The 54163-nt window shown below is 64.3% G+C and carries 62 protein-coding genes and 1 pseudogene (2 of these 63 cut by a window edge); 33 read left to right on the top strand and 30 right to left on the bottom strand.

Features of this window, described 5'->3' with window-relative positions; genetic code table 11:
* From RFM52_RS21990 to RFM52_RS21965, 6 genes are all read left to right on the top strand, one after another.
* A protein-coding gene (locus RFM52_RS21990; RefSeq protein ID WP_320296861.1) for an SRPBCC family protein crosses the window boundary here: on the top strand, nt 1-206 show its 3' portion. The gene continues 199 nt to the left of window position 1, outside the view; 206 of the gene's 405 nt are visible here — the last part of the coding sequence; the start codon falls outside the window, past its left edge; it ends in the stop codon at nt 204-206.
* A 78-nt stretch (nt 207-284) separates the two neighbouring features.
* The gene (locus RFM52_RS21985) at nt 285-677 is read left to right on the top strand and encodes a VOC family protein (protein ID WP_320296862.1); all 393 of its coding nucleotides are present in this window, start codon (nt 285-287) and stop codon (nt 675-677) included.
* Between the two features lie 37 nt (nt 678-714).
* Nucleotides 715-948 carry a hypothetical protein gene (locus RFM52_RS21980; protein WP_320296863.1) on the top strand — a complete coding sequence of 78 codons (234 nt, stop codon included), beginning with the start codon at nt 715-717 and terminating at the stop codon, nt 946-948.
* Nucleotides 948-1391 carry a DUF1801 domain-containing protein gene (locus RFM52_RS21975; RefSeq protein ID WP_320296864.1) on the top strand — a complete coding sequence of 148 codons (444 nt, stop codon included), beginning with the start codon at nt 948-950 and terminating at the stop codon, nt 1389-1391. Before RFM52_RS21980 ends, RFM52_RS21975 begins: the two co-directional genes overlap by 1 nt.
* A gap of 79 nt (nt 1392-1470) precedes the next feature.
* Nucleotides 1471-1869 carry a DUF1801 domain-containing protein gene (locus RFM52_RS21970; protein WP_320296865.1) on the top strand — a complete coding sequence of 133 codons (399 nt, stop codon included), beginning with the start codon at nt 1471-1473 and terminating at the stop codon, nt 1867-1869.
* Nucleotides 1870-2169: 300 nt separating this feature from the next.
* On the top strand, nt 2170-4647 hold the full coding sequence (locus RFM52_RS21965) for an EAL domain-containing protein (RefSeq protein WP_320296866.1): 2478 nt from the start codon (nt 2170-2172) through the stop codon (nt 4645-4647).
* A 99-nt stretch (nt 4648-4746) separates the two neighbouring features.
* Here RFM52_RS21965 and RFM52_RS21960 read toward each other — a convergent pair whose 3' ends face one another.
* Nucleotides 4747-5307, bottom strand: coding sequence for a GNAT family N-acetyltransferase (locus RFM52_RS21960; protein ID WP_320296867.1), 561 nt, complete (start codon nt 5305-5307; stop codon nt 4747-4749).
* Between the two features lie 304 nt (nt 5308-5611).
* On the opposite strand from RFM52_RS21960, the gene RFM52_RS21955 reads away from it, so the two are divergent.
* Entirely contained in the window at nt 5612-6067 is a 456-nt protein-coding gene (locus tag RFM52_RS21955) for a DUF2214 family protein (protein ID WP_320296868.1), read from the top strand.
* Between the two features lie 238 nt (nt 6068-6305).
* On the opposite strand, the gene nth is transcribed toward RFM52_RS21955, so the two are convergent.
* The gene (nth, locus tag RFM52_RS21950; RefSeq protein WP_320296869.1) at nt 6306-7112 is read right to left on the bottom strand and encodes an endonuclease III; all 807 of its coding nucleotides are present in this window, start codon (nt 7110-7112) and stop codon (nt 6306-6308) included.
* 23 nt (nt 7113-7135) lie between these two features.
* Here nth and RFM52_RS21945 point away from each other — a divergent pair, with 23 nt between their 5' ends.
* Nucleotides 7136-7630, top strand: coding sequence for a DUF2244 domain-containing protein (locus RFM52_RS21945; protein WP_320296870.1), 495 nt, complete (start codon nt 7136-7138; stop codon nt 7628-7630).
* A gap of 106 nt (nt 7631-7736) precedes the next feature.
* On the opposite strand, the gene RFM52_RS21940 is transcribed toward RFM52_RS21945, so the two are convergent.
* Nucleotides 7737-8552: a class I SAM-dependent methyltransferase gene (locus RFM52_RS21940; RefSeq protein WP_320296871.1), complete on the bottom strand. Its 816-nt coding sequence runs from the start codon at nt 8550-8552 to the stop codon at nt 7737-7739.
* A 115-nt stretch (nt 8553-8667) separates the two neighbouring features.
* On the opposite strand from RFM52_RS21940, the gene RFM52_RS21935 reads away from it, so the two are divergent.
* From RFM52_RS21935 to RFM52_RS21900, 8 genes are all read left to right on the top strand, one after another.
* On the top strand, nt 8668-9573 hold the full coding sequence (locus RFM52_RS21935) for a methylated-DNA--[protein]-cysteine S-methyltransferase (RefSeq protein WP_320296872.1): 906 nt from the start codon (nt 8668-8670) through the stop codon (nt 9571-9573).
* 238 nt (nt 9574-9811) lie between these two features.
* Nucleotides 9812-10285 (top strand): hypothetical protein, encoded by a 474-nt coding sequence (locus RFM52_RS21930; RefSeq protein ID WP_320296873.1) that lies wholly within the window; start codon nt 9812-9814, stop codon nt 10283-10285.
* A gap of 22 nt (nt 10286-10307) precedes the next feature.
* Nucleotides 10308-10700, top strand: a complete 393-nt coding sequence (locus tag RFM52_RS21925) for a PDZ domain-containing protein (RefSeq protein ID WP_320296874.1) — start codon at nt 10308-10310, stop codon at nt 10698-10700.
* A complete protein-coding gene (locus RFM52_RS21920) occupies nt 10667-11227 on the top strand; it encodes a hypothetical protein (protein ID WP_320296875.1) in 561 nt (186 codons plus the stop codon). Before RFM52_RS21925 ends, RFM52_RS21920 begins: the two co-directional genes overlap by 34 nt.
* A complete protein-coding gene (locus RFM52_RS21915) occupies nt 11202-11684 on the top strand; it encodes a hypothetical protein (protein ID WP_320296876.1) in 483 nt (160 codons plus the stop codon). Before RFM52_RS21920 ends, RFM52_RS21915 begins: the two co-directional genes overlap by 26 nt.
* Nucleotides 11685-11834: 150 nt before the next feature.
* On the top strand, nt 11835-12740 hold the full coding sequence (locus RFM52_RS21910; RefSeq protein ID WP_320296877.1) for a ribokinase: 906 nt from the start codon (nt 11835-11837) through the stop codon (nt 12738-12740).
* Nucleotides 12740-14197 carry an amidase gene (locus RFM52_RS21905; RefSeq protein WP_320296878.1) on the top strand — a complete coding sequence of 486 codons (1458 nt, stop codon included), beginning with the start codon at nt 12740-12742 and terminating at the stop codon, nt 14195-14197. The genes RFM52_RS21910 and RFM52_RS21905 overlap by 1 nt, the downstream gene beginning before the upstream one ends.
* Before the next feature lie 101 nt (nt 14198-14298).
* Nucleotides 14299-14913, top strand: coding sequence for a LysE family translocator (locus RFM52_RS21900; protein ID WP_320296879.1), 615 nt, complete (start codon nt 14299-14301; stop codon nt 14911-14913).
* Between the two features lie 39 nt (nt 14914-14952).
* On the opposite strand, the gene RFM52_RS21895 is transcribed toward RFM52_RS21900, so the two are convergent.
* Entirely contained in the window at nt 14953-15894 is a 942-nt protein-coding gene (locus RFM52_RS21895) for a nucleoside hydrolase (protein WP_320296880.1), read from the bottom strand.
* A gap of 242 nt (nt 15895-16136) precedes the next feature.
* Here RFM52_RS21895 and RFM52_RS21890 point away from each other — a divergent pair, with 242 nt between their 5' ends.
* Together RFM52_RS21890 and RFM52_RS21885 are read left to right on the top strand one after the other, a co-directional pair.
* The gene (locus tag RFM52_RS21890; protein ID WP_320296881.1) at nt 16137-16562 is read left to right on the top strand and encodes an Hsp20 family protein; all 426 of its coding nucleotides are present in this window, start codon (nt 16137-16139) and stop codon (nt 16560-16562) included.
* A 63-nt stretch (nt 16563-16625) separates the two neighbouring features.
* Entirely contained in the window at nt 16626-16883 is a 258-nt protein-coding gene (locus RFM52_RS21885) for a BQ00720 family protein (RefSeq protein ID WP_112096587.1), read from the top strand.
* A 156-nt stretch (nt 16884-17039) separates the two neighbouring features.
* On the opposite strand, the gene ptsN is transcribed toward RFM52_RS21885, so the two are convergent.
* The 6 genes from ptsN to lptC all read right to left on the bottom strand — a co-directional run bounded on the left by ptsN (nt 17040) and on the right by lptC (nt 22388).
* Entirely contained in the window at nt 17040-17504 is a 465-nt protein-coding gene (ptsN, locus tag RFM52_RS21880) for a PTS IIA-like nitrogen regulatory protein PtsN (protein ID WP_042641064.1), read from the bottom strand.
* A gap of 61 nt (nt 17505-17565) precedes the next feature.
* Nucleotides 17566-18147, bottom strand: coding sequence for a ribosome hibernation-promoting factor, HPF/YfiA family (gene hpf, locus RFM52_RS21875; RefSeq protein ID WP_320296882.1), 582 nt, complete (start codon nt 18145-18147; stop codon nt 17566-17568).
* A gap of 417 nt (nt 18148-18564) precedes the next feature.
* The gene (gene rpoN, locus RFM52_RS21870) at nt 18565-20094 is read right to left on the bottom strand and encodes an RNA polymerase factor sigma-54 (protein ID WP_320296883.1); all 1530 of its coding nucleotides are present in this window, start codon (nt 20092-20094) and stop codon (nt 18565-18567) included.
* A gap of 179 nt (nt 20095-20273) precedes the next feature.
* Nucleotides 20274-21092 (bottom strand): LPS export ABC transporter ATP-binding protein, encoded by an 819-nt coding sequence (gene lptB / locus RFM52_RS21865; protein ID WP_320296884.1) that lies wholly within the window; start codon nt 21090-21092, stop codon nt 20274-20276.
* A complete protein-coding gene (locus RFM52_RS21860) occupies nt 21092-21688 on the bottom strand; it encodes an LptA/OstA family protein (protein ID WP_320296885.1) in 597 nt (198 codons plus the stop codon). Before RFM52_RS21860 ends, lptB begins: the two co-directional genes overlap by 1 nt.
* On the bottom strand, nt 21675-22388 hold the full coding sequence (gene lptC, locus RFM52_RS21855; protein ID WP_320296886.1) for an LPS export ABC transporter periplasmic protein LptC: 714 nt from the start codon (nt 22386-22388) through the stop codon (nt 21675-21677). Before lptC ends, RFM52_RS21860 begins: the two co-directional genes overlap by 14 nt.
* Nucleotides 22389-22779: 391 nt before the next feature.
* Here lptC and sppA point away from each other — a divergent pair, with 391 nt between their 5' ends.
* From sppA to lhpI, 4 genes are all read left to right on the top strand, one after another.
* On the top strand, nt 22780-23736 hold the full coding sequence (gene sppA / locus RFM52_RS21850) for a signal peptide peptidase SppA (protein ID WP_320296887.1): 957 nt from the start codon (nt 22780-22782) through the stop codon (nt 23734-23736).
* Between the two features lie 75 nt (nt 23737-23811).
* Complete coding sequence (locus RFM52_RS21845; protein WP_027165368.1) at nt 23812-24096, top strand: integration host factor subunit beta; 285 nt, start codon at nt 23812-23814, stop codon at nt 24094-24096.
* A 115-nt stretch (nt 24097-24211) separates the two neighbouring features.
* Entirely contained in the window at nt 24212-24544 is a 333-nt protein-coding gene (locus RFM52_RS21840) for a DUF1049 domain-containing protein (RefSeq protein WP_320296888.1), read from the top strand.
* Between the two features lie 74 nt (nt 24545-24618).
* A complete protein-coding gene (gene lhpI, locus RFM52_RS21835; RefSeq protein ID WP_320296889.1) occupies nt 24619-25581 on the top strand; it encodes a bifunctional Delta(1)-pyrroline-2-carboxylate/Delta(1)-piperideine-2-carboxylate reductase in 963 nt (320 codons plus the stop codon).
* Here lhpI and RFM52_RS21830 read toward each other — a convergent pair.
* The 3 genes from RFM52_RS21830 to RFM52_RS21820 all read right to left on the bottom strand — a co-directional run bounded on the left by RFM52_RS21830 (nt 25574) and on the right by RFM52_RS21820 (nt 27164).
* On the bottom strand, nt 25574-26005 hold the full coding sequence (locus RFM52_RS21830; protein ID WP_320296890.1) for an EVE domain-containing protein: 432 nt from the start codon (nt 26003-26005) through the stop codon (nt 25574-25576). The two genes, lhpI and RFM52_RS21830, sit on opposite strands and share 8 nt — an antisense overlap.
* Nucleotides 26002-26382: a VOC family protein gene (locus tag RFM52_RS21825; protein WP_320296891.1), complete on the bottom strand. Its 381-nt coding sequence runs from the start codon at nt 26380-26382 to the stop codon at nt 26002-26004. Before RFM52_RS21825 ends, RFM52_RS21830 begins: the two co-directional genes overlap by 4 nt.
* A 71-nt stretch (nt 26383-26453) precedes the next feature.
* Nucleotides 26454-27164, bottom strand: coding sequence for a helix-turn-helix transcriptional regulator (locus RFM52_RS21820; protein WP_320296892.1), 711 nt, complete (start codon nt 27162-27164; stop codon nt 26454-26456).
* 101 nt (nt 27165-27265) lie between these two features.
* Here RFM52_RS21820 and RFM52_RS21815 point away from each other — a divergent pair, with 101 nt between their 5' ends.
* The 7 genes from RFM52_RS21815 to olsB all read left to right on the top strand — a co-directional run bounded on the left by RFM52_RS21815 (nt 27266) and on the right by olsB (nt 34901).
* Nucleotides 27266-27751, top strand: a complete 486-nt coding sequence (locus RFM52_RS21815) for a DUF1772 domain-containing protein (protein ID WP_320296893.1) — start codon at nt 27266-27268, stop codon at nt 27749-27751.
* Nucleotides 27752-27839: 88 nt separating this feature from the next.
* Nucleotides 27840-28922 (top strand): class I SAM-dependent rRNA methyltransferase, encoded by a 1083-nt coding sequence (locus RFM52_RS21810; protein ID WP_320296894.1) that lies wholly within the window; start codon nt 27840-27842, stop codon nt 28920-28922.
* Nucleotide 28923: 1 nt separating this feature from the next.
* Nucleotides 28924-29784 carry a TrmH family RNA methyltransferase gene (locus RFM52_RS21805; protein ID WP_320296895.1) on the top strand — a complete coding sequence of 287 codons (861 nt, stop codon included), beginning with the start codon at nt 28924-28926 and terminating at the stop codon, nt 29782-29784.
* Nucleotides 29785-29807: 23 nt separating this feature from the next.
* Nucleotides 29808-30296, top strand: coding sequence for a signal peptidase II (lspA, locus tag RFM52_RS21800; protein ID WP_320296896.1), 489 nt, complete (start codon nt 29808-29810; stop codon nt 30294-30296).
* A gap of 53 nt (nt 30297-30349) precedes the next feature.
* Nucleotides 30350-31339 carry an acrylyl-CoA reductase (NADPH) gene (gene acuI, locus RFM52_RS21795; protein ID WP_320296897.1) on the top strand — a complete coding sequence of 330 codons (990 nt, stop codon included), beginning with the start codon at nt 30350-30352 and terminating at the stop codon, nt 31337-31339.
* Nucleotides 31340-31448: 109 nt separating this feature from the next.
* A complete protein-coding gene (locus RFM52_RS21790) occupies nt 31449-33728 on the top strand; it encodes an ATP-binding protein (RefSeq protein ID WP_320296898.1) in 2280 nt (759 codons plus the stop codon).
* Between the two features lie 285 nt (nt 33729-34013).
* Complete coding sequence (gene olsB / locus RFM52_RS21785; protein ID WP_320296899.1) at nt 34014-34901, top strand: l-ornithine N(alpha)-acyltransferase; 888 nt, start codon at nt 34014-34016, stop codon at nt 34899-34901.
* 106 nt (nt 34902-35007) lie between these two features.
* On the opposite strand, the gene RFM52_RS21780 is transcribed toward olsB, so the two are convergent.
* Both RFM52_RS21780 and grpE read right to left on the bottom strand, forming a co-directional pair.
* Nucleotides 35008-35640, bottom strand: coding sequence for a trimeric intracellular cation channel family protein (locus RFM52_RS21780; protein ID WP_320296900.1), 633 nt, complete (start codon nt 35638-35640; stop codon nt 35008-35010).
* 118 nt (nt 35641-35758) lie between these two features.
* Nucleotides 35759-36391, bottom strand: a complete 633-nt coding sequence (grpE, locus tag RFM52_RS21775; protein ID WP_320296901.1) for a nucleotide exchange factor GrpE — start codon at nt 36389-36391, stop codon at nt 35759-35761.
* 217 nt (nt 36392-36608) lie between these two features.
* On the opposite strand from grpE, the gene RFM52_RS21770 reads away from it, so the two are divergent.
* Nucleotides 36609-36806 carry a hypothetical protein gene (locus RFM52_RS21770; RefSeq protein ID WP_320296902.1) on the top strand — a complete coding sequence of 66 codons (198 nt, stop codon included), beginning with the start codon at nt 36609-36611 and terminating at the stop codon, nt 36804-36806.
* A gap of 127 nt (nt 36807-36933) precedes the next feature.
* On the opposite strand, the gene RFM52_RS21765 is transcribed toward RFM52_RS21770, so the two are convergent.
* The 7 genes from RFM52_RS21765 to cysG all read right to left on the bottom strand — a co-directional run bounded on the left by RFM52_RS21765 (nt 36934) and on the right by cysG (nt 44445).
* Nucleotides 36934-37554, bottom strand: coding sequence for a DJ-1/PfpI family protein (locus tag RFM52_RS21765; protein ID WP_140644581.1), 621 nt, complete (start codon nt 37552-37554; stop codon nt 36934-36936).
* A 195-nt stretch (nt 37555-37749) separates the two neighbouring features.
* Nucleotides 37750-39357: a GMC family oxidoreductase gene (locus RFM52_RS21760; protein ID WP_320296903.1), complete on the bottom strand. Its 1608-nt coding sequence runs from the start codon at nt 39355-39357 to the stop codon at nt 37750-37752.
* Nucleotides 39358-39550: 193 nt separating this feature from the next.
* On the bottom strand, nt 39551-40090 hold the full coding sequence (locus tag RFM52_RS21755) for a DUF934 domain-containing protein (RefSeq protein WP_320296904.1): 540 nt from the start codon (nt 40088-40090) through the stop codon (nt 39551-39553).
* 166 nt (nt 40091-40256) lie between these two features.
* Nucleotides 40257-41018: a phosphoadenylyl-sulfate reductase gene (locus RFM52_RS21750; RefSeq protein WP_320296905.1), complete on the bottom strand. Its 762-nt coding sequence runs from the start codon at nt 41016-41018 to the stop codon at nt 40257-40259.
* Nucleotides 40993-42663 (bottom strand): nitrite/sulfite reductase, encoded by a 1671-nt coding sequence (locus tag RFM52_RS21745; RefSeq protein WP_320296906.1) that lies wholly within the window; start codon nt 42661-42663, stop codon nt 40993-40995. Before RFM52_RS21745 ends, RFM52_RS21750 begins: the two co-directional genes overlap by 26 nt.
* Before the next feature lie 43 nt (nt 42664-42706).
* The gene (locus tag RFM52_RS21740; protein WP_320296907.1) at nt 42707-43000 is read right to left on the bottom strand and encodes a DUF2849 domain-containing protein; all 294 of its coding nucleotides are present in this window, start codon (nt 42998-43000) and stop codon (nt 42707-42709) included.
* Nucleotides 42997-44445 carry a siroheme synthase CysG gene (cysG, locus tag RFM52_RS21735; protein WP_320296908.1) on the bottom strand — a complete coding sequence of 483 codons (1449 nt, stop codon included), beginning with the start codon at nt 44443-44445 and terminating at the stop codon, nt 42997-42999. The genes RFM52_RS21740 and cysG overlap by 4 nt, the downstream gene beginning before the upstream one ends.
* 414 nt (nt 44446-44859) lie before the next feature.
* Between cysG and RFM52_RS21730 the strand changes: the two genes are divergently transcribed.
* Together RFM52_RS21730 and ybaL are read left to right on the top strand one after the other, a co-directional pair.
* Nucleotides 44860-45300 carry a host attachment family protein gene (locus RFM52_RS21730; protein ID WP_320296909.1) on the top strand — a complete coding sequence of 147 codons (441 nt, stop codon included), beginning with the start codon at nt 44860-44862 and terminating at the stop codon, nt 45298-45300.
* Between the two features lie 216 nt (nt 45301-45516).
* On the top strand, nt 45517-47316 hold the full coding sequence (ybaL, locus tag RFM52_RS21725; RefSeq protein WP_320296910.1) for a YbaL family putative K(+) efflux transporter: 1800 nt from the start codon (nt 45517-45519) through the stop codon (nt 47314-47316).
* A gap of 6 nt (nt 47317-47322) precedes the next feature.
* Here the strand turns inward: ybaL and RFM52_RS21720 are convergent, their stop codons facing one another.
* Complete coding sequence (locus RFM52_RS21720; protein ID WP_320296911.1) at nt 47323-48129, bottom strand: AraC family transcriptional regulator; 807 nt, start codon at nt 48127-48129, stop codon at nt 47323-47325.
* A 126-nt stretch (nt 48130-48255) separates the two neighbouring features.
* Between RFM52_RS21720 and RFM52_RS21715 the strand changes: the two genes are divergently transcribed.
* Nucleotides 48256-49173 carry a zinc-binding dehydrogenase gene (locus RFM52_RS21715; RefSeq protein WP_320296912.1) on the top strand — a complete coding sequence of 306 codons (918 nt, stop codon included), beginning with the start codon at nt 48256-48258 and terminating at the stop codon, nt 49171-49173.
* Between the two features lie 10 nt (nt 49174-49183).
* Here RFM52_RS21715 and RFM52_RS21710 read toward each other — a convergent pair whose 3' ends face one another.
* From RFM52_RS21710 to RFM52_RS21680, 7 genes and pseudogenes are all read right to left on the bottom strand, one after another.
* Complete coding sequence (locus RFM52_RS21710) at nt 49184-49933, bottom strand: SDR family NAD(P)-dependent oxidoreductase (protein WP_320296913.1); 750 nt, start codon at nt 49931-49933, stop codon at nt 49184-49186.
* Between the two features lie 152 nt (nt 49934-50085).
* Nucleotides 50086-52356, bottom strand: coding sequence for a transglycosylase domain-containing protein (locus RFM52_RS21705; RefSeq protein WP_320296914.1), 2271 nt, complete (start codon nt 52354-52356; stop codon nt 50086-50088).
* A 192-nt stretch (nt 52357-52548) separates the two neighbouring features.
* A pseudogene (locus RFM52_RS21700) lies at nt 52549-52752 on the bottom strand (SGNH hydrolase domain-containing protein); the annotation flags it as partial.
* 76 nt (nt 52753-52828) lie between these two features.
* Entirely contained in the window at nt 52829-52975 is a 147-nt protein-coding gene (locus tag RFM52_RS21695) for a hypothetical protein (protein WP_320296915.1), read from the bottom strand.
* Nucleotides 52976-53081: 106 nt separating this feature from the next.
* Complete coding sequence (locus RFM52_RS21690; protein ID WP_320296916.1) at nt 53082-53336, bottom strand: GlsB/YeaQ/YmgE family stress response membrane protein; 255 nt, start codon at nt 53334-53336, stop codon at nt 53082-53084.
* 108 nt (nt 53337-53444) lie between these two features.
* Complete coding sequence (locus RFM52_RS21685) at nt 53445-53651, bottom strand: hypothetical protein (RefSeq protein ID WP_320296917.1); 207 nt, start codon at nt 53649-53651, stop codon at nt 53445-53447.
* A gap of 66 nt (nt 53652-53717) precedes the next feature.
* Nucleotides 53718-54163, bottom strand: the 3' portion of a protein-coding gene (locus tag RFM52_RS21680; RefSeq protein WP_320296918.1) for a ribonuclease D. 178 nt of this gene lie beyond the right edge of the window; only the last 446 of its 624 coding nucleotides appear in the window; its start codon lies off the right edge, out of view; its stop codon occupies nt 53718-53720.

Raw genomic sequence — 54163 nt, 5'->3', positions numbered from 1 at the left:
CCAACAGGACCCTGTCCTACAGCTGGGACACCAAGGATCTCGAGAGCGTCGTCACCTGGACGCTCACCCCGACGGGCAAGGGCACGCTTCTGCGCATGGAGCAGGTCGGCTTCCGCACCGACCAGGAGCCGTACTACCGCGGCGCCACGGTGGGCTGGAAGCGCAACTTCGCGGCCCTGGAGCAGCTGCTTTCGCGGATCGACTGACCTCCGCCGAAGCTTCAAAGGACAGACACGGTCCTGGCGGGGCGGCAAACCGCGGGCGTAAGCAATGGAGACACGAAAATGAAGATCAAGCTGACCAGCATCTATGTCGACGACCAGGAAAAGGCCCTTGGCTTCTATACCGAAATTCTGGGCTTCACCAAGAAAGCCGACTTCACCAATGGACCGTTTCGCTGGTTGACGGTCACCTCGCCTGACGATCCGGACGGCACCGAGCTGCAGCTGGCGCTCAACGACAATCCGGCGGCAAAGACCTATCAGCAGGCCATCTTCAAGCAGGGCCAGCCGGCGCTGATGCTGTTCACCGATGACATCCAGGCCGACCATGAGCGCATCAAGGCCAACGGCGGCAGCTTTGCCATGGCGCCGACCGCAGTGACCGGCGCCACCATCGCTCAGCTTAACGACACCTGCGGCAACCTCATTCAGCTTTCGCAGCTGGCGCGCTGGTAGGCAGCTCGATCCGTCTCGTCATTTAAGGGAGGTTAGATTGAACTGGAGCAAATGGATCAGGCAGCTTCATCGCTGGCTGTCGATCATCTTCACCGTCACCGTCATTGCCAACTTCGCCGCCATGGCCATGGGCCCGCCGCCCGCCTGGATCGTCTATTCGCCGTTGATCCCGCTTTTCCTGCTGCTGTTCAGCGGGCTCTACATGTTCGTGCTGCCCTATGCCGCCGGCCGCCGCGGCGAGCCGGCGGGCGAGCGCACGGGATCGGCCTGATGGCGAAGGCGAAAGCAAAGACTGCCGCGTCTCCGGACAAGGAGCCCGTCCTGCTTTCAGGCGGCAACCCGCAGATCGCCAAGGGCTATGGCGACGCGCCCGTGCAGGCCTATATCGCTGCGATGCCGGGCTGGAAGAGCGAGGTCGGGCGCCGGCTCGACCAGCTTATCATGCAGGCCGTCCCCAATGCGCAGAAGGCCGTCAAATGGAACTCTCCATTCTACGGCATGGAGGGCGAGGGCTGGTTCCTCGGCATCCATTGCTTCGCCAGATACATCAAGGTGGCGTTCTTCCGTGGAATGTCGCTGAAGCCCGTGCCCCCCGTCGAATCCAGGAGCAGGGACACGCGCTATTTCCACATCCATGAGGACGACCGGCTTGACGAGGAGCAGTTCGTATCCTGGGTCAAGCAGGCGAGCCAGCTGCCTGGCGAGCGGATGTAAGCGCACGAAAGATCAAGCGCCGTCTCCCTGAAAGGGACATGGTGGCGATCTCTTATCCAACTTCAAGGGAGAAACGGACATGCAACAAGGCGACACGCAGGACGGCAAGTCTCCATCCGAGCTGATCGACGCAAGGATCGAGGAGCTCGGCGACTGGCGCGGCGAGACGCTTGCCCGGCTCCGCGCCCTGATCAGGCAGGCCGCGCCGGAAGCCGTCGAGACATGGAAATGGCGCGGCGTGCCGGTCTGGGAGGACGCCGGCATGATTTGCACCGGCGAGACCTACAAGGCCGTCGTCAAGCTGACCTTCGCCAGGGGCGCGGCGCTGCCCGATCCCAAGAAGCTCTTCAACTCCAGCCTCGAAGGCAACACCCGGCGCGCCATCGATTTCAAGGAAGGCGACAAGATCGACGCTGATGCCCTGAAGGCGCTCGTTCGCGAAGCCGTGGCCCTCAACAAATCCAGGACCAAGCGCTGAGGCGGCTGCCCCTCGGCGCTATCGGATTGATGTTGCCGGCTTTTTCTTCTGTGTCCTCGCACTGCGGACCGATACTATGCACAAAATATCGGCATCACGCAGCGTAAGCGGCCTTCTGTAGCTGAGCAATAACTCATGAAACAAATACTGGACAAATTTATCGGCTGTTAAGCCAGGCGCGTTATCTGGATTGGTGTCGCCAGTAACTGGACGACATGCGGGGAAGAACATCGTCTCAACCGACGGATGAGCCAGTCGGACAGACACCGAGGGAGCCAGCGCAAGCTCCATGGGAATGGGATGAAGCTCTCATCGACCGATGCCGGCCAGCGTCTCATCGGACTGGTCTGGCCGTTCGTCGCGGTCGTCCTGATCCAGGCACTGGTTGCGACGCTCAGCCTCCACACGCTGTCAGCCGTCCGCGCCTATGTCGGCGGCGAGAGCCAATGGTCGAAGGGGCAGAAACACGCCATCTATTTCCTGAGCCTCTATGCCGACACCGGCCGGGAAGAGTATTTCAGCGAGTATCGTCAAGCCATCGCCGTGCCGTTGGCCGACCGCGCCGCGCGGCTGGCGCTCGACCAGGCCGAGCCCGACACGAATGCCGCCCGGCTCGGCTTTCTCGGTGGCAACAACCACCCCGACGATGTCGCCAGCCTGATCTGGCTATACCGGAATTTCCGTGGCGTGAGCTATCTCGATACCGCGATCCGCCACTGGACGGCGGCCGACGAGATGATCCTCGCCATTGAAAGCCTCGGCGACGACATGCATCGAAATCTCGAAAAGGGGCCGGCATCCGCGGCCGAGATCAGCCTCTGGAAGGCGCAGATCCACCAGCTCGATCGCCGGGTCGGGCCGCTGTCCAAAGCATTTTCCGACAGTCTCGGCGAGGGATCGCGCTTCATCAAGATGGTGCTGACGGCGGCCAATCTCGCCACCGCCGCCCTGCTTATCGTGCTCGCCGTCTGGCGCACGCGCAAGCTGATGAAACAGCGCCAGGCCTTCCAGAACGCCCTCAACGCCGAGCGCGAGCGTGCCCAGATCACATTGGCCTCGATCGGCCAGGCTGTCATCAGCACCGATGCCGAGGGACGGCTGGACTATATGAATGCCGGAGCGGAAAGGCTGCTTGCCTGCTCGCTCGCCGCCGCCAAGGGCAGATCGGTCGCCTCATTGTTCCGGCTCGTCGACAAGGACAGCGGCGTCGAGGAGACCGATCTGGTCCCGCGCCTGCTGGCGGGCGAGCCGCGCCGCTCCAATGTGCGCCCGCAGCTTCTGGAGCGCGCCGACGGTTCGGTCGTGCCGGTGGCGCTGAACGGCGCGCCGCTGATCGTCTCCGGCGCGATCCTCGGTTGCGTCCTGGCCCTGCATGACATGACGCGCGAGCAGGATTATATCGAGCGCCTGTCGTGGCAGGCGTCGCATGATGCGCTGACCGGTCTCGTCAACCGCCGCGACTTCGAGAACCGTCTGGCAGGCGCGATCTCCGAGGCGCCGGAAAGCCCGCGCCGGCACGCGCTGATGTATCTCGATCTCGATCAGTTCAAGCTGGTCAACGATACGTGCGGCCATGCCGCCGGCGACCAGTTGCTGCGCCAGATCTCGGTGCTGCTCGCCAATGAGCTGCCGCCCGGCGACATCCTGGCGAGACTGGGCGGCGACGAGTTCGGCGTCCTGCTCTTCGACTGCGATGCCGATTGCGCCGCCGCCACGGCCGAACGGTTGCGCGCCACGGTCCAGGACCTGCATTTCTCCTGGGAAGGGCGTCCCTTCAACATCAGCGTCAGCATCGGCATGGTCGAAATCGCTAATGTCGGCATGACGCTGGAGGAGGTGCTGCGCGCCGCCGACGTCGCCTGCTACATGGCCAAGGAAAAGGGCCGCAACCGCGTCCAGCTCCACAGCGACGGCGACTCGGCACTTCGCGAGCGCTTCGGCGAGATGGCCTGGGTGCAGCGCCTGCATGCCGCGCTGGACGAGAACCGCTTCAGGCTGCATGCGCAGGAGATCGCGCCGCTGCGGGACGATATCGCCGAGCCGGGCGCGCATATCGAAATCCTGCTCAGGCTGACCGACGAGGACGGCAGCTTCATCACCCCCCAGAGCTTCATCCCGGCGGCGGAGCGCTACGGATTGATGCCGGCGATCGATCGCTGGGTGGTGCGCAACGCCTTCGCCACACTAGCGGCCAGACGCACCGATCCCCGCGCGACCCCGATATCCACCTGCGCGATCAATCTCTCCGGCGCCACTTTCGGCGACGAGACGTTCCTCGGCTTCATGCGCGAGCAGTTCGCCGCGCATGCCATTGCGCCCGAAACGATCTGCCTGGAGATCACCGAGACGAGCGCCATCGCCAATCTCACCGAGGCCATGCGTTTCATTGCCGACCTGCGCGGGCTGGGCTGCCGCTTCGCGCTCGACGATTTCGGCTCCGGCATGTCGTCCTTCGCCTACCTGAAGCATCTGCCGGTCGACTATCTCAAGATCGACGGCGGCTTCGTCAAGGACATGCTCGACGACCGCATCGATCGCGCCATGGTCGAGATGATCCATCATATCGGCAAGGTGACGGGGAAACGCACCATAGCCGAATTCGTCGAAAGCGACGGCATCGTCGAAGCCTTGAAAGCGATCGGCGTCGATTACGCGCAGGGCTATGCCATAGCCAGGCCGCAGCCATTCGATGCGACGACGGTTCTGGGCACCCGGCCGGGTGCAAGGGCGGACGCGTGGGAAGGCGTGGCGCGGGCCTTGCGCCGCAAGGCGGGCTAAAGCATGTCTCCCGAAAGTGGTCCCGGTTTCGGGACAAAGACATTCTTAAGATCAAAGACTTAAAGCAGGTTGCGTGAATCCTTTTTCACGCGACCTGCTTTAAGCGCTTCCCTTCCCGGATCCGGCCTGCCGTTCCAACAGGATCGTCGGCTTCTCGTGATAGGTGGTGCGCAAGATTTCCCGATAGCCGTTCTTCTCGGCCACCTTCTTCGAACCGCCGTTTTCCGGATCGATGATGCAGACGGTTCTCGCCTGTCCGAGCGCCTCGTCGCTCCAGGCGACGATCCGCCCGACGACTTCGCTCGCAAGCCCCTGGCCATGCGTCTCCGAGGCCAGCGCCCAGCCCGCCTCCGGCACGCCTTCGATCGACGGCTCGATCTCACGCTTCAGATCGTGGAACCCGGCCTCGCCGATGAAGCGCCCCGTCTTCTTGTCCTCGATCGCCCAGAATCCATAGCCGATCAGCGACCACAGGCCGGCATGGCGCAGGAAGCGCATCCAGCTCTCCTCCCGCGTGCGCGGCTTGCCGCCGATGAAGCGGGTGACGGCAGGCTCAGCCCACATGGCGGCATAGGTCTCGAAATCGTCCAGCCTGTGCGGCCGCAGAACGGTGCGCGCCGTCTCGAGGATCGGCACGCCGGCTTCCGTCTTGATGCTCATGGCATTCCCCTCCATTGAGGCGGCAGCGCTTAAAGCAATTCCAGGAAAAGTGTGAGCGGTTAAGTTCGGCGTCTTCGCCGTAACCTTCCGTCCGGAATTGCGTAAAAACAAAAGAAGCTGGTGCGTTTCACCGTTTCCGTGAAACGCACTAGCAAACCAGCGCGCGCGAACAAGGGCCAGGATAATGCAGTGGCTCTTCCAGCCATAGCGGCCATGGCGCGGCTGCGTCGCTATGGGCTTTTCGCCTGGCGATGCTAGTTTGCGCGCAGCCGACCCAGAAACGCAATTCGACCGGAGAAGAATCATGGACACCGCCGACCTTCTGCTGGCCATCGTCCATCACCTTCTGGTGTTCTCGCTGGCCGGTATCATCGGCGCCGAGTTCGTGCTGGTGCGCGGCGATCTGGCGTCGCCGACGCTGAAGCGCCTTGCCGGCATCGACCGCCATTACGGCATCATCGCCGCGCTGATCGTCATCGTCGGCGTCTGCCGTGTGTTCTTCGGCCTGAAAGGTTGGGAATTCTACGTCTACAATTGGGTGTTCTGGGCAAAGATGGTGGCCTTCGCCATCGTCGGCCTGCTGTCGATCGTGCCGACCATGCGCTTCATCTCCTGGAACAGGCAGGCGAGCGGCGATCCGTCTTTCGCGGTGCCCACGGCGGAACTGGCTTCGGTGAAGAACTATGTCCGCGCCGAGGGTTTCATCTTCCTGCTCATTCCGGTTTTTGCCGCAGCCATGGCCCGTGGCTACGGCTATTAGAGCAATCCCAGGAAAAGTGTGAGCGGTTAATGCATGTCGCGCAAAAGTGACCTCGGTTTTGTGGCAACGACATGCATCAAACAAAGGACCTAAAGCGCGTCGACTGAATCCGTTTCAGCGCGACGCGCTTTAGGCTCGGCGACTTCGCCGTAGCCTTCCGTCCGGAATTGCGTAAAAACAAAGAGATAGGGCGTTTCGCCGGTTCCGTGAAACGGTGAAAACACACGAGAACACCGCCCTAGGCTTCGACCGGAAACCTCTCATCCAGCGGCGCGATCTGCACCAGCGGGGCCGGCACGTCGGTGGTCTTTTCCTTCGACTTGCAGATGTCGGCGATCACGCAGGCCGGGCAATCGGGCTTGCGCGCCTTGCAGACATAGCGGCCATGCAGGATCAGCCAGTGATGCGCATGGCGCATGAATTCGGCCGGGATGACCTTGATCAGCCCTTGTTCGACCTGTTCCGGCGTCTTGCCGGGCGCCAGCCCGATCCGGTTGCCGATGCGGAAGATATGCGTGTCGACCGCCATGGTGTGCTGGCCGAAAGCGACGTTGAGCACGACATTGGCGGTCTTGCGCCCGACGCCAGGCAGCTTCACCAGCTCGTCGCGATCCTGCGGCACCTGGCCCGCATAATCGTCGATCAGCGCCTTCGACAGCGCGATCACGTTCTTGGCCTTGTTGCGCCACAGACCGATGGTGCGGATATGGTCGCCGACCTTGGCCTCGCCCAATGCCAGCATCTTGGCCGGCGTGTCGGCCGCGCCGAACAGCGCCTTCGTCGCCTTGTTGACGCCGGCATCGGTCGCCTGCGCCGACAGCACCACCGCGACCAGCAAGGTGAAGGCGTTGACATAGTCGAGCTCGCCTTTCGGCTCCGGCCGTTGCACGCAAAAGCGCCGGAATATCTCATGCACCTCGGCCGGCGTGTAGAGCGAGCGCGAAGCGGCTTTTGATGGCCGCCGACCAGGCGCCCGGCCGCCGCCCGCGACGGCGGGTTGAGGTTTTTTGACGGCTGCGGATTTTTTCGACTTGGGAGGCGCCATATCCCTTCCTATAATATCCCCTCATGAGCGACACAAACGCCTCATTCGAAGCCGACGAGCCATTTTTCCAGGCTTTGCTGACGCCGCACCGCTCGCTCGGCCGTACCGGCTTCCTGATCCTGATGGGAGCGCTTGTGTTCGGCTGGGCGGTCACCGGCGCCTTCTTCCTGGCGCACGGCGCCTGGCCGGTGTTTGGCTTCTTTGGCCTCGACGTGATCGCCGTCTACATCGCCTTCCGCGCCAATTACCGGGCGGCGCGCGCCCGTGAGGAAATCTCGGTCTCGCGCACCAGTCTCGACATCCGCAAGACAGCGCCATCCGGCCGCTCGGAAGATCATCGCTTCAACCCTTTCTGGACGCGGTTCTCGATCGCCCGCCACAGCGAGATCGGCATCACCAAAATGGCCGTCGAAGCGCAGGGCAAGAGCGTGGCGATCGGCGCCTTCCTCAATCCCGACGACCGCGAAAGTTTTGCCACCGCCTTTTCGCGCGCGCTGGCGACCGCCAAGACGCGCTGAGCATGATCCCGAACCGAAGGTCCGCGTCAGCGAAAAGTGGACGCCGGTTTTTGCTTTCGCTGACCTGCGGTTCGGACAAGATCATGCTCACGGCAAAATAGCCGTTTCAGAACCGGTAGCGCAGCAGCCTGCCGACCTTGCGCATCGCTGGGATAAGCTTCCAGAGACCGACGAACAGACGCGCCGACCAGCCCAGGCGCGCCCCTTGCTCCGGCTTGTAGGACGGGATCTCGCCGATGAAGCGAAGCTTGGGCACCGCCCGCTCCAGGTCGCGCGGATCCTCTATGGCCCAATGGACCTCGGCGCCGGTCGCCTTGATGGCCGGATTGAGGCGCATCAGCTTCAGCCCGAACCGGCTATAGGCGTCGAACATCAACTCACCGCCGGCAAGATGCGAGACAAGCCGCGCAAGCAGCCGCGGTCCCTCGTCGGCGGGAAGATACGGCGTCAGCCCCTCCGCCACCACGATCGCCGGGCGATTGCGGGGCACCGCGGCCAGCCAATCCGGCTCGGTCACCGAGGAAGCGATCGGGTGGTAACGGTCCCTGGACGGGTAGAGCCTGCGCCTGAGCTCGACGACTTCCGGATAGTCAACGTCGAACCAGTCGATGCCTGGCAGTGGGTCGACACGAAATACCCGCGTATCGAGCCCGCATCCCAGATGCAGCACGATCGCGTCCGGATATCTTGCAAGGAAATCCGCGACGCAAACGTCCAGGGTCTTCGCCCTGATTGCAAATCCCAAACCGAGATTGGCATCGACCTTGAGCCTTGCGAAATCATAGTCGATCTTGCGCAACGCCTCGTCGGCGAAGCGGTCCTGGAGAAGCGAATTGGGCAGCCGGCTCTCCAGCGCCTTGCCGTAGAGCGTCATCAGCAAGGTTTCCCTTGCCCCGGTCAGATCAACCTTTTCGACGGCCATGATCGTCCTCTTCGGCCCGAAGCCCACTCTATCTGGGTGCTGTATGCGGGAAGGCAAGTTTCGGGTGGAGGCAAAGTTCTGGAAGACCGATATTCGGGACCAAGGAGATATTGCCATGAACGCTCAGATGACCACGAATACCCGCATGAAACCGACCGCGATCCTCCAGAACGACATCACGCCGGAAGGCAGCGACTACGACGTCGTGCGCCGCGCCATCGAGAAGATCAGCCTCGACTATCGCGACCAGCCCTCGCTCGAGGTCCTGGCCGAAGAGGTCGGCGAAACGCCGACCGGCCTGCAGAAACTCTTCACCCGCTGGGCCGGCTTGTCGCCCAAGGCCTTCCTGCAGGCGGTGACGCTCGACCATGCGCGCAGGCTGCTCGATTCCGGCATGCCGCTCTTGGAGACCTCGTTCGAGCTCGGCATGTCCGGCCCCGGCCGGCTGCACGACCTCTTCGTCACCCATGAGGCGATGTCGCCTGGCGACTACAAGACCCGGGGCGCGGGTCTCACCATCCGCTACGGCTACCACATCTCGCCTTTCGGCATCGCGCTGATCATGGTCACCGACCGGGGTCTCGCGGGCCTCGCCTTCTGTGACGCCGGCGGCGAGCGGGCCGCCTTCGCCGACATGTCAGGCCGCTGGCCGAACGCGACCTACGTCGAGGACATGTCGGCCACCCAGGCTTACGCCGCCCGGGTCTTCGACCCGACGCAATGGCGGGCCGACCAGCCGCTGCGCGTGGTGATGATCGGCACCGATTTCCAGCTTCGCGTCTGGGAAGCCTTGCTGCGCATCCCGATGGGCCGGGCCTGCACCTATTCCTCGATCGCGGCAAGCATCGGCGCGCCGAGCGCCAGCCGGGCCGTGGGCGCGGCGGTGGGCGCCAACCCGATGTCCTTCGTAGTGCCTTGCCACCGGGCGCTGGGCAAGTCCGGCGCGCTCACCGGCTATCATTGGGGCCTGACACGCAAGCGTGCCATCCTCGGCTGGGAAGCGGGACAAGTGACGTCATGAAACAATCGATTTTTTCGTATCCCGTTGCGAAAAACCGTGTTTCGTAATATAAGTCAGTGCAAGATAAATAAATACATCGATTTATTCACGAAATGCAACCGGCGACAACCTCTGGTTATTGTCGGTTTTGTTTGAAGTTGCTCTCCGACATTAGTTCATTTAACGCTAAATTAACCACGATAAAGGGAAGATGACCCCTACGTTGAGCCGCATCATCCGGCTCGAAAGTGGGGTCCCAATGAAGTTCTTTCGCGCCGCCATGGCTGCGAGCTTGCTGGCCGCCTGCACCTGCCAGACGGGGCAGGCCGCCACCACCGGAAACGTGCTGTTCAACGGCACGATCACCGCGACCTGCACGGTCACGATCAACTCCAACGGCACGATGACCGTCAGCAGCAATCTTCAGTCGCTGAGCTCGCACAATGCCGGCGGCTCGGCCGGCAGCGCTCAGGTCGATACCACGGGCGGCGTCTCGCTCAGCGTCGATCCGGTGACCACGACGACCGTGCCCGCCTCGGATACGACGGCCACGACATGGACCCCGACCTTTGCCACTTCCGGCGCGCAGACGATCGCCGAAACCGGCACCGCGACCGCGCTGACGGTGCCGGGTACATCGACGGTGGCGGTCAATCTCGCCGGCACCAAGAGCGGCACGAACCGCTTCTCCGCCGGCAACTACCAGGCAACGGTGACGCTGCGCTGCGAATAGCCTCTCGTGAAAGGAGCGGTCCTTGAGAACGATTGCAATTCTGGCGGCGGGCCTGACTGCCGCGTTGTCTCCCGTTGCAGCGACCGGCCAGTCGATGACGCCGATGCGGGGCGAAGTGCGATCCTTCACGGATGCCTTCGCCGTTCGCGTCTTCCCGGGCAACCCGTACAACCAGCGCATACGCGTGGAGGTGCATGTCTACGACCAGGATTTCCAGCCCGTCGACGCCAGGATCACGCCGAGCGCTTTCCTTCTGGCCGGTCAGGCGTCGCGCCCTGTCCTGGTGGTCGTCCCGTTCGACGGCGCGAACGAGCGTAAAGTGCGTATCTGTACCGAGAGTATCCCCTTTCCAAGCGAGCAGACCCAGATAAGGGCACAGATATGCGGAAAGTTCTTCGGGCATCGCAGGTTCTGACCCTGTCCTTGCTGCCCGTCCTGGCGGTCGTAAGTCAGGGGCTTGCCGAGGATATCCTGAACCTGAACCAGAACCAGACGGGTTTCAGCCTGCCCGGCGTCAGCCTGCCTCAGGGCCAGGACGAGGTTCATGCCAGTGACGGCACGACCTGCCGCTCAGCCGTTTCCGGCAGCGGTGCCTATCTCGACCTTGGTGTCATCCGCGGCAACAACAGCAACAACCAGGCCAACAGCGACATCGCCACATACGGCCGCGTGGTGATCCCGATCGGGCGGACTCCGAAACGCGTCGATTGCAGCCGCCTCTACGAGCTGGAGGTTGAGCGCCTGCAGCTGGAATTGAAGCTCCTCAAAATGGGCCTCGGCACCGATGGCCAGACGACGGGGAGCACGACGAACACCGCTGCCACGGCCGCAACAGCTTCCGCGGCTCCCGCAGCTCGCTCGGCGACGTCGGCAGGATGGGCCAATGAAGGCTGGAGCATCAGAGGCACGACCGGCAATGAGAAGAAAAAGAAGCGGAAATAGTCGAGCGCCGTTGGCGATAGCAGCGCTCGCCTGCTTCTGTCTGCCGGCACAGGCGGCGATCATCGGCACCTGCACGATCATGATCGGCGCCTCGGGGACGATGAAATCGAACCTGGCCATCAACACCCTGGGCTCCAAGCAGGCAGGTGGGTCGAGCGCCGGCGCCACCATCACCGCGAACTCGACACTGTGTTCGATCCTAAACCTGCTAGACTGCTATACCGTCTCCGCGCCGGCGCCGATCGCTTTCACCTCGGCGCCGAGCGGCGGCGACACCAACGTCACCTTCGGCACCGTCTTCCGGCTCGACGGATCCGGGCTGGACATTCCGGGCAGCTCGCCGCAGCGGGTGACCAACGGCACCCACACCATCCAGGTCGATCTGACCGCCACCAAGTCGCCCGGCATCTTCCCGGCAGGCAACTATCAGGGCACGGTCACGGTGCGCTGCGAATGATGCCTGTGGGCCAAGAGCCCGCGCAACCGGCATGATCTGGCAACCGGCGGTCTTTGCAGCTAGCTTCCGGCGCAATCAATTGTGTAAAAGCAAATACTTGGAGTTGGTCCCGTCAATCGAAGGCTGGACGGCTCCAGCAGGAGGCACTTCTTGATCATCGTTGTCGGCTCGATCAACCTCGACCTCATCGCCAATGTCGACCGTTTGCCGGAACCCGGCGAGACGGTGCGCGGCTCCGGCTTCGCCACCGCGCCCGGCGGCAAGGGTGCCAACCAGGCCCTGGCCGCTGCGCGCGCCGGCGCGCCGGTGCGCATGGTGGGCGCCGTCGGCAAGGATGGTTTTGCCGCCGAAGCGCTCGCGCTTCTCAAGGCCGGCAACGTCGATCTGTCCGGCATCGGCCAGAGCTTCGCCTCCACCGGCACGGCGTTGATCCTGGTCGGCGCTGATGGAGAGAACGTCATCGCCGTCGTGCCTGGCGCCAACGACTCGGTAGTGCCGGGCGATGTCGCCAAGGCCTATCTCAAAAAGGGCGACGTCGTGCTCTTGCAGCATGAGATCCCGCTGCAGACGGTCGAGGCAACGCTCGACGCGGCGCGCGCGGCGGGCGCCGTCAGCGTGCTCAACACCGCGCCCTTCCGTGCCGAGGCCGCCGGATTCGTCGGCAAGGCCGACTATGCCGTCGCCAACGAAACCGAGTTCGATCTCTATGGCGAGGCGCTGGCGCTCTCGGGCCGCGATCGCCCTGCCCGCATGCGCGACTATGCCAAAAAGACAGGCCGCGCCATCGTCGTCACGCTGGGTGGCGACGGCGTGCTCGCCGCCACGCCGGACGACTTCCTCACCGTTCCGGCGCTGAAGATCACGCCGGTGGACACGGTCGGCGCCGGCGACACTTTCTGCGGTTATTTTGGCGCCAGCCTCTCGTCCGGCCTCTCGCTCCAGGAGGCGCTTACCCGTGCAGCGGCCGCCGGCTCGCTTGCCTGCCTGAAACCCGGCGCGCAGCCGGCAATCCCGCCGGCAAAGGACGTCGACGCCGCCTTGGCGGGAGCCCGGTAATGGCCATGCGTCCCGTCACCAAGCATGCCGTGCCGCCGGCCGGCGATATCTGCCGCCTCTCCGCCGTCGAGCTTGCCGAAAAGATCAGGCAGCGCCATCTGTCGGCGCGCGAGGTCGCCGGCGCTTTCCTCGACCGCATCGAGGCGGTGAACCCGCTGGTCAACGCCATCGTTTCGCTGCGCGAGCGCGCCGATATCCTGACCGAGACCGACAGGGCCGATGCTCATTTGGCCCGCGGCGGCGAGGCCGGATTGCTGTTCGGCCTGCCGATCGCCATCAAGGACCTCGCCCTGACGAAAGGGCTCAGAACCACCTTCGGCTCGCCGATCTTCGCCGATTTCATCCCCGACGTGGACGATTTCTTCGTCGAGCGCGTCCGCAAGGCCGGCGCCATCATCATCGGCAAGACCAATGTCCCGGAATTCGGGCTGGGCTCCAACACCTACAATCCGGTCTTCGGGCCGACGCTCAACGCCTTCGACCCGGCGCTCACCGCCGGCGGATCGAGCGGCGGCGCGGCCGTTGCGCTGGCGCTCGACATGGTGCCGGTCGCCGACGGCAGCGACTTCGGCGGCTCGCTGCGCAATCCGGCCGCCTACAACAATGTCTACGGCTTCCGTCCCTCGCAGGGCCTTGTGCCTGCAGGCCCGGACTTCGATGTCTTCCATTCGCAGATGGGCGTCGAAGGGCCGATGGGCCGCAACATTCGCGACATCGCGCTTTTGCTCGACGAACAGGCCGGCTACCACCCGCACGCGCCGCTGTCATATGCCAAGGAGGGCTCGTTCCTCGACGGCTTGGGCGCGAAAGCGTCCGGCGGCCGCATTGCCTGGCTGGGCGATCTCGGCGGCCACCTGCCGACGGAACCGGGCGTACTCGACCTCTGCGAGGCCGCCCTTGCCCGCTTCGCCGACGCGTCGTTCCATAGCGAAGCCCTGGTTCCGGATGTCGATTTCGAGGCGCTGTGGCAGGCTTTCGTCACCTTGCGCCAGTCAAGCAGCGGCTGCGGGCTGAAATCGCATTACGATGACCCGGAAAAGCGCAAGCTTCTGAAGCCTGAGGCCGTCTGGGAAGTGGAACAGGCGATACGCCTCACCGCGCCGCAGATCCATGCCGCGACCGTCCGGCGCACCTCCTGGCACCGAACGCTGCTGTCGCTGTTCGAGCGCTTCGACCTGATCGCGCTGCCCACCGCCCAGGTGTTTCCCTTCGACGTCTCGACCCACTGGCCGCGCGAGGTCGCGGGGCGGCCCATGGACAGCTATCACCGCTGGATGCAGGTCTCGGCCTTCGCCACGCTCGGCGGCTGCCCGGCGCTCAACGTGCCGGCCGGCTTCGACGAGAAGGGCCGGCCCATGGGCATGCAACTGATCGGCCGCCCGCGCGGCGACCTCGCCGTGCTCAAGGCCGGCGCCGCCTATGAGACGACGCTGCCCTGGCCGGTGGGAGCTGGCTGAGCGATTCTGGTCGACAAGGCAGGGCGACTTGCGCCGGCGGCCGCGCCGTGCATTGATCCCCCAGCCACCGCCGCATCACCTCCGTCCATCCGAGGAAGACCATGTCGCTGGAACTCTACGCCACCTATGTCGTCGCCTGTATCGTCATCATCCTGGTACCGGGTCCGACGGTGACATTGATCATCGCCAACAGCATCCGCCACGGCTCGCGCGCAGGCTTGGCCAACGTCGCCGGCACCCAGGCCGGGCTTGCCATCATGATCGCCATCGTCGGCATCGGCCTCAACACGTTGATCGCCGGCATGGGCCACTGGTTCGAGTGGGTGCGGCTGATCGGCGCTGCCTACCTGATCTGGATGGGCGTGCAGATGTTCCGCGCCAAGGGCACGCTGAACCCCGACGGATCGGCGAAAAAACCGCGCGGCGGCTTCTTCCTGCAGGGCTTCCTGGTCGCCGTCAGCAATCCGAAAACCTTGGTGTTCTTCGGCGCCTTCTTCCCGCAGTTCATTTCACCACAGGGCAATTACACGCTGCAGATCGTCGTGATGGGCCTGACCGCGATGATCTTCGCCGCCATGTCGGACTCGACCTACGCCCTTGCCGCCGGCCGCGCCGGCCGGATGCTGTCGGCCAGCCGCGTCAGGCTGATGTCGCGCATCAGCGGCACCTTCCTGGTCGGCGGCGGCCTGTGGCTGGCGTTCTCGAAGGCGAAGTGAGCGCTTCCCCTTCTCCCCTTGCGGGAGAAGGAAGAGGGGCTACAGCCGCCCGAGCCGCTCCACCAGCAGCGCGAAGAAGCCGTCATGGTCGATGTCGCGCATCACCGTGGCGTTCTTCTCGCGCTTGGTGACGCCCCACCAGTCGATCACCGTCATGCCCATGGTGAGCTCCGACGCGGTCTCGACGCTGACATTGCAGTGGCGGCCCTTGAACAGTTCCGGCTTGATCAGGTAGGCGATCACGCACGGATCGTGTAGCGGCCCGCCATCGGTGCCGTATTTCTCCTCGTCGTAGCGCTCGAAGAACTCCAGCATCTCGGCGGTCGCGGTGCCGACCTTGGTGCCGAGCTGGCGGAAAGCCTGGATGCGCTTGGACGTGGTCAATGCCTTGTGGGTGACGTCGAGCGGCATCATCACGATCGGAATGCCCGATTTGAACACCAGATCGGCGGCCTGCGGGTCGACATAGATGTTGAATTCGGCGGCCGGCGTGACGTTGCCGCCTTCGAAGAAGCCGCCGCCCATCAGGACGATTTCCTTGATGCGTGGCGCGATCCTGGGCTCGCGGATCAGCGCCAGCGCGATGTTGGTCAGCGGCCCGAGCGGGCAGAGCGTGATGGTGCCTGCCTCCTCGCGCATCAGCGTCTCGACGATGAAATCGACGGCGTATTGTTCCTGCAACGGCATGGTCGGCTCGGGCAGTTGCGGCCCGTTGAGGCCGGTCTTGCCGTGCACTTCCTCGGCGGTGACGAGTTCGCGCGCCATCGGGCGGATGGCGCCGGCATAGACCTTGATGTCCGGCCTGCCGGCCAGCTCGCAAATCTTGCGGGCGTTGTTCTGGGTCAGCTTCAGCGGCACGTTGCCTGCAACCGCGGTGATACCGACGATCTCCAGCTCCGAGCTGCCGAGCGCCAGCAATATGGCGACGGCATCGTCCTGGCCGGGATCGGTGTCGATGATGATCTTTCTGGACTGGGGCATTTCAATTCCTTTTGGGGAGTCTTTTTGGGCGGGGTTTAGAGCATGACCGCGAAAAGTGGAAACCGGTTTTCGGACAAGATCATGCTCCACTGAAGAGCTGAACCAGGATGGCGGTTCAACGAAACGTCATCCTGATTTCAGTGGCTTGAACTTGATCGCGCGGCAGACCATATCAAGGCCATCGGGAAAAATGCCATCTGGGTTTTTCCAGTTTGTGTCGCTCTTCAGAGGACAGTGTAACAATGAGTCGAATGACGCCCTTCTCCAGCCCGCTTCTCCTGGGTTTCGATGCCATGGAAAAGACGCTTGAGCGTCTGGCGAAGTCTGGCGACAGCTACCCTCCTTACAACATCGAACGCCTGAACGCTGCCGACGGCAAGTCCGAGAGGCTGCGTATCACGCTGGCCGTGGCCGGTTTTGCCGAAAGCGACCTCGATGTCACCACGGAGGAGAACCAGCTGATCGTGCGCGGCCGCCAGACCGACGACACCGAGCGCGAATTCCTCCACCGCGGCATCGCCGCGCGCCAGTTCCAGCGTTGTTTCGTGCTGGCCGACGGCATGCGGGTGATCGCGGCGGAACTGAAGAACGGCCTGCTGTCGGTCGATCTCGACCGGCCGGAGGCCGAGCGGCTGGTACGGAAAATAAACATATCGGTGAAAGACTAACCTTCGCCGATGGCTCTATGCGAGGCGGCCAATTCTGGCGTCCTCGCGCCAAGGAGGCTTGAAATGACCAGAACTGACGAAGTGAACACCATGACCAGCGGCGAACTCGCCCATCTCGGCGAAGGTTCGGTCGCCTATCTCAGGAAAGTGTCGAGCGACGACCTGCGCGGCCGCTTCCCCGGCCTCGAGGAAATCGCGCCCGGCATGGAGCTGTGGGCGCTGTTTGCCGCCAACGGCCAGCCGATCCTGCTTTCCGATGCCCGTGACCGGGCGCTGGCGGGTGCGCTGGAGAACGACCTGACCACCGTCGCGATCCACTAACGCGGCTCAGGTCTTCGAAAGGGAAAGGGCCGCTCACGGCGGCCCTTGGAAGCTTTAATCCAAAAAATTTCCAGCAATTCCAGAAAAGTGTGAAACCGTTAGGCTCGGTGACCTCGCCGTGGCCTTCCGTCCGGAATTGCGCTCGACCAAAGAGACTCAGGCCGCGTGCGAGGCCTGTGTGTCCGACAGCAACGCGTGGATCGCCACCGCGTCGCGCGTCCCGCGGATCTTGGCAACCGTGTCCGCGTCGCGCAGCACGCGCGCGATGCGCGACAGCGCCTTGAGATGGTCGGCGCCGGCGCCTTCGGGCGCAAGCAGCAGGAACACCAGGTCGACCGGCTGGTCGTCCAGCGCCTCGAAATCGACCGGCGTTTCCAGCCGGGCGAAGACCCCCGCGATCCGCTTCACGCCGGCGAGCTTGCCATGCGGAATGGCGATGCCGTTGCCGACGCCGGTCGAGCCAAGTCGCTCGCGCTGCAGGATGGTGTCGAACACCTCCCGTTCCGGAATCCCCGAAATCGCCGCCGCCCTCTCCGACAGCAATTGCAGAAGCTGCTTTTTGGAATTCGCTTTCAACGCCGGCATGATCGCCGGGACGCTGATGAGATCACTGAGATCCATGCTTGAAAAATCCCTTGCTCGCCTGCCGCGCCAGTCGTCGCCCCCTCGCGCGGCTGGCTTTTTATGCCTGCGCGACTTTGGTCGTCGACGGATCGATCCAGCCGATATTGCCATCCGGCCGGCGGTAGACGATGTTGAGATGGTCGGTCCCGGCATTGCGGAACAGGAAGACCGGGCTGTCGCTGTTGTCGAGCTCGATGACAGCCGACGCCACCGACATGGTCCGCAGCGTCATGCTTGATTCGGCAACGATGACCGGAGCGAAGTCCTCCGGAATATCTTCCTCGTCGTCGGTAAGGGGGGCCATCACGGTATAGGCGATGTCGGTCGGCTCTTCGCCGTTGCCCGTATTGCGCGACTTCAGCCGGCGCTTGTAGCGCCGCAGCCGTGTTTCCAGGCGGTCGGCGGCGGCCTCGAAGGCCAGCGTCGGATCCTGGGCGTCGCCGGTCGCCTGCAGCGAAGCGCCGGAATCGAGCCGGACCATGCAATCGGCGGAGAAACGCGACCCCGATTTGATGACCGTGACATGTCCTGAAAAACCCCGATCGAAATATTTCTCGATCGCCTCGCCGACCCGGTCGTTGATGCGCGTGCGGAACGCATCGCCGATGTCCATGTGTTTTCCCGAAATGCGTAGATTCATCTGAAAACTGACCTTCCTTGCTCAGGCTTCAAACTGTTCCCGAGTTTATACCCGTGGCGCGCGCGCACAAGCTTCGCAGCGGCATGCGCGCCGATTTTAGACCCGAACTTTCCGGTTGATCACAAGTCGCCTTCTTGGCCGTCCGTGGCCGTGTCTGACGGACCCTTTCGCGAGCGGGCATTACCGCCCCGCTCATGCGGGCGGGCTTCTAGCCACTTCATTGCGGCTTGTCAATGAAGCTTGGCAATTGTGAAAAATCCGCGCATCTCGCAGCGACCTCGGCTTGTTGAGATTCGGGTCAGGCTGAACCGAGATTGGTGGTTTTCGAGAACCGGAACGGAGCGTACTTTGAGGTACGCGAGTACCGGAAGCGCAGAAACCGCCATTCGCAGGCTGGCATCGCGAGTACCGACAAGCCTAGCGGCCGGCGTTCGCGAGCGCTCGCTTCTCCCGCCGCCGCTGAACCGACGAGGGAATATTCATGCCCTCGCGATATTTCGCGACGGTGCGGCGCGCAATATCGACCCCGCTTCCCTTGAGCATGTCGACGATGGCATCGTCGGACAGCACGTCGGCTGGCTTCTCCTCGTCGATCATCTGCTTGATGCGATCGCGCACGGCCTCGGACGAATGCGCCTCGCCGCCTTCCGCCGAGGCGATCGACGCGGTGAAGAAATAGCGCAGCTCGAAGACGCCGCGCGGCGTCAGCATGTATTTGTTGGCAGTGACGCGGCTGACTGTCGATTCATGCATGCCGATGGCGTCGGCCACCGTGCGCAGGTTGAGCGGCTTGAGGTGGCGCACGCCATGGACGAGGAAGGCATCCTGCTGCCGCACGATCTCGGAGGCCACCTTGAGGATGGTCTTGGCCCGTTGGTCGAGACTGCGCGTCAGCCAGTTGGCGTTCTGCAGGCATTCGGCGAGAAAATCCTTTTCCGCCTGATCCTTGGCGTGGCTCGAAATGCGGGCGAAGTAGACATTGTCCACCAGCACGCGCGGCAGCGTGTCGGCGTTGAGTTCCACCGCCCAGCTGCCGTCATTGGCGGCGCGGACCTCGACATCGGCGACGATCGCATCGCTGGCGCCGCCCGAAAACGCCAGGCCGGGCCGCGGATCGAGCGCGCGGATCTCGGCCAGCATGTCGAGCAGATCCTCCTCGTCGACGCCGCAGATGCGTTTCAGCGTCTGGAAATCCCGCCGCGCCAGAAGCTCGAGGTTGGCAACCAGCGCCTTCATCGCCGGATCAAGCCGGTCGCGCGCCGCAAGCTGCAGCGACAGGCATTCGGCGAGGTCGCGCGCGAAAAGGCCTGCCGGCTCGAAGGTCTGGCAGACGCCAAGCACACGCGCCACCGCCGCGTCATCCGTGCCGAGCCGGACCGCGATCTCATCGAGTTCGGTGCGCAGATAACCGGCTTCGTCGAGCCCGTCGCCCAGCTCGCCCGCGATCAGCCGCTGGGCGGGGCTAAGCGAAGCAAGCGCGATCTGCTCGCCGACATACTCACGCAGCGTAATGGCGGCCGCGGCCATGTCGCCGACGTCGAACCCCTCGGATGACGCTGTGCCGGCGCCGCCGCCCGCGGCCGACTTCCACTGCGCCGTGAGATCGGGCCCCAGCCTCTCGCTGGTGCCGGGATCGTCGGGAAACAGGTTCTCCAGCGAAGAATCGAGCTTTTGCGAGATCGCTTCGGCGCTCCACTCCGTCTCGCCCTCGAACCAGTCGCCCTCGGGATCCTTGTCCGACGCCGCCTCGCCTTTCTGGGCCTGGTCGCCGGCCGCGTCGTCCTGCGGTTCGGCCCGCTCCAGCAGCGGGTTGCGCTCGATCTCCTCGTCGATGAAGCGCTCGAGCTCGACATGGGTGAGCTGCAACAGCCGGATCGACTGCATCAGCTGCGGCGTCATCACCAGCGACTGGGACTGTCTGAGCTGCAGTTTGGCTGCCAGCGCCATGGTGGGATTCAAACGCCTCGTCTACGCGTCGTACATAAAGTTTTTCGGTCGGGCATAGAAACTGGCCCGGCTTTTGCTTGTCAAGGAAAACGCTAACAGCTGCCGCTTACCGGAGCGTTATCGAGCGCTAAAATAACCGAAAGTCGGACGCGGCCCCGAAAAAACGCGAAAACCGCGGATCAGAGGGTGAAGCCCTCGCCGAGATAGAGACGCCGCACATCGGCGTTGGCGACGATCTCGTCGGCCCGGCCATGCGTCAGCACCTGGCCGGCATGGATGATATAGGCGCGGTCGATCAGGCCGAGCGTCTCGCGCACATTGTGGTCGGTGATCAAGACGCCGATGCCGCGCGCCGTGAGGTGGCGAACGAGCTGCTGGATGTCGGCGACGGCGATGGGGTCGATACCGGCGAAGGGCTCGTCGAGCAGCATGTAGGCCGGCCGCGTCGCCAGCGCCCGCGCGATTTCGAGGCGACGACGCTCGCCGCCCGACAGCGACATCGACGGCGCCTTGCGCAGATGGCTGATGTGAAATTCCTCGAGCAGCTCGTCGAGGCTGCGTTCGCGCACCTTGCGATCCTTTTCGACCACTTCCAGCACGGCGCGGATGTTCTGTTCGACATTGAGGCCGCGGAAGATCGACGCCTCCTGCGGCAGGTAGCCGATGCCAAGGCGGGCACGCCGGTACATCGGCATCGAGGTGACGTCGAAGCCGTCGATCTCGATCGAACCTTCATCGACGGGCACAAGGCCGGTGACCATATAGAAACAGGTGGTCTTGCCGGCGCCGTTGGGACCGAGCAGGCCGACCGCTTCGCCGGCGCGCACGCCGATCGTCACCCCGCTGACCACCTTACGGCCCTTGTAGCTCTTGGTCAGGCCCTTGGCGATCAGGGTGCCCTTGAATTTTTCCTTGTCGACGCCGGCCGTCGCGGACGCAGCCGGTCGGGCGGCCGCCCGCCCCGGAAGACGGGCAAGCAGCGAAGTTACGCCGGCCATTAGTTGCTCGACGCTCCCTGGTTCTGGGTCGCATCCTGCTTCTGCGGCTTGAACATCATGATGACGCGCGGGCAGCCTTCGACATTGCCGAGGCCGCTCTTCATCTGCACGGTGAGCTTGCAGCCCTTGAGTACATTGTCGCCCTGCGACAGCACCACTTCCTTGCCCGAAAGCACCAGCACCTGCGTCTTCATGTCGAACTTGCCGGTGTCTCCGGTGGCGATCTGGTCGTTCGATTTGATGTAGACTTTGTTCTCGACCTCGAGATGGTCGATATTGGCCGCGCCCGTCATCGCCGACGCCCCCGCGGCAGCGCTTTTGTCAGCCTTGGGGTCCTTGACGTAGTAGACCGTCATCTTGCCGGCCTTGAGCAGGGTCGGCCCCTGATTGACGGTCACGTTGCCGCTGAAAACAGCCATGCTCTCGTTCTGCCGCACCTCGAGCTTGTCGCTTTCGATCTGGATCGGCTGGTCGCCCGACAGCTTCAACCCCGGGATCTGGCTGGTCGCGCTCGATTGCGCGAACGAATGCGCGGTCGCCAGAAGCAGCAATGCGGAGGCAGCGCCCGGAAGCCATGCGGATTTACTGCGACGCATTCTGTTCTCCACCGTTTACCCCCGCAGCCTTCAGCGCGGCTGGATCTATGTTGACGCGAACCCGGTTCTCGAAGACCACGAGCCTGCCATTGTCATCGACCGACATCGAGTCCGCGGTGATGCGCGACCCGCCACGGCTGACATCGACCGGATTGCTCGTCTTCATAGAGCCTTTGCCCATGTCTAGGAAGATCGATTTGAACTTCGCCACCAGTCCGTCCGTCGTCGTCACGGCGACGTCGCTGGTCAGGTCCATCGTATTGGCGTCGCGATTGTAGATACCGTGCGCGGCGTCGACCGACACGATGTTGTCGGAGGCGACAGGCAGTTTGGCATTGATGCCTTCAAGGTCGATGACGGCCTGCTGGCCAACATCCTGCGTCGCCCTGGTCGCCGTCAGCGAATAGGGCAGCTTCTGCTTGGTGAAGCCATTGAGCTTCGGATTGGCCATCACCAGCTTGCCGTCGGAGAACGCCGTGCCGTCTGCCTGCACCGAGACGGACAGGGGTGCCTTCAGGTAGGAATAGACCGGAAATGCGACGGCGATCGCAACCGCGAGCAGCGGCACCGCGAATTTCAGCACACGCACGCGGCGCGAGTGCCGCTTTGCGCGGTTGAAGGCATCACCACGCGCGCCGTCCTGGCTCGCGGGAGCCGATGCCTCACCGGCATCGCTCGTTTCGTCAGATCGCGCCAACATGACTTTTCTAATGGACCTTTGCCCGCCCAAACACCGACTATAGGTGGTATGCCGGCACCTACAAGCAAGCACAAGCGGAGGAAAACTGCAAAAATGTGACAACTGCCGCCCGCAAAATCGAGGGGAATCCAGCGGGACGGCTTGTACTTCATAGCAGATACTGACTGCTTGCGTTAATTTTTCGTGAGGCCGGCGTCAACACCGAAGCCCGAAGCCGGGCCTTTCTAGCCATTCCAGGAAAAGTGCGGGCGGTTTCCGGCGGGAATTGCATCAGGACAGTGAGGTCCGGCCGATCACCGTTCCGTGAAGCGGCAGCCGATCCCACGAAACGGTAGCTCTGTGCCGAGGCTTGCTTTAAAAGCGTGCTTTCCCACCACCCATGAGGCTGACGATGGCAATGAGAGCCGATGACCTGATCGACCGCCGCCGCTTGCGCCGCAAGCTGACTTTCTGGCGCGTGGCTGCTTTTGTTGTCCTGGCGGCGGCAATTATCGCCTTCTTGGCCTGGGTCTATGGCGACAATTTTATCGGCCAGGCAGTCCCTCATATCGCCAAGGTCAAGATTGAAGGCACCATCACCGAGGACGAAGAACTGCTCAAAAGGCTGGAAGCGATCCGCACGTCGCCGGAGGTGAAGGGCGTCATCCTCTCGATCGATTCGCCCGGAGGCACTACGGTCGGCGGCGAGTCCACATTCGAAGCCGTGCGCAAGCTTGCCGGCGACAAGCCGGTGGTGGCCGAAGTCGGCACGCTGGCGGCATCGGCCGGCTATATGATCGCCAGCGCCGCCGACCACATCGTCGCCCGCAAGACCTCCATCGTCGGCTCGATCGGAGTGCTGATCCAGTATCCCGACGTCAGCGGTCTCATGGACAAGCTCGGCATCAAGCTGGAGGAAGTGAAATCGTCGCCACTCAAGGCTTCGCCTTCGCCCTTCAAGCCGACCAATGACGACGAGCGAGCCATGGTGCGCAAGCTGATCCTCGACAGTTACGACTGGTTCGTCGGTATCGTCGCCGACCGCCGCAAGATGACGCATGAGCAGGCGCTGGCGCTGGCCGACGGTTCGATCTTCACCGGCCGCCAGGCTTTGGCCAACCATCTGGTCGACGCGGTCGGCGGCGAGCAGGAGGCGATCGACTGGCTGGCGACGAAGGGCGTGGACGGCAAGCTCAAGGTCGTCGAGTGGAAGAACAAGGACAGGCGTGGCGGTTTCCTGTTTTCCCAGTCGATGGCAAAAATGGCGGCCAAGGCGCTCGGCCTGCCTGATGCCGGCGGCGATGTCATTCACGAACTCGGTGCCGACCGCTTGTTTCTTGACGGTCTCGTTTCGGTCTGGCACCCTTGAGGCACCGTTGGTACCTGCCAAAAAAGCAATAAAATCATCCTGATAATCGATTCCAGTGGTTTACGGGGAACGTCTATGATCAAATCCGAGCTTGTGCAGATCATTGCTGCACGCAACCCGCACCTTTTCCTGCGCGATGTCGAAAACATCGTCGGCGCGATCTTTGACGAGATCACCGATGCGCTTGCCGAGGGCAACCGGGTCGAGCTGCGCGGTTTCGGCGCCTTTTCGGTGAAGAATCGTCCCGCCCGCACCGGCCGCAACCCGCGCACCGGCGAATCCGTCGAAGTCGAGGAAAAGTGGGTGCCGTTCTTCAAGACCGGCAAGGAGTTGCGCGAGAGGCTGAACGGCGGCAAATAGGCGCCGCGCCGGCGCGTTGAAACCGCATCTTGGCGCTTAAAGCATGTCTCCCGAAAGTGGAGGCGGGTTTCGGGACAAGCATGCGCGCCTCAAGAAGCCTCTCCATGGAGATCTGATGTTCAATCGCTTCATCCTCGTCGTGGTCTTCGTGCCGCTGGCCATCATCCTGATCGCGCTCGCCGTCGCCAACCGCGGCCCCGTCGCCTTCACGCTCGACCCATTCCATCCCGGCAATCCCGCGCTGACGCTGAACCTGCCGCTTTTCATCTTCCTGTTCCTGGCCTTGGCCGTCGGCATGGTCGTCGGCAGCATGGCAACCTGGGTGAAGCAGGGGCGCTACCGCAAGCTCGCGCGCCAGCGCGGTCTGGAAGCCGAGAACCTGCGCCAGGCGGTGAGCCGCACGCCCGCGGCGCCGAACGGACCGGCGCTGCCCAAGCCGACGAACTAGAGCATGACGCCGAAAACTGCGAAGCGGCTTTCGAGTGCATCATGCTCTCTGAGTAACGCCTTACGGAGCCCCCGATGCTGACCATTTCGGCCGAAGAGGTCGACCGCGCGCTGACCTTTCCGGGCCTTGTCGAGACATTGCGCACCGCCTTCCGCGAAGGCGCCGTGCAACCGGTCCGCCACCATCATGGCGTCGAGCGGCCGGATGGCGCCGCCTCGACCCTGCTTTTGATGCCGGCCTGGACCGACTTCAACGCCGCAGGCACCTCGGTGGGCGGTCATATCGGCGTCAAGATCGTCACCGTGTCGCCCGACAACAACGCCATCGGCAAGCCGGCGGTGATGGGGCTCTATCTCTTGCTCGACGGCGTAACCGGCGAGCCGCAGGCGCTGATCGACGGCCAGCGGCTGACGCAATGGCGCACGACCTGCGCCTCGGCGCTCGCCGCCTCCTATCTCGCCCGCAAGGACGCCTCGCGGCTTCTGGTGATCGGCGCCGGCGCGCTGTCGCCGTTCCTCGCCAAGGCGCATTCGGCGGTCAGGCCGATCACCTCCATCCGCATCTGGAACCGCACGCCGGCCAATGCCGAAAAGGTGGCCGCCGCCTTGCGCGCCGAAGGCCTTCCGGCGACTGCCGCAGGCGATCTCGACGCCGAGCTTGCCGAGGCCGACATCGTCGCCTCGGCGACGATCTCGAACACGCCGCTGGTCAAGGGCGCGCTGCTGAAGCCCGGCGCCCATGTCGATCTGGTCGGCGGCTTCACGCCGACGATGCGCGAAAGCGATGACGACGCCATTGCCCGTGCCCGCGTCTATGTCGACACTCGCGCCGGCGCCACCAAGGAAGCAGGCGACATCGTCCAGCCGCTGGCCTCCGGCGTGCTGAAGCCGGAAGCGATCGTCGCCGACCTGCATGAGCTCGCGCGCGGCGAGAAAAAGGGCCGGCAAAGCGACAGCGAGATCACGCTGTTCAAGTCGGTCGGCGCCGCGCTCGAGGATCTCGCCGCCGGCATCGCCGTCTACAAGGCGCTTAAGTAGCCGCTAGGTTGGCCCCCATCGTTTCGCCGATCAGCCGGAAATCGTGTTCGCTGATCTCGAACAGTCCGAAGCGCAACTGGTAGCCCCAGTTCGGCTTGCCGCCGGTAAAGTCGAGCCTGTCGAGCAGCGGCTTGATCGGCGCTTCCATGGCCTCGCGCCAGTCGACGTCGCGCCGCGCCGGCGTGAAGCCGCCGCCCATGACGCCCTCATAGACTTCCCCTTGCCGCACCGTGCCGATCGCCGTGAAGGATTGCAGCCCGTCTTTCTCGCCGAGCACGGTGCTCGGCGAGTAGTAGGCGATGCCGTCGCCCGGCTTGATGCGGCGCAGCGGCGCCGCCTTGCCATGATTGACCTGCATGAAGCCGTCCTTGCGTCCGATCCGCACATGCTCGGCCGACGCAACCGCGATCCAGAAGGCGCTCATCCTTGCGCTCCCTCGAACGGCCAGTAGACGCGCAGGCGGTGATTGTCGGGATCGAGCGCGACGAAGCTACGGCCGAAATCGAGATCGGTCGGAACCTGCAGCATTTTCAGGCCGCGCCCGGCCCAATCGGCATGGGTGGCATCGACCGCCGCCGCGTTCTCGACGGCAAGCACGAGCTCGCCGCCCCCGCCGGTGGCGGTCGCGGCCGGTTCCACAGTGTGGCGCGACCACAGGCCGAGCTTGAAGCCCTTGTCGAGCACGAACATCACGAAGGTCGGCGAAGACTCGACCGGCTCGCGCCCAAGCAGCGAGGCATAGAACGCACCGCTCCTTTCCGGGCTGTCGACATAGAGGATGATGAAATTCGGCGTGGTCATATCTGATCTCCAAAAGTGTCTGAACCTTGGAGACCATATGCGGGCCTGCTGTCAGATTCTGGCAGCAGCGATCACCGGAGAGTGTCTTTCCTACCATTCTGGCCGGACGCAGCGAGTGTCGCCCGCCACTCTTTCAGCATCGCCTGGCGGCGGCGCGGATAGCGGATGTCGGTCGCTGCCAGGTCGGATATCCGGTCTGCGCGAAAATGCCGGAAATCCTGGCGCGTCTCGCACCACGCCACCATCACCCGCACCTTGTCGAAGAAGGCGAGCGCGAATGGCCAGACCATGCGCTTCGAGGTCGAACCGCCGGCATCGCTATAGAGGAAGCCGAGCTTGCGCTCGTCGCGGATCGCCTTCCGCACGACACCGAGGTCGATCGCTTCGACGCTTTCCGATCGCGGCCCGACAAGCAGCGTTGTCGCGTCGAGATCCTCGCGCAAATCATCCGGCAGCACCGCCGCGATCTTTGCCAGCGCATCGGCCGCGGCGGCGGCCAATCTCTTGTCCGGCTGCTTCGCCACCCAGCGCGACCCGAGCACGATCGCCTCGATCTCCTCGTCGCTGAACATCAAAGGCGGCAGCATGAAGCCGGGCCTCAGCACATAGCCAAGCCCCGCCTCGCCTTCGATCGGCGCGCCCTGCCCCTGCAGCGTCGCGATGTCGCGATAGAGCGTGCGGATCGAGACGCCCATCTCGTCCGCAAGCATGCGGCCGCTCACCGGCCGGCGGTGGCGGCGCAGGATCTGGACGAGGTCGAGCAGGCGGGCTGAACGGGACATGATTGGCTGACCAGTGTGCTGAACAATAGGGCTGGCCTGCACGTCACGGCAAGCAGCCCAATACCACGGAACGCCTGCGTCCCGTTTCCGTTGTCTCCGCAATGGAGATGCGCGGATACCTGCTTTTCTGGTCAGTGCTGACCGCTTTCGTCGCGGCGCTCAGCCTCGGACCATCCTTTGCCCATGTGCTGGAATCGCTGCCCAGGCTGACCAGATGGTCGCCGGCGCTGTGGCGCGAGGCGACGGTCTTCAATGGTCAGTTTGTGCTCTTTGCCGTGATCGGAGCACCGCTCGATATCGCAGCGATCCTTTGTCCGGCACTGCTGGCCTGGATGTTGCGTGGAGAGCCGTTTGCCTTCCGGTTCGTGCTCGTCGCCACATTGCTTTATGCGGTCTCGCTGGCGCTCTGGTTCGGCCTCGTCAAACCGGCCAACGATATCCTCGCGACCTGGACGCCCGGGCCAATTCCAGAAGACTTCGAAACTGTGCGGCTGCGTTGGGAAACCGGCCACATGGCGGTGGCGGCGACGAAGGCGCTTGGCTTCATTTCACTTTGTTTCGGCCTGTTCGGTCTCCGGCATGGTTGAAGACCCCACTATTGAATGAGCCAGGCTTTGTTGCGCCGGTGGGCTTAGCTGTGGCAGAAGCGGGCCGAACCGCCGGAGATGATCCTTCTTGAAATCCTTTCGCGACAAACGCCGCGATAACCGCCCGCACCCCGCAAGGGCGGAACAGCCCCGCCCGCGTGATGCTTTCGCGGCCGGGCGCCAGCAGGCCGCGCCCGCCGAGCGTCGCGAAACCAAACCGGCGGACCGGCAGGAAGCCAAGCCTGTGCCGCGCGTGCTTGCGCGCCGCGACGGCGCGTTGCCCGCCGAGCGCCTGCCATTGATCCTCGAAGTCGCGCCCAACGCCGACTACGCCCTGCTGGACAGCGGCGCCGGCGAGAAGCTCGAGCAATACGGCCCCTACCGCATCGTGCGCCCCGAAGGCCAGGCGATCTGGCAGCGGGCCCTTCCGGCGAAGGAATGGGAACGCGCCGACGCCATCTTCACCGGCGATACCGACGAGGAAGGCATCGGCCGCTGGCGCTTTCCGAAGGCGCCGCTCGGCGAGACCTGGCCGATGAAGCATGACGGCATCGACTATCTCGGCCGTTTCACTTCGTTTCGCCATGTCGGCGTCTTTCCCGAGCAGGCCTCGCATTGGGACCATATGGCGGGGCTGATCGCGGCGGCGAAGCGCCCGGTCAAGGTGCTGAACCTCTTCGGCTATACCGGTCTCGCCTCGCTGGTGGCGGCCCGCGCCGGCGCCGAGGTCACCCATGTCGATGCCTCGAAGAAGGCTATCGGCTGGGCGCGCGAGAACCAGGAAATGGCCGGCCTTGCCGACAAGCCGATCCGCTGGATCGTCGAGGACGCGGTGAAATTCGCCGAGCGCGAGGAACGCCGCGGCAGCCGCTACGACATCGTGCTGTTCGACCCGCCGGCCTATGGCCGCGGCCCCAAGGGCGAGGTCTGGCAATTGTTCGAGGACCTGCCGGGCCTCACCGACCTCTGCCGTTCGATCCTGACGCCGAAGCCGCTTGCCGTCGTCCTCACCGCCTATTCGATCCGCGCCTCCTTCTTCGCCATCCATGCGCTGATGCGCGATACCTTCGCCGGCATGGGCGGCACGGTCGAATCCGGTGAACTGATCATTCGCGAGAAATCCGCCGGCCGCGCGCTGTCGACCTCGCTGTTCTCGCGCTGGGTGGCTTGAAATGACGGCACATGACGGCGCGCGCCCTGTCGGGCAGGTCAAGGAAGTCACCAGCCTTGCCAATCCCTTGGTCAAGGACATCAAGGCGCTGGCGCTCAAGAAATTCCGCGACCAGCAGAACGCGTTCATGGCCGAGGGCCTGAAGCTCGTCATCGACGCGCTGGACCTCGGCTGGTCGATCAGGACCTTGGTCTTCGCCAAGGCAGGGCGCGGCAACGCGGCCGTCGAAAAGGTCGCCGCGCGGACCGTTGCCGCCGGTGGCACGGTGCTCGAAGTTTCTGAAAAGGTGCTGGCAGCCATCACCCGCCGCGAAAACCCGCAAATGGTGGTCGGCGTCTTTGCGCAGCAGACCGTGCCGCTGAAGGATATCCGCGCCAGGGACGGCGATGTCTGGGTTGCGCTCGACCGCGTGCGCGACCCCGGCAATCTCGGCACCGTGATCCGCACCGTCGACGCCGTCGGCGCCAAAGGTGTCATCCTGGTCGGCGACACCACCGATCCGTTCTCGCTGGAGACGGTGCGCGCCACCATGGGCTCGATCTTCGCCGTGCCCGTCGCCAGGGCGACCGAGCAGGCCTTCCTCGCCTGGCGGCGCGATTTTTCCGGCCTGGTCGCGGGAACGCACCTCAAGGGCGCTGTCGACTATCGCTCGGTCGATTTCTCCAGGGGCCCGGTCTTGCTGCTGATGGGCAACGAACAGCAGGGATTGCCGGACAGCCTCGCCGAAAGCTGCGACCGGCTGCTCAGGATCCCCCAGGCCGGCCGGGCCGATTCGCTCAATCTAGCGGTCGCCACCGGCGTGATGTTGTTCGAGATCCGGCGCGGCGCGCTGAAGCTCGATCCTGCCAACGACATCCGATGAGGGCTGCCGATGAGGACTGCTAAGTGAAATCCTGGTCTCCTTACGTCGTGCTGGTCGTCATCGCCATCGCCCTCGATCAGTGGATCAAGCAACTGGTCGAGAACGGTCTCGCCTTTCAGGAGAAAGTCGATCTCCTGCCGTTCCTGGCGCTGTTCCGCACCTATAACACCGGCATCGCCTTCTCGATGTTCGAGTCCTTCGGCGACACCGGCCTGGTGGTCATCGCCGTGCTGGTCGTGGCCTTCGTGCTCTATCTCGCCACGCGCACGCCTGCCGGCCATGTCGTCGCCCGCATCGGCTTCGCGCTCATCATCGGCGGGGCGCTCGGCAACCTCATCGACCGCGCCGTCTACGGCCACGTCATCGACTACATCCTGTTCCACACGCCCGTGTGGTCCTTCGCGGTCTTCAACCTCGCCGACGCCTTCATTTCGGTCGGCGCCGCGCTCGTCGTCTTCGACGAGCTGATCGGCTGGGGCCGTGAGGCCAAACCGCAGGATCCAGGCAATTGACCGCACGCGGTTGAAGCCGCAGACTTCCCGACAGCAGAGCCGAGGAGAGAACCATGCCCGATACCTTCAAAGCCATCCTCGTTTCGCGCGATGCGGACAAGAAGCAGTCCGTCGACGTCGTCGACCTCACCGAGGCCGACCTGATGGAGGGCGACGTCACCGTCGCCGTCGAGGCGACGACGGTGAACTACAAGGACGGGCTCGCCATCACCGGCAAAGCGCCGGTCGTGCGCCGCTGGCCGCTGGTTCCGGGCATCGATTTCGCCGGCACGGTGATCTCCTCCTCGCATGCCGACTGGCGCAAGGGCGACAAGGTGATCCTCAACGGCTGGGGCGTCGGCGAGACGCATTACGGCGCCTATGCCGGTCGCGCCCGCGTCAAGGGCGACTGGCTGGTGCCGCTGCCCGAGGGCATGAGCGCGCATGACGCGATGGCTGTCGGCACGGCGGGCTACACGGCAATGCTCTCAGTCATGGCGCTGGAGCGGCACGGCATCGTGCCGGACCGCGGCCCGGTGGTGGTGACGGGCGCGGCCGGCGGCGTCGGCTCGGTCGCCATCTCGATCCTGTCGAGCCTCGGCTACCATGTCGTCGCCTCGACCGGCCGCAACGCCGAAAGTCCCTATCTGATCGATCTCGGCGCGGCCGAGGTGATCTCGCGCGAGGAGCTCAGCCAGCCCGCGAAACCGCTCGCCAAGGAACGCTGGGCCGGCGGCGTCGACTCGGTCGGCAGCCATACCCTGGCCAACGCGCTGTCGATGACCTCCTATGGCGGCGCCATCGCCGCTTGCGGCCTGGCCGGCGGCATGGACCTGCCGGCAAGCGTCGCGCCTTTCATCCTGCGTGGCGTCTCGCTGCTGGGCATCGATTCGGTGATGGCGCCGAAGGCGGTCCGCCTGGAGGCATGGCGCCGCATCGGCACCGATCTCGACCTGAAGAAGCTGTCGACATTGTCGCGCACGATCGGTTTCGACGGCATTGTCGCCGCCGCGCGCGACATCGTCGACGGCAAGATCAGGGGCCGCGTCGTCGTCGATATGTAGCTGGAAATAGCGGTTTCGCCCGCGTATGCGTGGTTAAAATCCGCGCAATCGCTAAAATTCGAACGATCCGTCCCAGTCTTCCATAATCTCTGTCTGGCATGGTCCGCGCATGGTCGCGGACTCCGACATCAGACAGGACAGCAAAGCCGCGGGCGCTGACAGGCTCATCCCCGATGCGCCGAAGCGGCAGGTGCTTGTCGCGCCGCCGCTGGCGCCTGAATTGCCCATGGCGAGCCACGAAGGCTTGCCGTTCCTGACGATCGTCGCCATCGCCGTCATGGCGGGGCTGGCGCATCTTACCGGCGCGCCGCTCATCATCACCATCGGCCTCGCCGCCGCCGCGCTTGCCGGCCTTGCCATGCATCTGCGCAACCGTCGCGACGAGCGGCGCGCCGCAGCGCTTCTCGACGAGACCGCCGCCCGCAGCCGCGCCGAGATCGAGACCCTCGCCGACCGCATGTGGGAGATGCAGGAGAGCGAGGAGCGCTTCCGCGGCCTGATCGACGCGCTCGGCGATCTTGTCGTCCACCGCGATCGCGACGGCCATATCGTTTATGCCAACAGCGTCTTTGCCTCGCTTGTCGAGATCGACGCGCGCGATCTTGCCGGCAAGACCTTGGCCGAGCTTGGCATTGATGTCGGTGTCGTTCCCGACGCCGCCTTCTCCGATCATGAATGCCTGAGTTCCACCGATGTCGCGATCCGCACCCCGAACGGGCCGCGCTGGTTCTCCTGGATCGAATTGTCGGTGCGCGACAAGGACACGGGCGCGGTCTCGCACCGAGCGATCGCCCGCGACATCACCGCCCGCAAGCGCGCCGAATCCTCGCTGATCACCGCGCGCGAACGGGCCGAATATGCCAGCCAGGCCAAGTCGCGCTTCCTCGCCACCGTCAGCCACGAGATCCGCACGCCGATGAACGGCATCATGGGCATGGCGAAGCTGCTTGCCGATACCGACCTCTCGCCCGAACAACGCACCTATGTCGGCGCGGTCTCCACTTCGGCCAGCGCGCTGCTCGCGCTCATCGAGGACCTGCTCGACTATTCCAAGATCGAGGCGGGCCGCTTCGAGCCCGAGCCGCAGCCGACCTCGCTGCGCGAGATCGCCGACAACATCATCGAGCTTCTTGCCGCGAAGGCCTTTGCCAAGAACATCGGCCTCGGCTGCCATGTCGAGCCCGACGTGCCGCAGATGATCACCGCCGATCCCGGCCGCGTGCGCCAGGTGCTGCTCAACCTCATCGGCAATGCGGTGAAGTTCACCGACACGGGCGGCGTGCTGCTGACCGTGGCGCGCGCCCGCACCGAAACCACCGACCGCATCTGCTTCACCATCGCCGACACCGGCCCGGGCCTGCGCGAAGAGGACATGGAGCGCATCTTCGAGGAGTTCGAGCAGTCCGACGGCACCTCGACCAGGGTCCATGGCGGCGCGGGTCTCGGTCTTGCCATCTCCAAGCGCCTGGCGACGGCGATGGGCGGCACGATCTCGGTTTTGAGCCGACTCGGCGAAGGGTCCGAATTCGTCCTCGAGCTTCCGGCGGTCGCCGCGACCGAACCGCCGCCGCATCGCCACAACATCCTTGCCGACCGGCGGGCGGTGATCGTGTCGAAAAACGCCGTCGAGGCCGATGCCATCGCCCGCGCGATCAGGGCCCATGGCGGCATCGTCGAGATCGCGGCGACACCAAGCCAGGCCGCTCCCTTCGCCGCCGGCTGCAACGTGCTCCTGATCGACGCGGCGCTCGAAAACAGCGATGGCAGGCTGCTCAGGCGGCTGCGCGACGCGGGCTTCGCCGACTGTGAGGCCATCACCCTGATCGCGCCGACGGATCGCGGCATGCTCGGTGAATTCCGCGCCAGCGGCTACACCACTTTCCTCGCCAGGCCGGTGCGCGGCGAGACCCTGCTGCGGGTGCTGTTGACCAGCCATGGCTCCCCGCTCGTGCAGCCGCAGCCGGAGCCGCGCGGGGCATCCTCGGTGCGCAAGCGCGACCAGGGCCTGTCGGTGCTGATCGCGGAAGACAATGACATCAACGCCATGCTCGCCCGCGCCACGCTCCTCAAGGCCGGGCATCGCGTCAGGATCGTCGGCAACGGCAAGGCCGCGGTCGAGGCCGTTACCGATGCCGGCCTCAAGTTCCGCTTCGATGTGGTGCTGATGGACCTGCACATGCCTGTCATGGACGGGCTGGACGCGATCGCCGCCATCCGTCGCCATGAAGAGTCGCTCGCCATGCCGCCGATCCCGATCATGGTGCTTTCGGCCGACAGCCAGGAAAAGACCCGGCATGCCGTGCTCGCCCACGGCGCCAGCGGTTTCGTGACCAAGCCGCTCGACCCGGACGCACTCGTCCAGGCGGTCGAGGGCCAGGTTGCGGCCTAAAGCATGTCTCCCGAAAGTGGGCCCGGTTTCGGGGCAAAGACATGCTTAAATCAAAAACTTAAAGCAGGTCGCGTGAATCCTTTTTCACGCGACCTGCTTTAAGGAAATTTTTGACCGTTGAACGCCTTGGCTTGCCTGCCTTTCGTGGTCACAAGATAGCCGGTTGAGGGTATTGCCCAGCCGACAAAGTATTGCCCGCCACGTCGTATCACGGTACTGTCACAATCCTGTTGCACCTACACCGTATCCCCGTGCCAAGAGGGATGGCTCGAAGGAGAATCACTCGTGCATACAGTCGTGCCTGAATGTGACACTCGGCCGAATGCCGGCGGCGCCCTGCTCGCCGCCCGTACCGTCGACGCCGTCGCAAACGGTGCTCCGCTGGGCCGTATCGGCAATCTCGAAGTGCGGCTCGCCCGCAACGAGGCCGAGATCGCCGCCGCCCAGGAGGTCCGCTATCGGGTATTCTACGACGAGCTTGGCGCGAGGAAGGACCTGTTCCAGGCGCAGGACCGGCGCGACGCCGACCGTTTCGACCCGCTCTGCGATCACCTTCTTGTGTTCGACACGTCCCTTCCCGGCCCTGAACATCGTCGCATCGTCGGCACCTACCGCTTGCTGCGGCAGGAGATCGCCACGGCCGCCGGAGGCTTCTATTCCGAGGGTGAGTTCGAATTGACCAAGCTTGTCGCGCGGCACCCCGGCCAGCGCTTCCTCGAGCTCGGCCGCTCCTGCGTTCTGAAGGAATATCGCTCCAAGCGCACCATCGAGGCGCTGTGGCAAGGCATCTGGGCCTACATCAATCACTACAATATCGGCGTGATGACCGGCTGCGCCTCCTTCCACGGCATCGTGCCGGCAGCGCATGCCGAGGCGCTGACCTACCTCGCCCATCATTGCCGCACCGACTCCGCCTGGGATGTCCGCGCGGTTCCGGGACGCTACTGCTCCATGGACCTGATGCCGATCGAGGCGGTGAACACCAAGGCGGCGATCGCTGCCATGCCGCCGCTGGTCAAGGGCTATCTGCGCGTCGGCGCCCGCATCGGCGACGGTTGCGTCATCGACCACGAATTCTCGACCGTCGACGTCTTCGTCGTCATGCCCGTCAAGGAGATCGGCGCCCGCTACGTCAATTACTATGGCGGCGAGGGGCAGCGCTTCGCGGCGTAATTCCGGTGAATGGTGAATAGTAAATGGTGAATGGTTGAGGGCTCGCAGCCCCTGCCACCAACCGACCATTTTACTATTCACCATTCACCATTCACCATTCACTCTCTCACGGAATATCCTCCGGCCTTCGCCCCGGCCGACTCCGATAGGCCGGAAACGACCAGCCGAATTTAAGCGCCCCGCCGCGCACCAAGAATGCGCCCGCGAAGCCGAGCAGGCTCGACGCCAGCGCCGGCAGGCCGGCAAGATCGCCAAGGGTGAAGATGGCGGCGCCGGCAAGGGCGGCCGTGACATAGATCTCGGGCCTGAGCAGCACCGAGGGCTCGCCGGCAAGCAGGTCGCGCAAAATGCCGCCGAAGGTTGCCGTCAGCACGCCCATGATGACCGAGACGACCGGCGAGCCGGTGATCGCCAGCCCCTTCGCGGCGCCCATCACCGAAAAAGCGGCAAGTCCGATGGCATCGAGCCAGAGCAGCAATTTGTAACGGGATTCGAACCGGTGGGCGCTGAAGAAGACCAGCACCGCCACGACGGCGCAGATCAGCACATAGCCGCTGTTGGCGACCCAGAACACCGGCAGGTTGAGGATGACGTCACGCAGCGTTCCGCCGCCGATTCCGGTGACGCTGGCCAGGAACAGGAAGCCGATGATGTCGAGCTCTTTGCGCGATGCGGCAAGCGCGCCCGTCGCCGCGAAGACGGCGACGCCGGCATAGTCGAGCAAGGCGATGGGATTCAAGGGCATAGGCAGTAGGGATTAGGCAGTAGGGAATGGGGGAGTATGAATAGCACGAAGCTACGCGATTGATATCGCCCTCGTTCCCCCTACTGCCTACTGCCTATTCCCTATTCCCTAATCACGCATCCTTCTCGGCCTGCTCGTTCACCGGGCCCGGCTCGACCTTCGCCTCGGCGGCGGTCTTCGGACCGCCCTTGGCGACACCGACCATTGCCGGCCGCAGCACGCGCTCGCCGATCGAATAACCCGGCTGAACCACCTGGACGACAGTGCCGGCCGGAACCTCCGGATTGGGCACCTCGAACATCGCCTGGTGGAAGTTCGGATCGAACTTCTCGCCTTCGGGCGCGAGTTTCTTCACGCCATGGCGCTCCAGCGCCGAAAGCATGGCGCGCTCGGTGAGATCGACGCCCTCGATCAACGCCTTGAAACCGGCATCGCCGCCAGCCTTCGCCTCGGCGGGAATCGCGTCCAGCGCGCGGCGCAGATTGTCGGACACCGACAGCATGTCGCGGGCGAAGTTGGCAACGGCATAGGCGCGGGCGTCTTGCACGTCGCGCGCGGTGCGCCGCCGCAAGTTCTCCATTTCGGCCGCGGTGCGCAGCGCGCGGTCCTTCAGTTCCTCGTTTTCCTTCAGCAGCCGTACAAGCGCCTCGTAGTCGCCGTCGACGCCACCTTCCGCACGCTCGCCGGAAGCCTGGGTGGCTTCCATATCTTCGGGCGTGCGTTCGTCTTTTGCCTGGTCGCTCATCGCGTTTCCCGTCATTCGGATTGGTCTGGATTTGCGCCCGATATCGAGGTTTGGAGGCCAAAAATCAAGGGGTAAGCGTGGGCGGCCGATATCGGACTATCGTTTAAAATTAATTCAAATTTTACCGTACCGAGCAGCTTTGCTTGCTCTCAAGGGCGAGTATGGGAACCATTGTCGCCCTAGCGGAGTTTCGAAGCCGACACAGGATTTTGGGACGATGAACGGCAACAACGCCAACAGGCGCGCTGAACTGGCCAACGATATCAGGCGGCAGGCGGGCAGCGAAGCGACCAAGCGCTTTCTGCGCACATTGCCGACATTTCGCCTGGAAAAGGAAATGCCCCGGCAACTGATCGACCTGCTCGACCGCCTCGACGGCGCCGAGGCTGAGAATGCAGGCGGCGGGCGGCGCTAGAGCATGATCCCGAAAAGTGGGAACCGGTTTTCGGAGAAGATCATGCTCCGACAAAGAGTTAGATCGTGATGGCGATTCAACGAAACGCCTTCACGATCTAATAGCCGCGCCGCCGCAATTGACGAGTTCAGGCCGCCTTCCGGTCGTCCCGCATCAGCGCTTCACCGTGGCGGATCTCGGTGCCGAGCACTTTCAGGCACTCCCGCATGAAGGCGGCGAGGCCCGGCCAGCCCTTGGCTGAAACCAGATTGCCGTCGACATGCGCGCCGGTCGGCGCGACATCGATATAGATGCCGCCGGCAAGCGTCACTTCCGGCTCGCAATAATGCAGCGCCGCCACTTCCTTGCCGCGCACAACGCCATCGACCGCGATCAGGATCTGCGCGCCGTGGCAGATGGTGAAGATCGGCTTGCCGGTTTCATGGAAATGCCTGACCAGCGCCTGCACGCGCTTGTCGATGCGGATATATTCCGGCCCGCGCCCGCCCGCCGCATAGACCGCGTCGTAGTCGGCGGGGTTCACCTCGGCGAAGGTCTTGTTGAGGATGTAGTCGTGGCCGAGTTTTTCGGTATAGGTCTGATGGCCCTCGAAGTCGTGCAATGAGGTCTTGAGCACGTCGCCGGCCTTCTTGTCCGGGCACACGACATGGACGGTGTGGCCGACCGCGTGCATGGCCTGCTCGAAGACGAAAATCTCGTATTCCTCGCTGAACTCGCCGACGAGCATCAATATCTTCTTGCCTGCCATGCTGCTTCCTCCCTTAGCTGGCTATTTATTTCGTAACGCGAAATAATGACCTTATCCTAAGGGCAAGACGACGAGAGGGGAAGTCAAAATCGCATAAGTGGTCTGACCAGATAGATTCGATTGCACCGGCGGGTGTACGGGAAAGACGACGCGCACGGAAAACCGAAGAAGCTGGTCCGACCAAGCAGGCAAGGATCAGGCGGTCGCCCGGATCATGTCCGCCGCCTTCTCGGCGATCATGATCGTCGGCGCATTGGTGTTGCCGCCGATCAGGGTCGGCATCACCGAGGCGTCGACCACACGCAAGCCCTCCAGCCCGCGCACCTTGAGCTTCGGATCGACCACGGCCATGTCGCCGACGCCCATCTTGCAGGTGCCGGCGGGGTGGTAGATCGTGTCGGCGCGCGCCCTGATATGCGCCATCAATTCGGCATCGCTCGAAGCACCGGCGGTATAGATTTCCTTGGCTCGATACTTCGCCAGCGCCGGCGCTTCCAATATGGCGCGCGTCATTCGCACGCCCTTGAGCAGAAGAGCGGCGTCGCGGTCGTCCTCGAGGAAGCGCGGATCGATGCGCGGCGGCGCCAGCGGATCGGCGCTCGACAGCCCCACCTCGCCGCGAGAATGCGGCCGCAGCACGCAGACGTGGCAGGAGAAGCCGTAGCCCATATGCAGCTTGCGGCCATGGTCGTCGACGATGGCGATGCAGAAATGCAATTGCAGGTCGGGGCGCTCGATCGCCGGGTCGGATTTGAGGAAAGCGCCGCCTTCGGCATAGGGGGTGGCGATCATGCCGCTGCCGTCCTTGCGCCAGCGCAGCATATGCCTGATCAGGCCCGGCATGCCGCTGAGGCCGATGCCCATCAGATCCGTCTCCCGCGACTTCCAGGCGAGGATAAAATCGAGATGGTCCTGCAGGTTCCGGCCGACGCCGGGCAATTCGTGGACGAGCGGAATGCCGTGCGCCGCGAGCTCGACCGCCGGACCGATGCCGGAGAGCAGTAGCAGTTGCGGCGAGCCGAACGCCCCGCCGCAGAGGATGACTTCGCGCCGTGCCTCCGCCACGGCTTCGCTCTTGCCGGCGCGATAGCGCACGCCCGTGGCGCGCTTGCCGTTGAGCACGACGCCCGTCGCATGCGCGCCGGTGATGACGGTGAGGTTCGGCCGGTTCATCGCCGGATGCAGATAGGCGGCCGCCGCCGAGCAACGCTCACCGTTGCGGCGCTCGCCCCAGAACTGCGTTACCTGATAGAGGCCCGCCCCCTCCTGCTCCGGCCCGTTGAAGTCGTCATTCAACCTGATCTGGTTTTCGCCGCAGGCCGCGACGAAAGCCCTGGAGATCGCGCGCGGGTCCTGCTGTTCGGCGACCCTGAGCGGGCCTTCGCCGCCATGCAGCGCATCAGTGCCGCGCTGATTGCCTTCGGCGCGCCGGAAATAGGGCAGCACCTCGTCCCACGACCAGCCGTCACAGCCGAGCTCGGCCCATTCGTCATAGTCGCGGCGGTTGCCCCGCGTGTAGAGCATGGCGTTGATGGCGCTGGAGCCGCCCAAGGCCTTGCCGCGCGGCTGAAAACCCCTGCGACCGTTGAGGCCCTCCTGCGGCACCGTGGCGAAAGCCCAGTTGTTGATCTTGGGCCGGCCAGGCAGCAGCGCGATGATGCCGGCGGGCGCACGGATCAGCAAATCCTTGCCGGTGCCGCCCGCTTCGAGCAGGCAAACAGTCTTCGATGGATCCTCGGAAAGCCTCGCGGCAAGCGTCGAACCGGCGGAGCCGCCGCCGGCGATCACATAGTCATAGCGCATGGTTTCCTCCCGGCGGATGTTTCCGTCCGTTCTGCCGAGAGAATGCCTGCTTGGGCGGCTTGTAAAGATGCCGCTGCGTTAGCCAGAGCATGATCCCGAAAAGTGGAAACCGGTTTTTGCTGCGCTGACCTTCGGTTCGGAGAAGATCATGCTCCAACAAAGGACTGGACCAGGATGACGGTCCGACCGAACGTCATTCTGGTCCAGCGCGCTTGCGCCGCCAGGAGTATTTCGGGCCCTTGGGCTCGGGTTCCACAGCCGGCTGGTAGTACACCGGCAGGCCGCCGGTCCGGCCCTCCTCCAGCCGCTTCAACAGCACCGGATTGGAGACCTCAAACTCGTCGAAGCCGAGTCGCAGCATATGCGGCAGCTGGTCGACCAGCACCTGGCCGGTGGCGCGCACCGCGCCCTTGAAATTGTGCCGGGCGCGCAGCAGTTCGCCCTTGGAGAAAGAGCGGCCGTCATTGAAGGCCGGGAAGGCGAGCGCCACCAGCGACAGCTGGTCCAGCAGGCCGGTTATCTTGTCGAGCTCGTCGCCGGGCTGCAGCAGGACGCCGATGCGCTGGCGCGCCGACTTGCGGACCTGGTCGTCGAGCCCGAGAAAGACCTGCAGCGGCAGGATGAAGCGGCCATTGCCGGCCAGCGCCTCGGCGCTTTCGGCGTGCGTCCACTCGTCCTCGCGAAAACCGTCCGGGGTCCAAAGGCGGGTCCCCGCTGTCGTCGATCCAGTCATCAAAAATCCTAAGTTTCAAAATCCAGGGTATGTCGAGAGTCAGGTCAGGCCGAGTCGAGAACGATGGCTTCCGAGAACCGGAGCGGAGCGTACTTGAAGTACGTGAGCACCGGAAGCGCAGGAAGCCGCCGTTCGCAGGCCGGCCTCACCTGACTATCGGCATAGCCTAAAGTGAGGCGTCGGTCAGCGACTTCTCCAAACCGGAGAGGTGAATGCCGCACTCTACCTTGGCGTGACCGGCCCAGCGGCCGCTCCGGGCGTCCTCGCCGGGCCGCACCGGCTGCGTGCAGGGGAAGCAGCCGATCGAGAGATAGCCATAGGCGACCAGCGGATTTTCGCGCAGCGCGTGCGCGCGCATGTAGTCGGCCTGGTCGGTGGTCGTCCAATGCGCCAGCGGATTGATGCGGATGCGCGAGCCGACCGCCTCGAAGACGGGCAGTGCCGCGCGCGTCGAGGCCTGGAAGCGCTTGCGCCCGGTGAACCAGGCACGGAACGGCTCGACGCCCCGCGCCAACGGCTCGACCTTGCGCACATTGCAGCAGGCATCGGTGTTGGTCTCGTGCAGCCGACCGGTCGGATCGACGCGCGCGAGCGCGACCTCCTCCGGCTTGATCACCCTGATATCGGTCAGGCCGAAATCGGCGACCAACGCGTCGCGATAGCCGAGCGTCTCCTCGAAATGCTTGCCGGTATCGAGGAAGATGACCGGCAGCGAGCGGTCGATCTCCGATATCATATGCAGGAGCACGGCGGAGTCCGCGCCGAAGGACGACACCGCGGCGACCGCGCCGCGGAACTCATGCGCCGACCGCTCGATGATCTCGATCGGCTTCAGATGGCCGAGCAGCGCATCCAGCCCCGCCGCTTCCGCGGCAACGCCGGCCTCGACGCCGCCCACCCTGTCAAGCGGCCTTGGTTTCGCCAGCATAGAGCGCCTCCTTGAACGGCGCGGGACCGACACGGCGGTAGGCGTCGATAAAACGTTCGTCGGGATTGAGCCGAAGGCCGAGATAGGTGTCGACGATCTGCTCGATGGCATCGGTGATCTCTTCGGAGGAGAAGCCGCGGCCGATGATCTCGCCGACCGAGGTGTTCTCGTCGGCCGAGCCGCCAAGCGTCACCTGGTAGAGCTCGGAGCCCTTCTTCTCGACACCCAGGATGCCGATATGGCCGACATGGTGGTGGCCGCAGGCATTGATGCAGCCGGAGATCTTCAGCTTCAATTCGCCGATCTCGCGCTGCCGCTCCATCGAGGCGAAGCGCCGCGAGATTTCCTGCGCGATCGGAATGGAGCGGGCCGTGGCCAGCGCGCAATAGTCGAGGCCGGGGCAGGAGATGATGTCGCTGATCAGGTTGGAATTGGCGGTCGCCAGGCCGATCTCGACCAGCGCGTCATAGACCGCCTTGAGATCGGCGCGCGCCACATGCGGCAGGATCAGGTTCTGCTCGTGGCTGACGCGCAGTTCGTCGAAGGCATATTTCTCGGCGATGTCGGCCACCGCCTCCATCTGGCTGTCGGTGGCGTCGCCGGGCACCTCGCCGATGCCCTTGAGCGAGATCGTCACCGCTGCATAATCGGGATGGCGGTGCGTCACGACATTCTGGTCGAGCCATTCCGAAAAGTTCTTGGAATCGAGCCTGGCCTGTTTCACCGCATCGTCGCCTTCCGGTCGGGAAACCAGCGCCGGCGGCGCGAAATAGGCATTGATGGCCTGGATATCGGCCTCCGGCAGCTTGAGCTCCGCATCCTTCAGCTCCTGCCATTCTGCCTCGATCTGGCGGGTGATCTCCTCCACGCCGGTCTCGTGCACCAGGATCTTGATGCGCGCCTTGTACTTGTTGTCGCGGCGGCCATAGAGGTTGTACACGCGCAGGATCGCCGTGCAGTAGGACAGAAGATCCGCTTCCGGCAGGAAGTCGCGGATTTTTCTCGCCACCATCGGCGTGCGGCCCTGGCCGCCGCCGACATAGACGGCGAAGCCCAGCTCGCCGGCCGCGTTCTTCTTCAGATGCAGGCCGATGTCATGCGTCTGGATGGCGGCGCGGTCGCGCTCGGCGCCGGTCACCGCGATCTTGAACTTGCGCGGCAGGAACGAAAACTCCGGATGCACCGACGACCATTGGCGCAGGATTTCCGCATAGGGACGCGGATCGGCGACCTCGTCGGCGGCGGCACCCGCGAAATGGTCGGCGGTGACATTGCGGATGCAGTTGCCGCTGGTCTGGATGGCATGCATCTCGACGCTCGCCAGATCGGCCAGGATCGCCGGGATGTCGGACAGCGCCGGCCAGTTGAACTGGATGTTCTGTCGCGTGGTGAAATGGCCGTAGCCCTTGTCGTATTTGCGCGCGATGTGGCCGAGCATGCGCAACTGCCGGCTGTTCAGCGTGCCGTAGGGCACGGCGATGCGCAGCATATACGCATGCAGTTGCAGATAGACGCCGTTCATCAGCCTGAGCGGCCGGAACTGGTCCTCGGTGATCTCGCCGGCAAGCCGGCGCTGCACCTGGTCGCTGAACTCGGCGACACGGGCGTGAACGAAATCCTGGTCGAACTCATCGTAACGGTACATGCTTCGTCTTTCCGGGCGCGTCCGCCCGTTGCCTTCCTTGGATTTAAGCGGCTCGTTCCGCTTGCTTGCCGAGATTGGGGTGGATGGTCGGGCCAGCGGCGCGGATCTTTTCGCGCAGCCGCACCGGCTCGACCAATCCGTCGACCACGGTGACGTCGATCAGGTTGACGTCGACCACCTCATTGTTGGCTCCAGCTGCGGCGCCGATCGCTTCCAGCCGGTCCTCCGCCGCCTTGTCATGCGCGATGTCGGCGTGACCGACCGTCTCCGCCCAGCCGCCATCGGCGTACCAGACGGCGATGCCGTCGGAGAGCCTGTTCGCGGTCAGAACCTTCATTGCTCAACTCCTTCGGCGACGGCTGACGCCGCGCCCTCATGCTTATGTGCCGCGAGCGGCTCGGATTGTTCGAAATTGGCGCCGGCAACCGCATCGCCGATGATCGTCATCACCGGGCCGGTGAGGTCGGCGCGCGCTTCCAGCGACGGCAGGTCGGCCAGCGTGCCGTGGAAACGGCGGCGGGTGCCGAGGCTGGCGTTCTCGACAACGGCGACGGCGGTGTCCGGCGACAGCCCCGCCTCGATCAGCCGGCCGGCGACTTCCGCGGCAACCGAACGGCCCATATAGACGGCGACGGTAGCGCCCGAGATGGCGAGCTTCGCCCAGTCGGGCAGCGAGTTGCCCTTGAGGTCGTGGCCGGTGGTGAACACCATCGAGGACGAGACGCCGCGCAGCGTCAGCGGCAGCTCGAAATCGGCAGCGGCGGCGAAGGCGGCGGTAACGCCCGGAACCACCTCATAGGCGATACCGGCCTCGCGCAGTGCCGCCATTTCCTCGCCCGCGCGTCCGAACACCAGCGGATCGCCGGACTTCAGCCGCACAACGCGCTTGCCGGCGCGGCCGAGCTCGATCAGCAGCGCGTTGATCTCTTCCTGGCTCTTGGAATGGCAGCCCTTGCGTTTTCCCACCGGCAGGCGCTCGGCGTCACGGCGACCCATGGCGACGATCGCTTCCGGCACCAGCGCGTCGTAGACGATGGCATCGGCTTCCATTAGCAGGCGATGCGCGCGCAAGGTCAAAAGGTCCTCCGCGCCCGGACCGGCGCCGACCAGCGCGATATGTCCCTCGGCCGGAGCGTCCTGAGCCAGGAGGTCGAGCGCCGCGCCATGCGCCTCGGCGAACTCGCCTGCTTCGATGGCCTTGGCCGGCGCGCCGGCGAAGAAATCGCTCCAGAAGCGACGGCGGCGGTTGCCTCTCGGCAGCTTTTCGGCGGCGGCGCGGAAAGACGCGGCGAGCGCCGCCAGCCGGCCGAGCGACGGCGACAGCATGCGGTCGATGCGACCGCGCAGCATCTGCGCCAGGACCGGTCCCGCCCCTTCGGTGCCTATGGCGATGGCGACCGGCGCGCGGTTGACCAGCGCCGGGGTGTAGAAATCGCAGAGCTCCGGACGGTCCACGGCGTTGACCGGAATTCCCATGCGGCGCGCGTCCTCGACGACGCGGCTGTCGACCGCTTCATCGCCACTGGCGGCAAACACCAGGGCAGCGCCTTGGAGATGCACGGCCTCGTAGGCCGCATTGATGTGGATGGCGCCGGTCGAGACAATGAAATCCAGCAGAGCGCCGCCGGCATTGTCGGCAACGATGCGCAGCACCGCGCTCGATTGCGAGAGCAGCCGCGCCTTGGCAAGCGCTTCCTCGCCATTGCCGACGATGGCTACGGCTTCGCCGTCGACCCGCATGAAGACGGGAAAGGCATTGAGCTTGGTGTTGGTTTGCGGCATGACGATGAGCAATACTGGAACAGTTTGGCAGTTTTACGCGGCCACGCCAAAAACCAGAAGGCAAGCACTCGCGCGCCGCCGAACGGCAGGCAATCGCTTTTTCGCAAGCGCGAAGGCCAAGAGAAAAAAATTCTATTTTGAGAATAAGACGGTCGGAGCGGCGTGAGAAACAGCCTTGATCCGCCGTAATTTTTAGCGCCGAACCGGGAAAGCCGCAAAACAGTTTTTTCTAATTTCTACTAAGTTAGTAGATTAAAGCCGACCTTATCGAAGGCACTCAGCCTCGTCGGCCGGGAGTGATCGAAGCGCGACCGCCAGATCGGAACAATCATGCTCCACGGCTCGTTTCCCTAGCAGCCCATCTGTCGATCCCGGCTCCGTCGATCGGCAATCATGCAAGCAAGGAGGAACGCCATGAGCATCAGGCTGAAACACGGATTATGGGTCGTCGTGGCCGATGGCGAGAAGGCGCTGTTCCTGCGCAACCAGGGCGACAACAAGTTCCCGAACCTGGAAGTGGTGCACGAGATGGAGCAGGAGAACCCTGCGACGCGCGAGCAAGGCACCGACAAGCCGGGCCGCCAGAGCAACGAGGGTCCGCGCAGCGCTGTCGAAGAAACCGATTGGCACCGCCTCGGCAAGGAGCGCTTCGCTGTCGAGATTGCCGACCGGCTCTACAAGCTCGCGCATCGCGGCGAATTCGACGCGGTCGTGCTGATCGCGCCGCCGCAGGTGCTTGGCGAGATGCGCCAGAAACTGCACAAGGAGGTGGGCGAGAAGGTGCAGGCGGAAATCCCAAAGACGCTCACCAACCACACGATTTCGGATATCGAGAACCTGTTGCAAGCGGCATAAGCGGCGAAAAGACAGCGGTTTCGAGGCTGGATCGCGTCTCGAAGCCGTCTCTTTGGCGGCGGGGCCGCGATTTTCCCCCATGCATCGCTGCACGGCGTCGATTTCTGCGCGGCGGTGGTTGCATCATCGCCGCTCCGTCCACCATATTGCCAGAGGCGACGGCCTCGGCGGGGGCCCATCCGACATCGTGAATTTTCGAAAGGCGCTCCATAGACAATGCCGCATGACACGCCCCTTATCGCCACCATCGTCGCCGGTCTGGGGCTTGCTTTCGTCTTCGGGGCTTTAGCCAACCGTTTCCGCATTCCGCCGCTCGTCGGCTACCTTGTCGCCGGCGTCCTTGTCGGTCCGAACACGCCCGGCTTCGTCGCCGACGCCAGCCTTGCCAACGAGCTCGCGGAAATCGGCGTCATCCTTCTGATGTTCGGCGTCGGCCTGCATTTTTCGCTGAAGGACCTTCTGTCCGTCCGCGCCATCGCCGTGCCGGGCGCCATCGTCCAGATCGGCTTTGCGACCTTGCTCGGTGTCGGGCTTGCCTGGGTGCTCGGCTGGTCGCTGGGTGCCGGCCTGGTCTTCGGCCTGGCACTCTCGGTCGCCTCGACCGTGGTGCTTTTGCGCGCGCTTCAGGAGCGGCGGCTGATCGAGACCGAACGCGGCCGCATCGCCGTCGGCTGGCTGATCGTCGAGGATCTCGCCATGGTGCTGGCACTGGTGCTTCTGCCGGCGCTCGCCGGCGTGCTTGGCGGCCAGCCGCAGGTCGAGGATCATGCGAGCCTGCTCTCGCTGCCGGCCAGCTACGGCGTATGGGGCGTGGTCGGCGTCACGCTTGCCAAGGTCGCCGCCTTCGTCGTCGTCATGCTGGTAGTCGGCCGCAGGGTCATCCCCTGGATCCTGCATTACGTCGCCCATACCGGCTCCCGCGAACTGTTCCGGCTCTCCGTGCTGGCAATCGCGCTCGGCGTCGCCTTCGGCGCGGCGAAGCTGTTCGGCGTCTCGCTGGCGCTCGGCGCCTTCTTCGCCGGCATGATCATGAGTGAATCCGAGCTCAGCCACCGCGCGGCGGAAGAATCGCTGCCGCTGCGCGACGCCTTCTCGGTGCTGTTCTTCGTCTCGGTCGGCATGCTGTTCGACCCGTCCAGTCTCATCAGCAACGGCCTGCCGATCCTCGCCACCTTGGCCATCATCGTCATCGGCAAATCGATCGCGGCTTTCATCATCGTGATCGCCTTCCGCTATTCAATCGCGACCGCGCTGATGATTTCGGCGAGCCTTGCCCAGATCGGCGAATTCTCCTTCATCCTGGCCGAGCTTGGCGTCGGCCTGAAACTGCTGCCCGAGCAGGGCCGCGACCTGATCCTGGCTGGCGCCATTCTCTCGATCCTGCTCAATCCGCTGATATTCCTGGTCGTCGACTGGATGAAGCCGTGGCTCGAAAAACGCGCCGGCAAGGCAGCGCCAGTCGAAGAGCAGAGCCCTATCGGTCCGGCGACGGAGCCTGGCCAGGTCGCTTCGGTGTCGGCAGTTCCGGGAAAGGAAGACGGTCCGCCGCCGAAGACGGCGCTTGCCGGCCATTCCATCCTGATCGGCTACGGCCGCGTCGGCAGCCTTGTGGGCGCCGCGCTGAAGGAAGCCGCCCTGCCCTTCCTGGTCATCGAGGATGCCGACAAGACGCTGGCGAAGCTGCGCGACGACGGCGTCGAAACCGTCGCCGGCAACGCCGCCAATGCGGACATCTTCTCGGCCGCCAACCCGGAAGGCGCCAGGCGGCTTATCCTCGCCATTCCCAACGCCTTCGAGGCCGGCCAGATCGTGCTTCGGGCGCGCGCGGCCAATCCGGCGATAAACGTCATTGCCCGCGCTCATTCCGACGCCGAGGTCGAGCATTTGAAGGGCCTCGGCGCCGACACCGTGATCATGGGCGAGCGCGAGATCGCCCGCGGCATCGTCGAGGTGGTGACCGGCAAAGCCACCGTTCCGGTCGATCCCGTCACGGAGATCAATCCGCACCCGGCTTGACGCGTGTCAGGCGACGAAGGCGGAGCCGCCGTTTTGCGCGATATCGCTGAGGTATTTCGCGGGCGGCTTGCCCAGCGCTTTCTTGAACATGGTGATGAAGGCGGTGACGGATTCGTAACCGAGATCGCCCGACACCTGCTGCACGCTGGCGCCGGCGGACAGCTCCCTGAGCGCCACGATCAGATGCAGCTGCTGGCGCCAGCGCCCGAAACTAAGGCCCGTCTCCTTGACCACGAGGCGTGCCAGGCTGCTCTCGCTGAGCGCAACGCGGTTTGCCCAATCGGCCAACGTGCTGCGATCGGCCGGATCGTCCGCCAGCGCTTCGGCGATCCGTCGCAAGCGCGGCTCGGCCGAGATCGGGAGATGCAATTGCTGCACGGGCATGAGCGGCAGCTCTGCAAGCAGGACCTTTCCCAGGAAGTCGCAACGCGCGTCGTCCGGCGCGCATTCCGATAGCTCGATGATCAGCTCGCGCAGCAACGGCGAGATCGAAAGCGTGCAGCACTGTTCCGGCAATGCGGCGACGCCAGGCTCGATATAGACGAAGAAGATGCGGGCATTCGCCGTCGCTATGTTGCTGTGTTCCATGCGGCTCGGCACCCACACCCCGCAATGCGGCGGCACCATCCAGAGCCCGCCGGGAACGCGGCAGGTGACCCCGCCGCCGAGCGCGAAGACGAGCTGGCCTTTGCGATGCCAGTGCGCCGGCACCTCGGCCTTTGTTTCGGTCACGTCGACGCCGACGGCGATCGCCGACGCAACCACGTCGTCGACGTCGAAGTTGAGCCAGGGCCAGCGAAGCGGCTGTCTCATACTTGACTGCTTTTAGCGATCATCTGGCTATATCTCTAAATTCTTCGAGGACGGAAGTCGATAAGCTCGACTTGTCATCGTCGCAATCGATCGCGGCTTCCAACGCGCCAATTTCAAAGGTGGGCCATGCTCGCTCTCGCTATTTCTTCCGACAGCCCCGACAGGCTGAGGCTCACCGAGGCCGACGAGCCACACTGCAATGGGAATGAAGCATTGGTAGCCGTTCATGCAACATCGTTGAACCGTGGCGAGCTGCGCCTGCTCGGCATACGTCCCGACGGCTGGATCCCCGGCCAGGATATCGTCGGCATCGTGGAACGCGCGGCCGCCGACGGCTCCGGCCCGGCCGCTGGCGCGCGCGTCGCCGCCTTGGTCGACCAGGCCGGCTGGGCCGAGCGCGTCGCCGTTCCGGCCGACCGGCTCGCCGTCGTGCCGGAGGGCGTAAGCTTCGCCTCTGCCGCCACGCTCCCGGTGGCGGGCACGACGGCGCTGCGGACCTTGCGCCATGGCGGCGACCTCACGGGCCAGCGGGTTCTGGTCACCGGCGCAAGCGGCGCGGTCGGTCGTTTCCAGATCCAGATCGCCCGCGAGCAAGGCGCTTCGGTGACGGCGATCGCCTCGGCCCGGCACCACGATGATCTTCGCCATCTGGGCGCCGGGCAGGTCGTCGAGTCGATCGAACTGACCGACGGCCTATTCTCGCTGATCACCGAATCGGTCGGCGGCAAAAGCCTCGCCGACGCGATCGAGCGCGTGGCGCCGGGCGGCACCATCGTCATGTTCGGCTCAAGCAGCGGCGAACTGACACCCATCGGCTTCCGGCAGTTCGTTCCGGGCCACGAAGGCGCGAGGCTCCAGACTTTCGCCTATTACGCGTCCGGTTCAGCCATCGGCGCCGACATCGCCACGCTGCTTGGCTTAGTCGCGGCCGGCCGGCTGGAGACCCGCGTGGCCATGATCGTGCCATGGACCGACATTGCCCAGGCGCTCAGCGCGCTCAGGCAGCGCAGTTTCAGCGGCAAGGCGGTCCTCGCCATGGCCTGAAGTCAGCCAATCACACGTGCTGGCCGCCATTGATGTGGATTTCCGAGCCGGTCACATAGGACGACTGGCCGGAGCACAGGAAGTAGATGATATCGGCCACTTCCGACGTCGCGCCCAGCCGTCTTAGCGGGATCGTCTCAACAATCTTGTCGGTGCCGGGCGACAGGATCGCGGTGTCGATTTCGCCCGGCGCGATCGCGTTGACGCGGATGCCGTGCGGGCCGAAGTCATGCGCCATCTCGCGCGTCAGCGAGCCGAGCGCCGCCTTCGACGTCGCATAGGCCGTACCGGCGAAAGGATGCACGCGGGTGCCGGCGATCGAGGTGACGTTGACGATCGAGCCCTTGGCGGCGGCGAGCTCCTTGAACAGCCCTCTGGCCAGCATGATCGGCGCGAAGAAATTGACCTGGAAGACGTCGCGCCAGACATGCATCGGCGTCTCGATCGAGTTCATCCGGCTGCCGTCCTTCAGCTTCGGCGAGATGCCGGCATTGTTGACCAGGGCGTTGAGCTGCCCGCCATGCGCCTCCAGCCGGTGACGGATTTCCGAAACGGCGATGCCGACATCCTCCTGGTCGGCGAGGTCCACCTTGATGTGGTCCTCGGGGCCGGCCGGCCACGGGCAGTCCTCGGCGAAAGCCTGTCGCGAGCAGGTGATGACGCGCCAGCCCTCGCGCGAAAAGCGCTTCACGGTCGCATGACCGATGCCGCGGCTGGCGCCGGTGAGCACGATGGTTTTTCTGCTGTCGGTCTCGGCCATGGCTTTGTCTCCGGCCGGACATGTAGCCGAAGGCGGCAGTCATTGCGAGAGGGCGAGTTGCCGCCGCAGCCATGATCCCGGAAAGCAGGTTCCGGTTTTCGGCTTCGTGATGGAATAAGAAGCTGGAGCCGTGCCGATCCCGTCGGACGGCTTCAACCGCCGCCCAATATGTCCAGGATCGACGTTTGCCGCCTTTTCTTTGGTCCGCCGACATCGCCGGGCGGCACCGGATGCTTGATCGAGGCGGTCGATCCACTGTCGCTCGGCATGTCGAAGCCGCCGGCGTCGACGGTTTCGGCCGGTTTCGCCGTCCGCACCTGGCGGACGGGCGCAGGCGCCTGGGCTACAGGCTGTGACTGGCCGACAGCCGCGGGCGGAGCCGGCGGTGGCGAGGCGTCCGCCGACGGGATCTCGTCCGGCACGATCGTGTCGGACGGCGTCGACTTCCAGGTGCCGGGCAGCGGCCTGACCGGCACGCCTTGATGCGCGGCCACCATGAATTCGTGCCAGGCCTGCGCCGGGAGAGCACCGCCGGTAACCTTCTTCATCGGGCTGCCGTCGTCATTGCCGAACCACACGCCCGTGGTGAGATTGGCGGTGTAGCCGACGAACCAGGCGTCGCGCGAATTCTGGCTGGTGCCGGTCTTGCCGGCCGACGGCCAGTTGAAGGCCGCCTTTTTGGCGGTGCCGACCTCGACCGTGCCCGTCATCATCGCATTCATCATGCCGACGATGTCGGCCTTGATGACGCGCGGCGCACTGCCGGTGCTGCCCTCGTAGAGCACCTTGCCGTTGGCGGTGGTGATGCGCTGGATGAAATGGATGTCCGGCTTGTAGCCGCCATTGGCGAAAGGCACATAGGCGGAGGTCAATTCCAGCGGCGTCACCTCCGAGGTGCCGAGCGCGATCGAGGTGTTGGCCTGCAGGTCGGACTGGATGCCCATGCGGTGCGCGGCTTCCACCACGGCGTCGGGTCCGACCTCCATGGTGAGCTGTGCGGCGACCGAGTTCAACGACTTGGCCAGGGCCGTCGCCAGCGTCACCTTGCCGTAATATTTGCCGCCGTAATTGTCGGGCGTCCATTTGCCGATCTTGATCGGCGCGTCGTTGCGGATGCTGTCCGGCGTGCGGCCGGCTTCCAGCGCCGCCATGTAGACGAACGGCTTGAAGGCCGAGCCCGGCTGCCGGCGCGCTTCGGAGGCGCGATCGAACTGGCTGGTCGAATAATCATAGCCGCCGACCATGGCGCGCACCGCACCGGAATCGTCGATCGACACCAGCGCGCCTTGCGTGACATTGAGCTTCTTGCCGCTCTCGTCGACCAGCCGACGGATCGACTGTTCGGCAAGTTTCTGCAGGTTGAGGTCGACCGTGGTGTCAATGACGATGTCGCCGCGCACGTCGCCGATGAGATCGGGGAGTTCGTCCATCACCGTATCGGCGACATAGTTTTCCGAGCCGGTCCAGTAGGACGGCGCGCGCGTCGCCGGCGCGCTCAGCGCGGTCTTGTATTCCTTGTCGCTGATCTTGCCGGTCTCGCGCATCGCCGCGAGCACGAGCTGCGCCCGCTCCTCGGCCGCCTTCGGGTCGCGCGCCGGCGAAAGCTTGGACGGCGCCTTGAGCAAGCCCGCCAGCAACGCAGCTTCGGAAAGCGTCACGTCGCGCGCGCTCTTGCCGAAATAGCGCCTCGAGGCGGCCTCGACGCCATAGGCGCCCGAGCCAAAATAGACCCGGTTGAGGTACATTTCGAGGATCTGGTCCTTGCTGTGCTTGTGCTCGAGCCAGAGCGCGAGCAGCACTTCCTGGACCTTGCGCTCCAGCGTGCGGTCCGGCGTCAGGAACAGGTTCTTCGCCAGCTGCTGTGTCAGCGTCGAGCCGCCCTGCGAGAAATGCCCGCCGACGAGATTGGTGACCATGGCGCGCGACAGGCCGATCGGGTCGATGCCGAAATGCGAATAGAAGCGGCGGTCCTCGATGGCGACGACGGCCTCCGGGATATAGGGCGACATTTCGTGCAGGCCGACGGCCTCGCCGCCCGACGCGCCGCGGTTGGCGATCAGCGCGCCGTCGACCGAGACGATCTTGATGTTTGGCGCGCGGTCCGGGACCGACCATGTCGTCGCCGCCGGCATCTTGGCACCGTAATAGACGACGATGCCGGCCACCGCGATACCGCCCCAGATGCAGAGCACGAAGCACCAATAGACAAGCCGCGTGGCGATGCCGAGCAGCCCGCTCGGATTGCGGTCGCGACCACGTCCGCGGCCGCGCGATTTTGCCTTGGCGGACTTGCCTTTCGAAGCGGATTTACGACTGCCCGGCACGACGCGATCCTCCTCGCTGACCGAAAAGCCTTCGGAGGATTTCGCGCGCGGCGATCCCTCGAAGCTCGGTTCGATGCGACTGTCTCTGCGGTTCGCCATGCGCTCTTGCTTGCTGCCCCGGTGCCGATGGCGTTCGGGTTGAAGACTAGATGCGGCGGTTTAAAGGCGGGTTAAAGCAGGGTTTATGCAGCCTTTTGAAAACCCTTGGGATTTTCTGAAGCCGGCTGCCTCGCGGTACGTTCTAGGCCGCGTCGGCTGTCTGCAGGACGCCATTTTTGATAGACAAGTCGCCTAAAATCCTGCCGCCTTGGCCAGACGAGGCGCCAGCGCCAAGGCGTAGGTCGCCGTCAGATGATGGTTGTCGCGCCAGACGACGATGTTGCCGACCACCGCCGGGCAGCTGTCCTTGCCGCATATCGCATCGTTCATGTCGACCACGGCTACCCCCGGCACGGACCGGGCGGCGAGCGCGTAGATGTTTCCCCGTTCGACCTCGCTGCGCGGATTGACGCATTTGCCGGGATCGGTCTAGCCCCTCACGGCGCCGGCCTCTCCCGGCCGGCCACCGTGCTCAATTCTGCTGGATCGAAATACCCTTGTCGTCGATCTTGAGCTCGACGCCTTTGGGCCTGGTCTGCTCGCGATAGACATAGATGCCGAGCGCGATGATCACGACCACAAGCGCGCCGATGATCAGATAAAGCATGTTCTGCTTCACGGCGCGCTCCTTCGGGGCAATTCCAGGAAACTTGCAAAGCGGTCAGGTTCGACGACTTCGCCGTGACTTTCCGTCCGGAATTGCGTTGAAACAAAGAGTTGGAGCGTCACGCTCGCTTGAGGACCTTGACCAGCACCAACAGGATAACTGCGCCAATGGTGGCGTTGATGATGGAGGCGAGGATGCCGCCGCCAATGGCGAAGCCCAGCCTTGGCAAAAGCCAGCCGGCAATGAAGGCGCCGATGATGCCGACGACGATGTTGCCGAGCAGGCCGAAGCCGAAGCCCGAGACGATCAGGCCGGCAAGCCAGCCGGCGATGGCGCCGATGATGATGAAGACGAGAAGACTTTCAATGCCCATGCTGATTTCCTCCGAGCGAACAGCCGGACCCGAGAAAGGCTCCGAATCGGCCTTCAATATCAACAGTCTCAGGCTATGCGAAAGCCTTTGATCACGCCAGCGGGCGCATCACCGGTCGTCGCCATCGTCATCTGAAGCGGGCCGCCAGCTCGTCGGATCGACTTTCTTCTGCGTGTCGCTGTCGGTGTAGACCCACCAGCCGCCGTCGCGATATTGCCCGACGGATTCGTTGACGACGCCGTCGCCGTCCTTCCACATGATCGTGACTTTGGAGCCGTCCTTGGGCGCGCTCGTGATCGGTTTGCGTTCTGCCATCTCACTCCCTCCCAATCCTACGCCTCATCGGGCTGGCGGAAACGTCCCGCGCAGCTCCGGGTTCCGTCAGCTGTGCGCGAAGATGTCTTCCTCGGCCCAGCCCATCAGGTCGAGCTTGGCTCGCGTCGGCAGGAAACGGAAGCAGGCGTCCGCCTCCCTGGTGCGATTTTCGCGTGCCAGGCGCGCCGCCAGCACCTCGCGCAGACGATGCAGATAGAGCACGTCGGAGGCGGCGTATTCGAGCTGTTCGGGCGAGAGCGTTTCCGCCGCCCAGTCCGAGGATTGCTGCGCCTTGGACAGGCCGATGCCGAGCAATTCGTTGCACAGATCCTTCAGCCCATGGCGGTCGGTATAGGTGCGGGTCAGCCGCGAGGCGATCTTGGTGCAGAACACCGGTTCCGCCATGACGCCGAAGGCATTGTAGAGCACGGCAATGTCGAAGCGGCCGTAATGGAACAGCTTGGTGATCGCGCGGTTCCTGAGCAGGCTGACGAGGTTCGGCGCCTTCTTCT

Source organism: Mesorhizobium humile (genome assembly GCF_033977215.1).
Classification (GTDB): Bacteria; Pseudomonadota; Alphaproteobacteria; order Rhizobiales; family Rhizobiaceae; genus Mesorhizobium; species Mesorhizobium humile.
This window is presented reverse-complemented; position numbering and strand designations above follow the sequence as displayed.

Coding starts and splice junctions, on each gene's coding strand:
- RFM52_RS21985 (WP_320296862.1), top strand. CDS start 285: ATGAAGATCAAGCTGACCAGCATCTATGTCGACGACCAGGAAAAGGCC.
- RFM52_RS21975 (WP_320296864.1), top strand. CDS start 948: ATGGCGAAGGCGAAAGCAAAGACTGCCGCGTCTCCGGACAAGGAGCCC.
- RFM52_RS21970 (WP_320296865.1), top strand. CDS start 1,471: ATGCAACAAGGCGACACGCAGGACGGCAAGTCTCCATCCGAGCTGATC.
- RFM52_RS21965 (WP_320296866.1), top strand. CDS start 2,170: ATGAAGCTCTCATCGACCGATGCCGGCCAGCGTCTCATCGGACTGGTC.
- RFM52_RS21960 (WP_320296867.1), bottom strand. CDS start 5,307: ATGAGCATCAAGACGGAAGCCGGCGTGCCGATCCTCGAGACGGCGCGC.
- RFM52_RS21955 (WP_320296868.1), top strand. CDS start 5,612: ATGGACACCGCCGACCTTCTGCTGGCCATCGTCCATCACCTTCTGGTG.
- nth (WP_320296869.1), bottom strand. CDS start 7,112: ATGGCGCCTCCCAAGTCGAAAAAATCCGCAGCCGTCAAAAAACCTCAA.
- RFM52_RS21945 (WP_320296870.1), top strand. CDS start 7,136: ATGAGCGACACAAACGCCTCATTCGAAGCCGACGAGCCATTTTTCCAG.
- RFM52_RS21940 (WP_320296871.1), bottom strand. CDS start 8,552: ATGGCCGTCGAAAAGGTTGATCTGACCGGGGCAAGGGAAACCTTGCTG.
- RFM52_RS21935 (WP_320296872.1), top strand. CDS start 8,668: ATGAACGCTCAGATGACCACGAATACCCGCATGAAACCGACCGCGATC.
- RFM52_RS21930 (WP_320296873.1), top strand. CDS start 9,812: ATGAAGTTCTTTCGCGCCGCCATGGCTGCGAGCTTGCTGGCCGCCTGC.
- RFM52_RS21920 (WP_320296875.1), top strand. CDS start 10,667: ATGCGGAAAGTTCTTCGGGCATCGCAGGTTCTGACCCTGTCCTTGCTG.
- RFM52_RS21915 (WP_320296876.1), top strand. CDS start 11,202: ATGAGAAGAAAAAGAAGCGGAAATAGTCGAGCGCCGTTGGCGATAGCA.
- RFM52_RS21905 (WP_320296878.1), top strand. CDS start 12,740: ATGGCCATGCGTCCCGTCACCAAGCATGCCGTGCCGCCGGCCGGCGAT.
- RFM52_RS21900 (WP_320296879.1), top strand. CDS start 14,299: ATGTCGCTGGAACTCTACGCCACCTATGTCGTCGCCTGTATCGTCATC.
- RFM52_RS21895 (WP_320296880.1), bottom strand. CDS start 15,894: ATGCCCCAGTCCAGAAAGATCATCATCGACACCGATCCCGGCCAGGAC.
- RFM52_RS21890 (WP_320296881.1), top strand. CDS start 16,137: ATGAGTCGAATGACGCCCTTCTCCAGCCCGCTTCTCCTGGGTTTCGAT.
- RFM52_RS21885 (WP_112096587.1), top strand. CDS start 16,626: ATGACCAGAACTGACGAAGTGAACACCATGACCAGCGGCGAACTCGCC.
- ptsN (WP_042641064.1), bottom strand. CDS start 17,504: ATGGATCTCAGTGATCTCATCAGCGTCCCGGCGATCATGCCGGCGTTG.
- hpf (WP_320296882.1), bottom strand. CDS start 18,147: ATGAATCTACGCATTTCGGGAAAACACATGGACATCGGCGATGCGTTC.
- rpoN (WP_320296883.1), bottom strand. CDS start 20,094: ATGGCGCTGGCAGCCAAACTGCAGCTCAGACAGTCCCAGTCGCTGGTG.
- lptB (WP_320296884.1), bottom strand. CDS start 21,092: ATGGCCGGCGTAACTTCGCTGCTTGCCCGTCTTCCGGGGCGGGCGGCC.
- RFM52_RS21860 (WP_320296885.1), bottom strand. CDS start 21,688: ATGCGTCGCAGTAAATCCGCATGGCTTCCGGGCGCTGCCTCCGCATTG.
- lptC (WP_320296886.1), bottom strand. CDS start 22,388: ATGTTGGCGCGATCTGACGAAACGAGCGATGCCGGTGAGGCATCGGCT.
- sppA (WP_320296887.1), top strand. CDS start 22,780: ATGGCAATGAGAGCCGATGACCTGATCGACCGCCGCCGCTTGCGCCGC.
- RFM52_RS21845 (WP_027165368.1), top strand. CDS start 23,812: ATGATCAAATCCGAGCTTGTGCAGATCATTGCTGCACGCAACCCGCAC.
- RFM52_RS21840 (WP_320296888.1), top strand. CDS start 24,212: ATGTTCAATCGCTTCATCCTCGTCGTGGTCTTCGTGCCGCTGGCCATC.
- lhpI (WP_320296889.1), top strand. CDS start 24,619: ATGCTGACCATTTCGGCCGAAGAGGTCGACCGCGCGCTGACCTTTCCG.
- RFM52_RS21830 (WP_320296890.1), bottom strand. CDS start 26,005: ATGAGCGCCTTCTGGATCGCGGTTGCGTCGGCCGAGCATGTGCGGATC.
- RFM52_RS21825 (WP_320296891.1), bottom strand. CDS start 26,382: ATGACCACGCCGAATTTCATCATCCTCTATGTCGACAGCCCGGAAAGG.
- RFM52_RS21820 (WP_320296892.1), bottom strand. CDS start 27,164: ATGTCCCGTTCAGCCCGCCTGCTCGACCTCGTCCAGATCCTGCGCCGC.
- RFM52_RS21815 (WP_320296893.1), top strand. CDS start 27,266: ATGGAGATGCGCGGATACCTGCTTTTCTGGTCAGTGCTGACCGCTTTC.
- RFM52_RS21805 (WP_320296895.1), top strand. CDS start 28,924: ATGACGGCACATGACGGCGCGCGCCCTGTCGGGCAGGTCAAGGAAGTC.
- acuI (WP_320296897.1), top strand. CDS start 30,350: ATGCCCGATACCTTCAAAGCCATCCTCGTTTCGCGCGATGCGGACAAG.
- RFM52_RS21790 (WP_320296898.1), top strand. CDS start 31,449: ATGGTCGCGGACTCCGACATCAGACAGGACAGCAAAGCCGCGGGCGCT.
- grpE (WP_320296901.1), bottom strand. CDS start 36,391: ATGAGCGACCAGGCAAAAGACGAACGCACGCCCGAAGATATGGAAGCC.
- RFM52_RS21770 (WP_320296902.1), top strand. CDS start 36,609: ATGAACGGCAACAACGCCAACAGGCGCGCTGAACTGGCCAACGATATC.
- RFM52_RS21765 (WP_140644581.1), bottom strand. CDS start 37,554: ATGGCAGGCAAGAAGATATTGATGCTCGTCGGCGAGTTCAGCGAGGAA.
- RFM52_RS21760 (WP_320296903.1), bottom strand. CDS start 39,357: ATGCGCTATGACTATGTGATCGCCGGCGGCGGCTCCGCCGGTTCGACG.
- RFM52_RS21755 (WP_320296904.1), bottom strand. CDS start 40,090: ATGACTGGATCGACGACAGCGGGGACCCGCCTTTGGACCCCGGACGGT.
- RFM52_RS21750 (WP_320296905.1), bottom strand. CDS start 41,018: ATGCTGGCGAAACCAAGGCCGCTTGACAGGGTGGGCGGCGTCGAGGCC.
- RFM52_RS21745 (WP_320296906.1), bottom strand. CDS start 42,663: ATGTACCGTTACGATGAGTTCGACCAGGATTTCGTTCACGCCCGTGTC.
- RFM52_RS21740 (WP_320296907.1), bottom strand. CDS start 43,000: ATGAAGGTTCTGACCGCGAACAGGCTCTCCGACGGCATCGCCGTCTGG.
- cysG (WP_320296908.1), bottom strand. CDS start 44,445: ATGCCGCAAACCAACACCAAGCTCAATGCCTTTCCCGTCTTCATGCGG.
- RFM52_RS21730 (WP_320296909.1), top strand. CDS start 44,860: ATGAGCATCAGGCTGAAACACGGATTATGGGTCGTCGTGGCCGATGGC.
- ybaL (WP_320296910.1), top strand. CDS start 45,517: ATGCCGCATGACACGCCCCTTATCGCCACCATCGTCGCCGGTCTGGGG.
- RFM52_RS21720 (WP_320296911.1), bottom strand. CDS start 48,129: ATGAGACAGCCGCTTCGCTGGCCCTGGCTCAACTTCGACGTCGACGAC.
- RFM52_RS21715 (WP_320296912.1), top strand. CDS start 48,256: ATGCTCGCTCTCGCTATTTCTTCCGACAGCCCCGACAGGCTGAGGCTC.
- RFM52_RS21710 (WP_320296913.1), bottom strand. CDS start 49,933: ATGGCCGAGACCGACAGCAGAAAAACCATCGTGCTCACCGGCGCCAGC.
- RFM52_RS21705 (WP_320296914.1), bottom strand. CDS start 52,356: ATGGCGAACCGCAGAGACAGTCGCATCGAACCGAGCTTCGAGGGATCG.
- RFM52_RS21690 (WP_320296916.1), bottom strand. CDS start 53,336: ATGGGCATTGAAAGTCTTCTCGTCTTCATCATCATCGGCGCCATCGCC.
- RFM52_RS21685 (WP_320296917.1), bottom strand. CDS start 53,651: ATGGCAGAACGCAAACCGATCACGAGCGCGCCCAAGGACGGCTCCAAA.